Origin of the sequence: Chitinophaga sp., from assembly GCF_035538455.1 — a bacterium.
GTDB lineage: Bacteria > Bacteroidota > Bacteroidia > Chitinophagales > Chitinophagaceae > Chitinophaga.
Genome location: NZ_DATLKJ010000272.1, coordinates 1 through 57,671 on the forward strand (window position 1 = coordinate 1; position 57,671 = coordinate 57,671).

At 48.0% G+C, this 57,671-nt stretch carries 49 protein-coding genes (1 of these 49 running past the window's edge); 32 read left to right on the forward strand and 17 right to left on the reverse strand.

Going from position 1 to position 57,671, the window contains the following annotated elements; translation table 11 throughout:
- Positions 1 to 57: 57 nt before the first annotated feature.
- From VM802_RS31080 to VM802_RS31090, 3 genes are all read right to left on the reverse strand, one after another.
- Positions 58 to 597: an inorganic diphosphatase gene (locus VM802_RS31080; RefSeq protein ID WP_325538239.1), complete on the reverse strand. Its 540-nt coding sequence runs from the start codon at positions 595 to 597 to the stop codon at positions 58 to 60.
- A 119-nt stretch (positions 598 to 716) separates the two neighbouring features.
- Positions 717 to 1,205 (reverse strand): DUF4878 domain-containing protein, encoded by a 489-nt coding sequence (locus tag VM802_RS31085; RefSeq protein ID WP_325538241.1) that lies wholly within the window; start codon positions 1,203 to 1,205, stop codon positions 717 to 719.
- A gap of 226 nt (positions 1,206 to 1,431) precedes the next feature.
- The gene (locus VM802_RS31090; protein WP_325538243.1) at positions 1,432 to 2,385 is read right to left on the reverse strand and encodes a PhoH family protein; all 954 of its coding nucleotides are present in this window, start codon (positions 2,383 to 2,385) and stop codon (positions 1,432 to 1,434) included.
- A gap of 560 nt (positions 2,386 to 2,945) precedes the next feature.
- Between VM802_RS31090 and VM802_RS31095 the strand changes: the two genes are divergently transcribed.
- Together VM802_RS31095 and VM802_RS31100 are read left to right on the forward strand one after the other, a co-directional pair.
- Positions 2,946 to 5,594, forward strand: a complete 2,649-nt coding sequence (locus VM802_RS31095; protein WP_325538245.1) for a PAS domain-containing sensor histidine kinase — start codon at positions 2,946 to 2,948, stop codon at positions 5,592 to 5,594.
- A 9-nt stretch (positions 5,595 to 5,603) separates the two neighbouring features.
- Positions 5,604 to 5,993, forward strand: a complete 390-nt coding sequence (locus VM802_RS31100) for a response regulator (protein WP_325538247.1) — start codon at positions 5,604 to 5,606, stop codon at positions 5,991 to 5,993.
- On the opposite strand, the gene rpe is transcribed toward VM802_RS31100, so the two are convergent.
- The 5 genes from rpe to thrA form a co-directional block, all read right to left on the reverse strand.
- A complete protein-coding gene (gene rpe / locus VM802_RS31105; RefSeq protein WP_325538249.1) occupies positions 5,974 to 6,639 on the reverse strand; it encodes a ribulose-phosphate 3-epimerase in 666 nt (221 codons plus the stop codon). The genes VM802_RS31100 and rpe overlap by 20 nt on opposite strands.
- A 76-nt stretch (positions 6,640 to 6,715) precedes the next feature.
- Entirely contained in the window at positions 6,716 to 7,726 is a 1,011-nt protein-coding gene (locus tag VM802_RS31110; RefSeq protein WP_325538251.1) for a tetratricopeptide repeat protein, read from the reverse strand.
- A gap of 23 nt (positions 7,727 to 7,749) precedes the next feature.
- Complete coding sequence (gene thrC, locus VM802_RS31115) at positions 7,750 to 9,045, reverse strand: threonine synthase (protein ID WP_325538253.1); 1,296 nt, start codon at positions 9,043 to 9,045, stop codon at positions 7,750 to 7,752.
- A gap of 20 nt (positions 9,046 to 9,065) precedes the next feature.
- Positions 9,066 to 9,992, reverse strand: coding sequence for a homoserine kinase (locus tag VM802_RS31120; protein WP_325538255.1), 927 nt, complete (start codon positions 9,990 to 9,992; stop codon positions 9,066 to 9,068).
- A 74-nt stretch (positions 9,993 to 10,066) separates the two neighbouring features.
- The gene (thrA, locus tag VM802_RS31125; protein ID WP_325538257.1) at positions 10,067 to 12,508 is read right to left on the reverse strand and encodes a bifunctional aspartate kinase/homoserine dehydrogenase I; all 2,442 of its coding nucleotides are present in this window, start codon (positions 12,506 to 12,508) and stop codon (positions 10,067 to 10,069) included.
- An 894-nt stretch (positions 12,509 to 13,402) separates the two neighbouring features.
- Here thrA and VM802_RS31130 point away from each other — a divergent pair.
- From VM802_RS31130 to VM802_RS31235, 22 genes are all read left to right on the forward strand, one after another.
- Positions 13,403 to 14,560, forward strand: a complete 1,158-nt coding sequence (locus VM802_RS31130) for a homogentisate 1,2-dioxygenase (protein ID WP_325538259.1) — start codon at positions 13,403 to 13,405, stop codon at positions 14,558 to 14,560.
- A 52-nt stretch (positions 14,561 to 14,612) separates the two neighbouring features.
- Positions 14,613 to 15,743 (forward strand): 4-hydroxyphenylpyruvate dioxygenase, encoded by a 1,131-nt coding sequence (hppD, locus tag VM802_RS31135; RefSeq protein WP_325538261.1) that lies wholly within the window; start codon positions 14,613 to 14,615, stop codon positions 15,741 to 15,743.
- Positions 15,744 to 16,133: 390 nt separating this feature from the next.
- Positions 16,134 to 16,955, forward strand: coding sequence for a hypothetical protein (locus VM802_RS31140; protein ID WP_325538263.1), 822 nt, complete (start codon positions 16,134 to 16,136; stop codon positions 16,953 to 16,955).
- Positions 16,956 to 17,225: 270 nt separating this feature from the next.
- Complete coding sequence (locus VM802_RS31145) at positions 17,226 to 17,975, forward strand: L,D-transpeptidase family protein (protein ID WP_325538265.1); 750 nt, start codon at positions 17,226 to 17,228, stop codon at positions 17,973 to 17,975.
- 180 nt (positions 17,976 to 18,155) lie between these two features.
- Complete coding sequence (locus VM802_RS31150; RefSeq protein ID WP_325538267.1) at positions 18,156 to 18,731, forward strand: gluconate 2-dehydrogenase subunit 3 family protein; 576 nt, start codon at positions 18,156 to 18,158, stop codon at positions 18,729 to 18,731.
- A gap of 47 nt (positions 18,732 to 18,778) precedes the next feature.
- Complete coding sequence (locus tag VM802_RS31155; protein ID WP_325538270.1) at positions 18,779 to 20,476, forward strand: GMC oxidoreductase; 1,698 nt, start codon at positions 18,779 to 18,781, stop codon at positions 20,474 to 20,476.
- Positions 20,477 to 20,564: 88 nt separating this feature from the next.
- Complete coding sequence (locus VM802_RS31160) at positions 20,565 to 22,259, forward strand: GMC oxidoreductase (protein WP_325538272.1); 1,695 nt, start codon at positions 20,565 to 20,567, stop codon at positions 22,257 to 22,259.
- A gap of 169 nt (positions 22,260 to 22,428) precedes the next feature.
- Positions 22,429 to 24,240 (forward strand): glycoside hydrolase family 35 protein, encoded by a 1,812-nt coding sequence (locus tag VM802_RS31165; protein WP_325538275.1) that lies wholly within the window; start codon positions 22,429 to 22,431, stop codon positions 24,238 to 24,240.
- Positions 24,241 to 24,432: 192 nt separating this feature from the next.
- Positions 24,433 to 24,876: a CBS domain-containing protein gene (locus VM802_RS31170; protein ID WP_325538277.1), complete on the forward strand. Its 444-nt coding sequence runs from the start codon at positions 24,433 to 24,435 to the stop codon at positions 24,874 to 24,876.
- Between the two features lie 243 nt (positions 24,877 to 25,119).
- Positions 25,120 to 25,593, forward strand: a complete 474-nt coding sequence (locus VM802_RS31175) for an NADH-quinone oxidoreductase subunit A (RefSeq protein ID WP_325538279.1) — start codon at positions 25,120 to 25,122, stop codon at positions 25,591 to 25,593.
- Positions 25,594 to 25,663: 70 nt separating this feature from the next.
- Positions 25,664 to 26,302: an NADH-quinone oxidoreductase subunit B gene (locus VM802_RS31180; RefSeq protein ID WP_325538281.1), complete on the forward strand. Its 639-nt coding sequence runs from the start codon at positions 25,664 to 25,666 to the stop codon at positions 26,300 to 26,302.
- An 86-nt stretch (positions 26,303 to 26,388) separates the two neighbouring features.
- Entirely contained in the window at positions 26,389 to 28,134 is a 1,746-nt protein-coding gene (gene nuoC / locus VM802_RS31185; protein ID WP_325538283.1) for an NADH-quinone oxidoreductase subunit C/D, read from the forward strand.
- 30 nt (positions 28,135 to 28,164) lie between these two features.
- Entirely contained in the window at positions 28,165 to 28,629 is a 465-nt protein-coding gene (nuoE, locus tag VM802_RS31190) for an NADH-quinone oxidoreductase subunit NuoE (RefSeq protein WP_325538285.1), read from the forward strand.
- Positions 28,630 to 28,676: 47 nt separating this feature from the next.
- A complete protein-coding gene (gene nuoF / locus VM802_RS31195; protein ID WP_325538287.1) occupies positions 28,677 to 29,954 on the forward strand; it encodes an NADH-quinone oxidoreductase subunit NuoF in 1,278 nt (425 codons plus the stop codon).
- Complete coding sequence (gene nuoG / locus VM802_RS31200) at positions 29,935 to 32,628, forward strand: NADH-quinone oxidoreductase subunit NuoG (protein WP_325538289.1); 2,694 nt, start codon at positions 29,935 to 29,937, stop codon at positions 32,626 to 32,628. The genes nuoF and nuoG overlap by 20 nt, the downstream gene beginning before the upstream one ends.
- Positions 32,629 to 32,633: 5 nt before the next feature.
- A complete protein-coding gene (gene nuoH, locus VM802_RS31205; RefSeq protein ID WP_325538291.1) occupies positions 32,634 to 33,587 on the forward strand; it encodes an NADH-quinone oxidoreductase subunit NuoH in 954 nt (317 codons plus the stop codon).
- A gap of 18 nt (positions 33,588 to 33,605) precedes the next feature.
- Entirely contained in the window at positions 33,606 to 34,121 is a 516-nt protein-coding gene (gene nuoI / locus VM802_RS31210) for an NADH-quinone oxidoreductase subunit NuoI (protein WP_325538293.1), read from the forward strand.
- A 10-nt stretch (positions 34,122 to 34,131) separates the two neighbouring features.
- Positions 34,132 to 34,659 carry an NADH-quinone oxidoreductase subunit J gene (gene nuoJ, locus VM802_RS31215; RefSeq protein ID WP_325538295.1) on the forward strand — a complete coding sequence of 176 codons (528 nt, stop codon included), beginning with the start codon at positions 34,132 to 34,134 and terminating at the stop codon, positions 34,657 to 34,659.
- Positions 34,656 to 34,964, forward strand: coding sequence for an NADH-quinone oxidoreductase subunit NuoK (nuoK, locus tag VM802_RS31220; protein WP_325538297.1), 309 nt, complete (start codon positions 34,656 to 34,658; stop codon positions 34,962 to 34,964). The genes nuoJ and nuoK overlap by 4 nt, the downstream gene beginning before the upstream one ends.
- Before the next feature lie 34 nt (positions 34,965 to 34,998).
- A complete protein-coding gene (gene nuoL, locus VM802_RS31225) occupies positions 34,999 to 36,888 on the forward strand; it encodes an NADH-quinone oxidoreductase subunit L (RefSeq protein WP_325538299.1) in 1,890 nt (629 codons plus the stop codon).
- A 28-nt stretch (positions 36,889 to 36,916) separates the two neighbouring features.
- Positions 36,917 to 38,371, forward strand: a complete 1,455-nt coding sequence (gene nuoM, locus VM802_RS31230; RefSeq protein WP_325538301.1) for an NADH-quinone oxidoreductase subunit M — start codon at positions 36,917 to 36,919, stop codon at positions 38,369 to 38,371.
- Positions 38,358 to 39,797: an NADH-quinone oxidoreductase subunit N gene (locus VM802_RS31235; protein ID WP_325538303.1), complete on the forward strand. Its 1,440-nt coding sequence runs from the start codon at positions 38,358 to 38,360 to the stop codon at positions 39,795 to 39,797. The genes nuoM and VM802_RS31235 overlap by 14 nt, the downstream gene beginning before the upstream one ends.
- Here the strand turns inward: VM802_RS31235 and VM802_RS31240 are convergent.
- The 3 genes from VM802_RS31240 to VM802_RS31250 form a co-directional block, all read right to left on the reverse strand.
- Positions 39,794 to 42,232, reverse strand: a complete 2,439-nt coding sequence (locus VM802_RS31240; protein ID WP_325538305.1) for a TonB-dependent receptor domain-containing protein — start codon at positions 42,230 to 42,232, stop codon at positions 39,794 to 39,796. The two genes, VM802_RS31235 and VM802_RS31240, sit on opposite strands and share 4 nt — an antisense overlap.
- A 71-nt stretch (positions 42,233 to 42,303) precedes the next feature.
- Positions 42,304 to 42,579, reverse strand: coding sequence for a hypothetical protein (locus tag VM802_RS31245; RefSeq protein ID WP_325538307.1), 276 nt, complete (start codon positions 42,577 to 42,579; stop codon positions 42,304 to 42,306).
- A 211-nt stretch (positions 42,580 to 42,790) separates the two neighbouring features.
- A complete protein-coding gene (locus VM802_RS31250) occupies positions 42,791 to 44,059 on the reverse strand; it encodes an aspartate kinase (RefSeq protein WP_325538308.1) in 1,269 nt (422 codons plus the stop codon).
- Between the two features lie 150 nt (positions 44,060 to 44,209).
- On the opposite strand from VM802_RS31250, the gene fbp reads away from it, so the two are divergent.
- From fbp to VM802_RS31275, 5 genes are all read left to right on the forward strand, one after another.
- Entirely contained in the window at positions 44,210 to 45,220 is a 1,011-nt protein-coding gene (fbp, locus tag VM802_RS31255; RefSeq protein WP_325538310.1) for a class 1 fructose-bisphosphatase, read from the forward strand.
- A gap of 193 nt (positions 45,221 to 45,413) precedes the next feature.
- Positions 45,414 to 45,902, forward strand: a complete 489-nt coding sequence (locus tag VM802_RS31260; protein WP_325538313.1) for a CAP domain-containing protein — start codon at positions 45,414 to 45,416, stop codon at positions 45,900 to 45,902.
- A gap of 175 nt (positions 45,903 to 46,077) precedes the next feature.
- Complete coding sequence (locus VM802_RS31265; RefSeq protein ID WP_325538315.1) at positions 46,078 to 46,935, forward strand: ABC transporter ATP-binding protein; 858 nt, start codon at positions 46,078 to 46,080, stop codon at positions 46,933 to 46,935.
- Between the two features lie 8 nt (positions 46,936 to 46,943).
- On the forward strand, positions 46,944 to 47,471 hold the full coding sequence (locus VM802_RS31270) for a YfiT family bacillithiol transferase (protein WP_325538317.1): 528 nt from the start codon (positions 46,944 to 46,946) through the stop codon (positions 47,469 to 47,471).
- 16 nt (positions 47,472 to 47,487) lie between these two features.
- Positions 47,488 to 48,039 carry an NUDIX hydrolase gene (locus tag VM802_RS31275; protein WP_325538319.1) on the forward strand — a complete coding sequence of 184 codons (552 nt, stop codon included), beginning with the start codon at positions 47,488 to 47,490 and terminating at the stop codon, positions 48,037 to 48,039.
- A 1-nt stretch (position 48,040) separates the two neighbouring features.
- On the opposite strand, the gene VM802_RS31280 is transcribed toward VM802_RS31275, so the two are convergent.
- From VM802_RS31280 to VM802_RS31290, 3 genes are all read right to left on the reverse strand, one after another.
- Positions 48,041 to 49,330 (reverse strand): bifunctional folylpolyglutamate synthase/dihydrofolate synthase, encoded by a 1,290-nt coding sequence (locus VM802_RS31280; protein WP_325538321.1) that lies wholly within the window; start codon positions 49,328 to 49,330, stop codon positions 48,041 to 48,043.
- Positions 49,331 to 49,336: 6 nt separating this feature from the next.
- Positions 49,337 to 50,791 carry a DUF5723 family protein gene (locus tag VM802_RS31285; RefSeq protein ID WP_325538346.1) on the reverse strand — a complete coding sequence of 485 codons (1,455 nt, stop codon included), beginning with the start codon at positions 50,789 to 50,791 and terminating at the stop codon, positions 49,337 to 49,339.
- Positions 50,792 to 51,026: 235 nt separating this feature from the next.
- Positions 51,027 to 51,917: a hypothetical protein gene (locus tag VM802_RS31290; RefSeq protein ID WP_325538323.1), complete on the reverse strand. Its 891-nt coding sequence runs from the start codon at positions 51,915 to 51,917 to the stop codon at positions 51,027 to 51,029.
- 143 nt (positions 51,918 to 52,060) lie between these two features.
- Here VM802_RS31290 and VM802_RS31295 point away from each other — a divergent pair, with 143 nt between their 5' ends.
- Both VM802_RS31295 and VM802_RS31300 read left to right on the forward strand, forming a co-directional pair.
- Positions 52,061 to 53,296 (forward strand): MFS transporter, encoded by a 1,236-nt coding sequence (locus VM802_RS31295; RefSeq protein ID WP_325538325.1) that lies wholly within the window; start codon positions 52,061 to 52,063, stop codon positions 53,294 to 53,296.
- A 78-nt stretch (positions 53,297 to 53,374) separates the two neighbouring features.
- Positions 53,375 to 54,301, forward strand: coding sequence for an AraC family transcriptional regulator (locus VM802_RS31300; RefSeq protein ID WP_325538326.1), 927 nt, complete (start codon positions 53,375 to 53,377; stop codon positions 54,299 to 54,301).
- Here the strand turns inward: VM802_RS31300 and VM802_RS31305 are convergent.
- Genes VM802_RS31305 through VM802_RS31315 form a run of 3 tightly spaced genes read right to left on the reverse strand, consistent with a single transcriptional unit; the run spans position 54,298 to position 57,258 of the window.
- Positions 54,298 to 55,596, reverse strand: a complete 1,299-nt coding sequence (locus tag VM802_RS31305) for a radical SAM family protein (RefSeq protein WP_325538328.1) — start codon at positions 55,594 to 55,596, stop codon at positions 54,298 to 54,300. The genes VM802_RS31300 and VM802_RS31305 overlap by 4 nt on opposite strands.
- Before the next feature lie 18 nt (positions 55,597 to 55,614).
- Positions 55,615 to 56,196 carry a hypothetical protein gene (locus VM802_RS31310; RefSeq protein ID WP_325538330.1) on the reverse strand — a complete coding sequence of 194 codons (582 nt, stop codon included), beginning with the start codon at positions 56,194 to 56,196 and terminating at the stop codon, positions 55,615 to 55,617.
- A gap of 12 nt (positions 56,197 to 56,208) precedes the next feature.
- Complete coding sequence (locus tag VM802_RS31315; protein ID WP_325538332.1) at positions 56,209 to 57,258, reverse strand: agmatinase family protein; 1,050 nt, start codon at positions 57,256 to 57,258, stop codon at positions 56,209 to 56,211.
- Positions 57,259 to 57,498: 240 nt separating this feature from the next.
- On the opposite strand from VM802_RS31315, the gene VM802_RS31320 reads away from it, so the two are divergent.
- Positions 57,499 to 57,671, forward strand: partial view of a cytochrome c maturation protein CcmE domain-containing protein gene (locus tag VM802_RS31320; RefSeq protein WP_325538334.1) — the start only. 226 nt of this gene lie beyond the right edge of the window; the window shows 173 of its 399 coding nt (coding positions 1-173); the start codon lies at positions 57,499 to 57,501; its stop codon lies beyond the right edge, outside the window.

Below are 57,671 nucleotides of genomic sequence, written 5' to 3' on the forward strand. Positions count from 1 at the left end.
TTTAGTTATTTTGGTATTTAAATATCTAAATACCAAAATAACTAAATACCGAAATAATCAGTTTTGTTTGAAGATCTTCTTATAATCGTCAAAGCTTTGTGCGATGATTTTTTCAGCAACCGCTTTATTCTGGAACTCTTCTACTTTCACGGATTTCCTTTCCAGCCTTTTGTATTCTTCAAAGAAGTGTCTCATTTCATCGATGAAGTGAGGAGGCAGCTCAGAAATATCATTGATATGGTTTACGCTCATGTCATTGGCAGCAACTGCAATGATCTTATCATCCGCTTCACCGCCGTCAACCATCTGCATAACGCCAATCACCTTCGCTTCGATAATACACATGGGCACGCATTCAATCTGCGAGATCACAAGGATATCCAGGGGGTCATGGTCGTCACAATATGATTGAGGAATAAAGCCGTAGTTGGCGGGATAGTACACAGAAGAGTATAACACCCTGTCCAGCTTCAATAATCCACTTTCTTTATCCAGTTCATATTTGGCACGGCATCCCTTTGGAATCTCAATTATGGCATTTACTACGTTAGGCACCTCAGAGCCGGGACTCACATTGTGCCAGGGATTGGTCATCATAATAATCTACGTTTCTTTACTTTAAAATTTGTTAATGCGACGCAAAATTAAGGGACTCGCCGGTAAATAGCTAAAAATTATCCCTTTATTGTGTAGAAAGTACAGAAAAGGCACAAGATTTATTTAACGGCGGGTACAGCAACATGGTTGCCAGAGGTGGTATCAGGAGATAAAATAGTGGTAGAGTCCATTCCTGCGCCGGTGGCAGCAGGAGGGATATAGTTAGGAATTATACTCTCAAATGTTAGGGAGATCTTCCATTGACCGCTTTCCTTTACCAGCTGCAGCACTTCTTTCTGATGGGCGGAAGAGTTGAGGATGGTAACAGAGGCCTTGTCGCCGTTTTCCTCCATATTCACTACTTCTATCTTTGCTTTGCGGATCTTCTCACGCTCAGCATCGCTGCGGCGGCCATCAAATATAGAGTAAATCTGGATCACCTGTTGGGATTCTTTAGTGGCGTATTCCCGTGCCTGGTCGAAGTTCGAATCCTGTATAGCATGCATAAAAGCTAATGCCACTTCCTGAGGGGTCGCTTTCTTTTTGCAGCCACTTAGTAACAGTGTAGTCATGATTGCCAGTACCAGGGTTCGACGAAAATTGATCATGCGGTCGATAATTATAATATATCACAACAAAAATAGGGGTAAACATTCAAATCTGCAAAGTACTATTCCGCAATGATGATGTACTGGCTTCCGATTGAAATTACCCTTTGTGAAAAAAACAGGTGAACTTACAGTAATCGTCGTTAACAAAGTGTTAAAGAATAAACAATCAGGTATTGGCTTTTAGCATTGTTACCGCTAAAAGCCAATACCCGACCACTGAATACTATTCTTTATTGGCGTCGTATGCCCTGATAATGGCTTTCACAAGACGGTGCCTTACCACATCTTCTTCATCCAGCTCTACTGCTCCGATGCCATCGATGTTCCGCAGGATGCGGCAGGCTTTATCTAACCCTGATTTCTGGTTTTTAGGCAGGTCAATCTGGGTCAGGTCGCCGGTGATGATGGCCTTGGCAGAAGCGCCGATACGTGTAAGGAACATTTTGATCTGCAGATCAGTTGCATTCTGCGCCTCATCCAGGATGATAAAGGAGTTGTCGAGCGTACGGCCGCGCATGTAGGCCAGCGGCGCTATTTCAATGACACGGTTGGCCATGTAATAGCTCAGCTTATCCGCAGGTATCATATCATCCAGCGCATCATACAATGGGCGGAGATACGGATCGATCTTCTCTTTCAGGTCTCCTGGCAGAAAACCCAGGCTTTCGCCGGCTTCTACCGCAGGACGGGTGAGGATGATCTTCTTGACTGCTTTGTTTTTAAGCGCCCGCACTGCCAGTGCAACAGCGGTATAGGTTTTACCGGTACCGGCGGGGCCGATGGCAAAAACAATATCGTTTTTGTCGGCCAGTGCTACCATCTTTTTCTGGTTGGCTGTTCGTGCTCTTACTGTACGTGCATTCGGACCAAATACCAGTACTTCGTTTGGATTACGGTCACTGAAGTGGTCCACTGCCGTACCTTCCTCATCGCCCAGGATTTGTTCAAAGTAATTCTCCGTGAGATTACCGTTACGCTCCAGGTATTTTACGATTTGGCTGATCTTTTCCTCCGCTGTAGCCACTTCTTCCGGTGACCCACTCAATTTTAACTGGGTGCCCCTGGACAGGATCTTAAGCAGCGGGAATTTTTTCTTCAGCAAATCCAGTTTTCCGTTGTTAACGCCGAAAAACTCAATGGGATTAATACTATCTAAATTGATAATGGATTCAGTCAATGATTCTATAATTTAATTGTCCAGGAAATGATCGATATTTCTCATACCGAATATATTCAATATTAGTACAAACTGGAGATCAGTATTGTTAAGCAATCACTAAATTCTCTACCTGTTCTGCATAAATGCCTCCACTTTGGTGGCAACGTTTTTGTAATCTTCCGATACCGGAATAGTGTAAATTATTTGTGATTCTTCCTTTACAGGTTGCCACTCCCGGAACCCATGATAATCAAAACTTTCATTGTATTATTTACTATTTAGTGGTTTAACTATTTTATAATTTTACAATCTGTATATCCGGTATCAATAGTGGAGCGAACCGTCGTTGCGAAGATATTGATCGTTTCACAAATACTGAAAACTCATAATCCACATACGGTGGATAAAATATCCTGAAATGCCCGGCTGACAGACATTTTAGCCTGCTATTCACTTTCCCGGGAGTATTTTCTTCCCCCGTATTTTGCTACATTTGTCAATGTAATAGTGCTTTTTTATTATATAATGCCTATTTTACCATCGCTATAACAACTGATTTTTTTAGATCCCGCTGTTAAATGAACCAAGTTATGCTGGAAGAGCATTACCGGCGATTGCAACATCTTGAGACTGCGATTAATGCCTGTGCATTGTCATTGAATATAGACTCCGGAGGATGCATCACCACCGCGAACGCAAGGCTGATAGCTGCTTTGCAGCTGCCAGCAGCAGCTATCACAGGGAAGCCCATTACTGATCTCCTGTCTCCAACAGTCAGGGAACATTGGCAACGTATATGGGGCGCCGTTAATAACGGCAACGCTGTTCAGGAACAACTTTGTTTCATGATCCGCGAAGATGAGCCATTATGGCTCGAAGCAGGCATCAGCCCGATCATGGATAATACCGGCGCAATGGAAGGTTGCACGTTAATAGGCCTCGATATCACCGCCCGCAAAATACCAGAACTAAGAGTTAAAGAAGATGAACAGTATTTCAGACAGATACTCGAAAACCTGCCCATTGGCTTACAACAGTTTGCTCCTGATGGTATCTGTATAGAGATGAACAGTCGTCAGCGCGGTATCTGGGGAACAGAACATCCTTTTCTTACTTCTCCTGACTATAACTGGCTTCGTGATCCTATGTACCGCCTTAATGGCCTTGCCAGAATGTTTGAAGACGTAAGAAGTAATGGCAAAACGCTTAAACGTGAAATCCTGCTCAACTACTCCGAACATCAGTCGGGTAATATTACACGTCTGTTCCCGGTTTACTTTGAAGCTACTATTTTCCGTGTCATAGATCGCCACAGTCAGCTGGATAACTACTTCCTGATACTGGATGATATCACACAAAAGAAGCTCGCAGAGCTCAGTTTGCAGAAAAGCGAACGACTGCTCGACAATATCGTAGAGAACCTCCCCATTGGTTATATACAGTTCGATAACTTCGGCTACATACGTCGCGTTAACCAGGCGCAACGCTACTTCTTCAATTCGCCGTATCCTGTGGGGCGTCGTCAGTTCAACGTGATGAATGATGAATTGTCTACTATGTTTGAGCTGGACAAACTCTTCCTGCAGGCGCTCCAGGAAAACAAACCATTGCGCGTCGAAAAGAAAATCGATTTCAGTTGTGATGAGCGCTGGACAACCGTTGGAAGAGAAGTGTACCTGGACCTGACCGTCTTCCCCGTGGAAGAACCGATAGACAAGGAAATGATCGTAGTGGCATTGGTAAATGATATTACCGATAAAAAAATACAGGAGCTCGAGAACAAACAGAACCAGGAGTTCCTGCTGCAAACAGGACAGATTGGTAAGATAGGAGGATGGGAGCTGGATCTGGAAACGAATAAAGTGAGATGGTCTGCGGAAGCCTACAAGATCCACGACTGTCCGGCGGATACGGCCATTAACCTCGAGAAGGCAATGTCGTTCTATACGGAGGATGCCCGTAAAAACCTTGAAGAGCTGGTGCTGCAGTGTGTTGCTACCGGCAAGCCTTTTGATGCGCAGCTGTCTGTTATCACCGGTAATCAGCAGATGAAAAGAGTGCGCTCCATCGGCCAGCCGGGTTTCGAAAATGGAAAGCTGGTGCGTATGTATGGCGTAGTGCAGGATATTACGGAGCAATCTGCTATCCGGGAAGCGCTTACACGCAATACAGAGCTGATGCGGCTTTTCTTTGATACCGTAGACATGGGATATGCAGCGATGGAGAAGGATGGCAGCCTCAACTTCCTGAACCGTAAGGCAGAGAAGATGATCGGTCATCCGGTTACGCTGGGCAGCAATATCTTTGATGTGTTCCCCCGGCTCACCGGCACTGTGTTTCATGCGCGCCTGCAGGACTGTGTAGAACAGCAGGCATCACAGTCGTTTGGTATCTACTTTCCCGTACAGGACAGATGGTACGATTTTCTGCTCACGCCCATGCAGGATGGCGGTATTTCCGTTTTCATACGTGACGTGACAGAAAGCCGCAAGATGCAAAAAGAATTGCGCAGAGCGAATGATCAGTTATCTAATCTCAACAAGAATCTGCTCAATCAGAACAAACAACTGGAAGACTTCGCCCATATCACTTCCCACAACCTGCGGGCGCCCATTGCCAACCTGCGTGCACTGATGCAGATGCATAATGAAGCTACATCGCAACAGGAGCGCGAGTTATACCTGGGAATGCTGCATGAAGTGATAAAGAAGATCGACGAAACACTGAACGATCTGGTGGAAGTAGTGCAGATAAGGAAAGATGTGAATGTAGAGAAAGAAAAGCTGTTGTTTGCTGACCGCCTGAAGAGAGTGATGGATATATTGCTGGTGGATATTGAAACCAGCGGCATCAATATTACATCCGACTTTGACCGTGCGCCGCAGATAGAATATTCACGTGTTTACCTGGACAGCATCTTACAGAATTTCATCACCAACGCTATCCGGTACAGATCGCCGGAACGCAGTCCGGCTGTGCATTTGCAGACATGGAGAGAGAATGAGAGTATTATCCTCACCGTGGAAGACAACGGAATCGGGATTGATATGGAACGTTTCGGTAACAAGCTGTTTGGCTTCCGTAAAACATTTCATCGTAATAAAGATGCCAAGGGAATCGGCCTGTTTATTACCAAAAGCCAGGTGGAAGCATTAGGTGGCAGCATAAAAGCAGAGAGTATGCCAGGACAGGGAACCAAATTTATTATTACATTTAGGTCTGAATAATCCCCTAATATGAACCTTATCAATTTGATTTTTATCGTAGACGACGACCCTATTCACCAACAGATTGCCAAAATCATGATTGAACGTCAGGGGATAAGCGCTAGTATCCGGGTGTTTGCAGATGGTCAGGAGTTGCTGGATTACATTCGCGAACATGCAGCAGATAAAGACAATCTGCCGGATCTCATCTTACTCGATCTCAACATGCCGATAATGGATGGCTGGGAGTTTCTTGATGAGTATGATACCTTCTACCAGCAACTTCCCAAACAAATCCGGATTTACGTGCTGACTTCTTCTATTGATGAAAAAGACAGGGAGCGCGTTCACAACTACAGCTGCGTGGAAGGGTATCTGACGAAGCCCTTGTCCAGAGAGGTTATTGCACAGCTGACTTAATTTCCCTTATTGCCTGCTCCGGATCTGACGACGAGAACACTGCACTTCCAGCCACCAGCACATTTGCGCCGGCTTTTACCAGCTGACCGGCATTTTCAGGACCTACACCACCATCTACTTCAATGAGTGCATGCGCATTGCTGTTAGTGATCAATTGTCTTAACTGCTGCAGTTTGTGGTAGGTCTGCTCTATAAAGGTTTGTCCGCCAAAACCGGGATTCACACTCATCACCAGTACAACGTCTATATCACGGATCACGTTTTCGAGCAGCGAGACAGGCGTATGCGGATTGAGCGCTACACCGGCTTTCATGCCCAGTCCCTTTATCTGCTGGATGTTACGGTGAAGATGTATACAGGCTTCGTAATGTACTGTGAGTATATCTGCACCGGCCTTTTTGAATTCTGCCGCGTATTTTTCAGGTTCCTCAATCATCAGATGCACATCACATGGTTTGCGCGCCTTCTTTTTGATGTGTGCGATCACCGGCAGTCCGAAACTGATGTTGGGTACAAACCGGCCATCCATGACATCCAGATGAAACCAGTCGGCTTCGCTGCGGTTCACCATTTCCACTTCATTTCCCAGGTCCAGGAAATCTGCTGCCAGTAAAGATGGCGCTACTAAAACAGATGATTTTTCCAAATGTGCTGTATTTTGAATGATATAAATTTAAACAATTGCTGTCCCGTATTTTCAGGGAATAAAAATTCCTGCACAATTATTTTACCAGTTTCTGCAATGCTGCCTGTGCCTCTTTAAAATCTTTCTTGAAAGAAATGGCTTTGGTATAGTCTTCCTTAGCAGCGGTGTTGTTTCCCAGCTGTTCCTGGCAGCGCCCCCGGTGGTAATAGGCCCATGCATCTGTAGGGGCTGATTTCACAGCAAGATTGTAATAGCTCAGTGCTTCTTTCCATTGCTGCTGCTTACTGTATATTTCGCCCAGCGCCAGGTATGCCTGTTCAAAGCCCGGATCGGCAACAATGCACTGACGGTAGGCGGAAAGCGCGGAGGCACGGTCACCGGTACTTTCATAGTATTGCGCAATGGCATACATGGGTTCAGCATTCAGCGAATCCTGCTGCCAGGCGAGTCTGTAGTATTTTACCGCTTTGGCTGATTTGCGTGCACCCAGCAGGTCGCCTAGCTCCATGATGGCGCTGTACTCGGCATTTTTGCCGCCTGCATTGATACCAGCGGTAAGGTGTTGAATGGCGGCCGTGGTGTCCTGGTGGTCTTCAGCGATCCGGGCTTTCAGGAAGAATGCCCTGCCGGCCGCTTCTTTCGTTTGTGCAAGCACGTTAGCAAGGCTATCAGCCTGCGCGTAGGATTTATTTTCAATCAGTGCGGTAGCCAGTCTGTATTGCAGATAAGGATTGCCTGGAGCGGTGCCCAGTGCTTTTGTGAAGAAGGTGGAAGCCAGGCGGAAATCGTTGGTAATGAGCGCAGCTTCACCTGCGCCGGCCCAGTAATCAGTACCCTGGGGAAAAAGCCCTGCGGCCTTTTCAAAATCCGCTCTGGCAAGTGCCGGATTGGTGTTGAAAAGGAGTAACGCGCGTTTGTAATATAAAAGGTGCTGGTCAGGGAACTGCCGGATAGAGTCTGTGAGCGGTTTCACTATATCACTGTACAGGGCGCTGTCTGCAGTTGCTGCGGCCGGCGATGACTGCTGCCTGCTGTTGTTGCAGGCAGCACCCGCCAAGATCAGAAGGATAGATAGATATTTCTTCATACTGCCGCCAAAACTAACAATCCTTAACGCATTAACCAATTTTTAAACGCGTTATAGTCGGCTGGCAGCAAGGTGGCTGTTTTTTCCTTGTCGTATAAAGACATCACCCGTGCAGGTGCATGGATTTCTTCCCGGATGGAGGAAGGAGCAGTGTCCTCAAACTTAACCGGGTGGGCTGTTTCCAGGAATACGCCTGTAAGCTCGGGGGCGGAGGCGAGGTACTGTTTCAGGCCGAGATAGCCTACTGCTCCGTGCGGATCCAGCATATAGTGGCATTCTTTCCATACCTGTTCCATCGCCTGCACCGTCGCCTGGTCGGTGAAACTGAGCGCGGTGAATTTTTCCTGCAATGCTTCGCGGTTGTTATTGAATAACTCCAACACCCGTACGAAATTACTGGGATCTGCCACATCCATGGCATTGGATAAGGTAGGAAAGGCTTTACCTGGTTCATAACGGCCGCTTTCCATAAAGCGGGGAACGGTGTCATTGATATTGGTGGATGCTACAAAGTGAGCTACCGGCAGCCCGATGGCAGCGGCCATCATGCCGGCGCAGATGTTGCCGAAATTACCACTGGGTACAGAGAATACGAGTTTGGGATGTGCTGCTTTCATTTGTTTGTAGGCAATGAAATAGTAGAACATCTGTGGCAGCCACCGTGCCACATTAATTGAGTTGGCAGAGGTAAGTCCGCGCTGCGATTGTATATCCCTGTCAAGGAAAGCGGTCTTCACCAGCTGCTGGCAGTCGTCGAAAGTGCCCTGTATCTCCAGTGCCTGTATATTACCGCCCAGGGTGGTCAGTTGTTTTTCCTGTAAGGTGCTCACCTTTTTGGAGGGATATAGGATTACCACGTCCACCCCCGGCACATTATAAAAGCCGCTGGCCACTGCACCGCCGGTATCGCCGGAAGTGGCTACCAGCACAGTTACAGGCTTGCTGCTGTTTCTTCGGAAATATCCCAGGCAGCCAGCCATGAAGCGAGCGCCTACATCCTTGAATGCCAGGGTGGGGCCGTGAAATAATTCAAGTGCATAGATCTGCCCGGCAACTTTCTGCACAGGGAAAGGGAAGTGCAGCGTGTCTGCCGCAATCTGCTTCAGCGCCGCTTCCGGTATTTCTTCTCCTACAAAATGACGGATCACTTCATAACCTATTTCCTGGTCTGTATAGTCGTGCAGGTTATTAATAAAATCTTTATCCAGCGCCGGAATACTTTCCGGAAAATACAAGCTCCGGTCGGGGGCGATCCCCTGTACTACGGCGGTTTCAAAAGATACTTTGTACTGCTGGTCCTTTAAGCTGAAATATTGCATGAGTCTCTGGTTATAAAGTATTAGTCAATAACTTTTACGCCGGCGGTGTTGATGCGGGATACATATATTTTGTAATCCACGCCCAACGGCGCATATACATGGTCCATCATGGCGGCTACCGCGCGTGCATTTTCTTCGCCCTTGCTGAGCATAAATACAGAAGGACCGGAGCCGGAGATACCGCCGCCAAGTGCGCCTGCTTCTTTGCACTTCAGTTTCAGTTCATAGAAGGCCGGGATGAGGATCGCCCTTACCGGCTCCACGATCACGTCTTCCAGGGACCGGCTGATCAGCTCATAGTCTTCCTGATAGAGTGCTGCTACCAGCGCGCCTACATTGCCCCACTGTTTGATGGCGTCGGTCATCAGCACTTTTTGCTTCAGTATTTCGCGGGCATCAGAGGTCTTCACTTCGATCTGCGGATGAATCACCGTTACCCAGAGTTCCTGCGGCGTATGCAGGGAGGTGATGTCGAGCGGGCGGTAGCTTCTTACCAGTGTAAAACCACCAAGGATGGCGGGAGCTACGTTATCGGCATGTGCGGAGCCACAGGCGAGTCTTTCACCTTCCATCGCAAAACGTACCAGTTGCTTAGGGGTGAAAGGTTCTCCCAGCAGGCGGTTCACACCTACCACAGCGCCTGCACTGCTGGCGGCGCTGGAGCCGATGCCGCTGCCCGGATGTATATTTTTATAGATCTCTATTTCAATGCCGAGGTCTGGTTGCCCGTATTTCTGCAACAAGGCCTGTACCGCCACGCCGGCCACATTGCGGGAGGCTTCCAGTGGCAGGCTGGCGCCATGTATAGCTGTGATACGTATGCCCGGTTCATCACTTCTGCGAAGTACCATCTCATCGCCCGGTGCATCCATAGCCAGTCCTATCACATCAAACCCGCAGGCTACATTGGCAACAGTGCCTGGTGCAAAAACTTTTATACAATCCATAGAATTAATTTAATGAATAATTTTTATTGCTGCCTGTCTGCAGTGTTAAGTCTGTGCTATGTTTGAAGCTTATACTACCTGGCCGTACGGATGATGTCTGCAAATATGCCGGATGCTGTTACATCAGCTCCCGCACCGGCGCCTTTTACGATCAGCGGCTGATCCAGGTACCGGCTGGTGGTGTACAATACGATATTGTCCTTTCCTTCCAGTTTGAAGAAGGGATGATCCGGGGCCACACTCTGCAGACCTACGGAAGCTTTGCCATCTATATAACTTGCCACAAACTTCAGGCGCTTGCCTTCAGCCGCTGCTTTACGGTACAGGTCTTCGAAATGGGAAGCATGCGTGTCCAGCTCTTCATAGAAATCAGCTACAGAAGGCGCTTCCAGGCAGGCTTCCGGCAGGAAAGAGTGGTTGGTGATATCATCCATTTCAATGGCCGCGCCGCTTTCTCTTGCCAGGATCAGGATCTTGCGCATTACATCTTTCCCGCTCAGGTCAATACGAGGATCCGGTTCGGTGTAACCTTCATCCTGTGCGGCTTTCACTACGCTCCGGAAACTGTTGCCATTCACGAAATGATTGAAGATAAAATTGAGACTGCCCGATAATACGGCTTCTATCTTCTGTACACGGTCGCCGCTTCTTACCAGGTCGTTCAATGTGTTGATCACCGGCAACCCAGCGCCCACATTGGTTTCAAACAGGAAAGAGGCATTGTATTTACGGGCCAGGTCTTTCAGTTGCTTGTAATAGGTGTAGTCAGATGAGCAGGCAATTTTATTACAGGTGACTATGGATATGCCGTGTTGCAGGAACTCGTGATATACAGCCGCCACATCGCTGCTGGCGCTGTTGTCTACGAATACGCTGTTCCGCAGGTTCATGGATTTAACCCTGTCAGTAAAGGCCTGAATATCCATGTCATCACCTTGTGATAATTGATTGCGCCAATCGTTAAGACCAATCCCATATTCGCTCAGCAATACTTTTTTGCTGTTGGCGAGGCCGGCTACGCGGATCTGAAGCCCCAGTTCTTCCTGCAGGTAATGTTGCTGCTGTTGCAGCTGTTCCAGCAGCTTGCTGCCTACGTTGCCCACGCCGGCAATAAAGAGATTCACCTGTTTCAGGGGCGCTTCGAAGAATGCTTCGTGGATCAGGTTCAGCGCTTTCTTTACATCTGCTTTGTTGATAACAGTGGAGATGTTTTTTTCTGTTGATCCTTGTGCGATAGCCCTGATATTAACGCCATTCCGACCAAGCATACCAAACAATTTACCACTGGTACCATGATGGTTTTTCATCTTGTCGCCCACCACAGCCACGATACAAAGATCTCTTTCCACCTGCAGCGGTTCTATCCGTTTGTCCTGTATCTCCTGTGCAAACTCGCTGTCCACGGCTGTTTTGGCCTTCAGCATATCTGTATCATGGATACCTACTGTGATGGAATGTTCTGAGGAGCTTTGCGTAATAAGGATGACGTTTATCCGTTCGCGCAGGAGTGATTCAAACAATCTTTTAGAGAAGCCGGGAATACCCACCATGCCGCTGCCTTCGAGGGTGAGCAGTGCAATGTGCTGTATGCCGGAGATACCGGTTACCGGGAAAGCCCTTTCCACGCTGTCTTTGATCAGGGTGCCGTAATCTTCCGGTGCAAAAGTATTTTTGATCCATATAGGGATACGTTTCTCCATGACCGGCTGTATAGTGGGAGGGTAGATGACTTTGGCGCCGAAGTGCGACAGCTCCATGGCTTCTTCATAGGAGATGTGCGCAATGGGAATAGCCTGCGACACGAGTCTGGGATCAGCTGTCATCATGCCACTTACATCTGTCCATATATCCAGCACTTCTGCATGTACAGCTGCGGCCACAATAGCTGCGGTGTAATCGGAACCGCCACGGCCCAGGGTAGTGGTGTCGCCGTCAGGAGAGCTGGCTACGAAGCCCGGAAGCACTACGTAATCGGCAGGAGCCTGTGAAAAGAAGGCGGTGATGTTGTGATTGGTAGTAATGAAGTTCACGGCTGCATGACCATAATTGTTGTCAGTGACGATCAGTTCGCGGCTGTCTTTGCAGGTGGCGGAAAAGCCCAGCTGTTTGAGCTTTTCAGCTACCAGCACACAGGAGATCAGCTCTCCGTAGCTCATGATTTTGTCGAGCGAGCGAAGGCTCAGTTCTCCGACCTGAAAGATGCCGTCGCAAAGATTTTCGAGGGAGTTAAGTTGTTTCTTCAGTTGGCTGATCATGCCGCTCTGTGCGGTGATAGGGAACAGTTCACGGATAGTGTCGAGGTGCCTGGTTTCTATTTCCTGAATAACATTTTTATACTCTTCCTGTCCCTGACAGGCGAGTTGCCCGCAGCGTATGAGCTTGTCGGTGGTGCCGCCCAGGGCTGAAACTACGATGGCATATTTACCTGCCGGCTTATGGTTTTTCAGGATCAGACAAACCTGTTCTATGGCTTTGGCGCTTCCAACCGAAGTGCCGCCAAACTTTAATACTTGCATGAGGAAAAAATTTATGCGTAGAAATATTCCGGGTCCTTCCGGTTGTGTACCACACCTGGTGGTCGTTGGATGATATGTGTAACTTAACCCCGCAGTGGGGTTGTAATTGTGGACGTAATAATAGTGCCGGTGCATGTCCGCTGGGTGGCGGATGCAGAAGTGAGACGATATGTGTTTATTGGTAGCACTATTGTTAAATATGACGATTGTGTAACAAAAGTCTATAATTCTGACCGTAAATAAAAATCAGCCTGTCAGATTTTGAAATGTTCTAAAATTGATATTGTTTATTCGTTTTCATTTAATAAAACAATAATTATTTGAATGACTTTATTTTAAATGCGCTTTTTGCTGATTTTGTACGTGTGGTAGGGGCTGGGTTATAATGAGTTTTTAAGACAGTATTATGACAATTTGGTTAAAATATCGCAGCCATCGTCTGTATAAAAACTAATTATCATAACAATCATAGTTTAAGTTGGTGAAATGAAAAATATACTTAACTTTAGTCGTCTAAATTCAATGCCGCTTGTCTACAAGTAACAGTCAACTGAATTATTATTTTCTCATGGCAACCCTCGCCATGGATTCGACTTTGGCATAACCCTCTTTACAGCCAGACCCGGCTGTCGTTCCTGTTTATATAGTGTAACTTTGCAGTAGTGTTAGCATTAGCCATTACTCCTCAACTGTATCTATATACGCATACATTTTTACAGGCTTTATTTTATCAGCAGAATAAGAGATTAAAAAGCAGAAATATCAGCTGTTTAATCATACACCAATTCAATTAAATCATACACCAAATACAATCATCAGCTAAGCCTGCTTTTCATCCATTATCATTTTAAAAAACGAAACAGCTAAAGGCAAAAACCTAAAAGCGCTTTTATCATGCCACATTATTTTAAACTAGGACAGATCCCGCATAAGCGTCATACCCAGTTCCGCAAGCCGGATGGGGCGCTGTATTCGGAACAGCTGTTCTCTACAGAAGGGTTTTCTTCCAATTCCAGTTTGTTATACCATTGTCATCCGCCCACCGAGATCATCAAAGTGGATGAGCCTTATTCAGTAGCGCCCAAAGTAGCGGAAGAAAAGATGCTGAAGCACCGCAGCTTCCAGGGTTTCGGGATTAAACCGGAAGACGATTTTCTGCAGAGCCGCAAAGCCGTGCTGGTAAATAATGACCTGCACATTGTATTGGCGGCGCCGCGTAAAAGCATGCAGGACTATTTCTACAAGAACGCAGATGCGGACGAAATGATTTTTGTTCATGAAGGTAATGGCCTGCTCAAAACGCAGTATGGTCAGTTGTCTTTCGGATACGGAGATTATATCGTGATTCCCCGTGGCACCATATACCAGATCAGCTTTGAGGGAGAGAACAACCGCCTGTTCATTGTAGAGTCCTTTAGCCCTATCCGTTATCCGAAACGGTATCTCAGCAAATACGGGCAACTGCTTGAGCATGCGCCTTATTGCGAGAGAGACATCCGCCAGCCGGAGAACCTGGAAACCATTGATAAAGAAGGGGATTTCCTGATCCGCGTTAAAAAGAAAAGCGTTATCTACCCTATCCATTATAAACATCACCCGTTTGATGTGATAGGATGGGATGGTTGCGAATACCCATTCATCTTTTCTATTCACGACTTTGAGCCGATCACCGGGCGTGTGCATCAGCCACCTCCGGTGCATCAGACGTTTGAAGGAAACAACTTTGTGGTATGCTCTTTCTGTCCGCGTCTGTTTGATTATCACCCGCAGTCAATTCCAGCGCCGTATAACCACAGTAATATTGATAGTGATGAGGTGTTGTATTATGTGGATGGTGATTTTATGAGCCGCAAGCATGTAACGCGTGGCATGATCACCCTGCACCCGGCAGGTATTCCGCATGGGCCGCATCCTGGCGCTGTGGAGAAGAGCATCGGGGCAAAAGAAACAAAAGAACTGGCTGTGATGGTAGACACCTTCCACCCCCTGCAGATTACTGAAGCCGCACTGGGCATCGAAGATGGTAGCTATGTCATGAGCTGGGCAGAGTAAAAATCATTATTAAGCGACCTTGTAAATCATAAACCAAAACAATCTGTAAGTTATGGAAACCGCAGTAGTAAATACATCCAGTCAGGCAGGCCAGCAGGACTTCTTACCGCTCAACGGTACAGATCACATCGAATTTTATGTAGGCAATGCTAAACAGGCTGCTCACTATTATAAAACTGCATTCGGCTTTAAATCCGTTGCTTATGCCGGTCCTGAAACCGGTGTAAGAGACCGCGTATCATATGTGCTGGAACAGAATAAGCTGCGCTTTGTGCTCACTACATCCCTGTTACCAGACAGCGAGATCACCCGCCACGTAAACAAACACGGCGATGGTGTGAAGGTGCTGGCCCTGTGGGTAGACGACGCCCGTGCAGCATTTGAAGAAACAGTTAAACGTGGTGCTGAGCCTTACCTGGAGCCGGTAGTCACCAAAGACGAAAACGGAGAGGTGGTGTGCAGCGGTATTCGCACTTATGGCGACACCGTGCACGTATTTGTAGAACGTAAGAACTATAACGGCCCGTTTATGCCTGGTTTCCGCGAATGGAAGACTGACTATAACCCCACCGATGCAGGTTTGCTTTATGTGGACCACTGTGTGGGTAACGTTGGCTGGAATGAAATGAACACCTGGGTGGAGTTCTACCAGCGTACCATGGGCTTTAAAAACCTGATTTCTTTTGATGATAGCGATATCTCCACAGAGTATTCAGCGCTGATGAGTAAGGTGATGAGTAACGGTAACGGCCGTGTAAAATTCCCGATCAATGAACCGGCAGAAGGAAAGAAGAAGTCGCAGATTGAGGAATATCTCGATTTCTATGGCGGTCCCGGCGTGCAGCATGTGGCTATTGCTACCAGCGACATCGTAAAAACGGTAGGTGAACTGAAGCGCAGGGGGGTAGAGTTCCTGACCGTGCCCACCTCTTATTATGATACACTGTTGGAGAGGGTAGGTAAGATCGATGAAGACCTGCAGCCGCTGAAAGACCTGGGCATTCTGGTAGACCGCGATGATGAAGGGTATCTGTTACAGATCTTTACCAAACCTATTCAGGACAGGCCTACTGTGTTCTTTGAGATCATACAGCGCAAGGGTGCACAGTCATTTGGTAAAGGCAACTTCAAGGCCCTGTTCGAATCTATAGAAAGAGAACAGGCGCTGCGCGGCAACCTGTAAAAATAGGGGGTTCTTCCTGCTGAAGTGGGGAGAACCTGATATGTTAAGTTATTGTAAATCATGTTAATGTATTGTAAACGGGCAGTGTCCACCGCCATGTTTTGTTATTATTTCTGCTGAAAACCCTTTTAACGCAACCATGCTGAGGTTACAACAAAATCAGCCTGCATCCGTCCTGGCTTGTCCGGGACGGTTTTTTTTGTTCTTCTGCGTATATATTTTTTACTGGTAATATGTAATAAGAGCTTCATGTAAATCCGTATCGGACTCCGAACCGTATATTAGGTCTGTTTGATTGCCATTTTAGTGAACAAAGTTTCCTGTCAGAGCTTTTATTAAGCATAATTATATATTATATTTATTTTTATTTATAAATACAAATCAAAACCTATGCACAACAAATCCATCATCGCCCAGGGGGCTACGTATGCCATGTTGTTAACTTCCATGGCTTTTCTTTCCGCATTTCGTTCTACAGGCAACGAAGGTCCGCAGGGTACTTATCTGCGCAAGATCTCTTCTGCTTCCGGACAGACGACCATGGAATACAATGCAGACAGAACTATCAAAAAGATCGTACAGCTACGCAAAACGGAGAATGCTGGCTACAACGACGTATTGTTGCCCGTTTATGAAAACGGCCGCCTTGTAAAGACTTTATCCGCTGACGAAGAGAAGCCTGCCGGCGACCTGAACACTGTCTATGCCTACGCCGCAAATGGTAAAGCAGTACAAAAGATCAGCTACTACCGGAACAATGAAGTGTATACCCAGGATTCACTGGTATATAATGAAGCCGGAAAGATCAGTGCCCGCTATCAGATCAACAAAAATCCGCAGAAAGGCGCCTGGGAAGTAAGCGGTTACCAACTGTACACCTGGAATGCAGAAGGCGATGTAGCCCAAATGGATAACTACGGTAAACAACCCGGTTACAGCAGGTTTGTGGCATTGTCCAGCGTCAGCTACACTTACGACAAAAAGCAGAACCCGCAACAGTTGCTGCCTGAACTGGCCTATATACTGGATATGGCTGCCCCCAACCTGTCTGCCCACAATGTACTTACCGAAACCATCAGTAACCCGCATGCTTCCAGAACCATTACCAACACTTATACTTATGCATACGGCGGACAGTTTCCCGTTCGTGCAACCTTTAACTCAGGTCTCGATAATGAAACGGTAAAACTCGAATGGGTACGGTTGCAGTAAGTGTATAAAAGCCTTAACTTTACAGGCAATATAAACACCAACTGTTCCGTTTTTTCTATGAACATGCAGACGCTGTTTGGAATACTTTTTTTACTGGCCGGGATTTTCCAGGCATTCACTGCAATCCTTATCTATCAGGGCCATAAACACTATGTGCTGAGGTTTGCAAGTCGGAAAGTAAGTATGACATTATATTTTATTTTTGCCCTTTTATTGTTTTACCTTGCTTATATAAACCTGGTATAAAATTTAAAATTCCGTGATCCAGATATGAAGCGATTTGTAGTTATTGCGTTGATGATTTTAATGGCAGGTAAATTATCTGCCCAGCAATCCTTCCTCGATAACCAGAAAATGTTTCCCAAAGTAGGGGAAGCATACCGGGAAAAAGAAGAGCTCCTGAAAAAGGAATTCGAGAAAAAAGGGCTGACCTATCCGGCGAAGTACATTTTTGTCCGCTCCTTCAAACTTGACAGTGAAATGGAGATATGGGTGAAAAGCAGCGCTGCGGACACTTTCAGGCTTTTCAAATCTTACAGGGTTTGTACCCTGTCGGGTAAGATGGGGCCCAAAAGGAAAGAAGGTGACCGCCAGGTTCCGGAAGGATTCTATTATATCAACGACTTTAACCCAAACAGCAACTATCATCTATCACTAGGTATTAATTATCCTAACTTTTCCGATCGTATCCTGAGCGACCAGAAAAAGCCGGGAGGAGAAATTTATATCCACGGTAACTGTATCACTGTTGGCTGTATCCCGCTCACCGATGAATTCATTGATGAAGTATACATCCTGGCAGTGAACGCCAAGAATGCCGGCCAGGATTTTATCCCGGTACATGTGTTCCCGGTTAAGTTCGGTAACCCGCGCTCCGTGGATTACCTCGGTAACTTTTCGCTCACGGATAACTCTTCCAGGCAATTCTGGGTAGAGCTGAGGACCGCCTATGACTATTTCGAAAAACATCACCGCCTGCCCGTAGTCCTCGTAGACGATAAAGGTAAATACGTGATGTAAACAGGCAACGCCCCCTATTTATATAATATCGCCTCTCTTTTTTGAGAGATTTTAAATAAAAGCCGGATTTCAGACGTTTGAAATCCGGCTTTATTATTTTATGCCGCCACTGACATATGTTATTTGGTTTTTAGGATTTTTTTTTGAAACTTGTCCAACGGTCAAATCAACTTACTCATTATGCACAGAAGAGACGCAATCAGGAATGTGGCGATTTTGTTGGGGACTGCCATTTCCGCTTCCACGTTATCAGCTCTGGAGAGCTGCACAGGTTCTGCTCCGAAAAATTACGATCTGCACAAGCCGGAAACAAAGGCATTGCTGGCCGAGATAGCAGAAACCATTATACCCACAACCGGTACACCCGGTGCAAAGGCCGCTAAAGTAGAAGACTTTATCATCGTTATGATGAACGACTGCTACAAGAAGCAGGACCAGGACAACTTCCTGGATGGCCTTAAGAAAATAGACGCTGCAAGCCAGCAACAGTTCAAAAAGAACTTCGTCGAAATCACTCCCGAGCAACGTACGCAAGTGCTCACCAAAATAGACCAGGAACGCGTGGATTACAACAAACGTAAAGACAAGAAAGAAGGAGATCCTACCCATTACTTCCAGTACCTGAAAGAACTGACCCTGCTCGGCTATTTCACTTCCAAGGAAGGCGCTACACAAGCATTACGCTATGTGCCGGTACCGGGTAAATTCGAAGGCTGCATCCCTTACAAAAAGGGAGACAAGGCATGGGCTGTATAATCCAGCCTCAGGCAGATGCTTTTCTTCTTACTTAAATCTGATAATTCATGAACCTGAATATAAAAGCGCAGGAACAAAACACCTATGATGCCATTGTAATCGGCTCAGGTGTAAGTGGCGGGTGGGCCGCAAAAGAGCTCACCGAAAAGGGACTGAAAGTATTGATGCTGGACCGCGGTAAACAACTTGAGCACGTCAAGGACTACGATACCGCCACTAAAGATCCGTGGGAGTTCAAACACAGAGGCCGCATCACGGTAGACCAGCGGGAAACCCATCCCAAACTGAGCCGTGATTACCCTTACAGCGAGCACAATGAAAAATTCTGGATCAACGATTCTGAAAGTCCATATAATGAAGTGAAACGCTTCGACTGGTATCGTCCGGATATCGTAGGCGGAAAGTCCATCATGTGGGGCCGTCAGTCGTACCGCCTCAGTGACATTGACTTTGAAGCCAACCTGAAAGACGGTATCGCTGTAGACTGGCCTATCCGTTATAAAGATATTGCACCCTGGTACGACTATGTAGAGAAATTTGCAGGTATCAGCGGACAAAAAGAAGGCCTGCCGCAATTGCCGGATGGGATCTTCATGCCGGCCATGGACATGAACTGCGTGGAGAAAGACGTGAAGAAGAATGTAGAAGCGAAGTTCCAGGGCCGTATCATCACTATGGGGCGCGTGGCAAACATCACTCAGCCACTGCCTGGCCGTACAGCTTGTCAGTTCCGTAATATGTGCAGCCGCGGATGTCCGTTTGGCGCTTATTTCAGTACGCAATCGTCAACGTTGCCAGCAGCGATGGCTACAGGTAACCTGACGCTCCGCCCTGATTCTATCGTGAATGCTGTTATCTACGACGACAAACTTGGCAAAGCCACCGGCGTCAGAGTAATTGATAAGCACAGTAAAGAAGTCGTAGAATATTACGCGAAGATCATCTTCATCAACGGCTCTACACTTGGTTCCACTTTTGTCATGATGAACTCCACGTCTTCCCGTTTCCCTAACGGGTTGGGCAACGACAGCGGCGTCCTTGGCAAATACCTGATGGACCATCATTTCCGTACAGGCGCTTCCGGTACTGCAGAAGGGTATGATGACAAATATGTTTTCGGCCGCCGCGCCAACGGTATTTATATCCCTCGCTACCGCAACATCGGTAACGATAAGCGTGACTATCTCCGTGGATTCGGCTACCAGGGTGGCGCAGGCCGTTCAGGCTGGAGCCGCGGTATCGCTGAAATGGGCGTAGGTAAAGACTTCAAAGAGGCGCTCACTGAGCCAGGCAAATGGAGCATGGGCATCGGAGGCTTCGGTGAATGTCTGCCTTACGAAAGCAACCAGGTAACGCTGGATCGTTCCACAAAAGACGCATGGGGCCAGCCTGTACTGAAGTTCGACGCAGAGTTTAAAGAGAATGAAAAGAAAATGCGTGTGGACATGATGAATGACGCCGCTGAAATGCTGGAAGCCGCCGGGCTGAAAGACGTAAAAACATACGACAACGGCTCTTGGCCGGGTATGGCTATCCATGAAATGGGTACCGCACGTATGGGCCGCGATCCGAAAACCTCTGTGCTCAATGGCTTCAACCAGATGCACGCAGTAAAGAACGTGTTCGTTACCGATGGTTCCTGCATGACTTCCGCTTCCTGCGTGAATCCGTCGCTCACTTATATGGCGCTTACCGCCCGCGCGGTTGACTATGCAGTGAAAGAGCTGAAGAAAGGAAACATATAATTAGTTAATAATAGTGTTTACGGATTTTGTGATTCAGATTGATTAATACTGAATTGCAGAATCCGTAAATCGTAAATAGCGATACCAAATGAATCTGAATATAAAAGCTGATCAGCAGAATACATACGATGCCATTGTTGTAGGATCAGGCATCAGCGGCGGATGGGCGGCAAAGGAGCTGTGCGAAAAAGGACTCAAGACACTGGTGCTGGAAAGAGGCCGTAATGTGGAACACGTGAAAGACTATACGACGGCCACCCTGGCCCCCTGGGAGTTCAAACACCACCTGCATACTTCCAATGAAATGAGGGAGAACCACCCCATCCAGAGCCGTTGTTATGCTTTTGATGAAGCCACACAGCAATTCTGGGTGAATGATAAAGAGAACCCTTACAATGAAGTAAAGCCTTTTAACTGGCTGCGTGGATACCAGGTAGGAGGACGCTCACTGATGTGGGGCCGTCAGGTATACCGCTGGAGTGACCTCGATTTTGAAGCCAATCTTAAAGACGGACACGGTGTAGACTGGCCTATCCGTTATAAAGACATTGCTCCCTGGTATGAATATGTGGAAAGATACATTGGTGTGAGCGGACAGGCAGAAGGGCTGCCACAGCTGCCTGATGGCATATTCCTGCCTCCTATGGAAATGAACTGCCTGGAGAAACATATCGCCGGCAGGATAAAGGAACGCTTCAATGATCGTATCATGACCATTGGCCGTGCAGCGCATCTCACGAAAGGATTGAATGGCCGCGGGCCTTGTCAGTACCGCAACATGTGTGCGAGAGGATGTCCGTTTACCGGCTACTTCAGCAGTAACGGTGTAACCTTGCCTGCTGCTGCCGCCACCGGCAATCTCACACTACGCCCGGATTCCATTGTTCTGGAAGTATTGTATGATAAAGATAAAAGCAAAGCGACCGGGGTAAGAATAATGGATGCACACACTTTGCAGACAGTAGAATATTACGCCAACATTGTCTTCCTGAACGCCTCTACACTGGGCACCAGCTGGATTATGCTCAACTCCGTGTCTGACCGCTTCCCTAATGGATTTGGTAATGACAGCGGACAGCTTGGCCACAACCTGATGGACCACCACTTCGGTGTGGGCGCCTTTGGGGAATATGATGGTTTCCAGGATCAGTACTACAGTAGCGGCCGCAGGCCCAATGGTGTATATGTTCCGAGGTTCCGTAACGTAAACGACAGTACGAAACGCAATGATTATGTGCGTGGCTTCGGTTACCAGGCCGGCGCCGATCGAGGCCGTGGCACCGGCTTTGATGGTATTGGTGTGCAGCTGAAGGAAGCACAGTCTGAACCGGGCAAATGGACGATGTGGATGGGCGCCTGGGGTGAGCATTTGCCTTATCACGAGAATAAAGTTTCACTCAACAAAGAGAAGAAGGATAAATACGGACTGGCAACACTGGACATCGATTGTGAGTTTAAGGCGAATGAAATGGCCATGCGTAAGGATATGCAGGAGAGCGCGAAGGAAATGCTGGAAGCCGCCGGGCTAAAATCTTCCGGTTTTGACGATGTTCCGCCTCCAGGCCACTGTATTCACGAAATGGGTACCGCACGTATGGGCCGTGATCCCAAAACCTCGGTACTCAATAATTTCAACCAGGTGCATGCTGCAAAGAATGTATTCATCACTGATGGATCCTGCATGGCATCATCTTCCTGTGTAAACCCGTCTATCACTTATATGGCTATCACTGCGAGGGCATGCGATCATGCCGTGAGTGAGTTGAAGAAAGGAAATATCTGAGTATTTTTTATTTTGGTATTTAATTATTTTTTTATTTAGACACTAAAAGGAAAGCCTTTGTAATGTGAAAGCATTACGGAGGCTTCTTCTTTTTAATAGGAAAATAAACAAATACCCAAATAAAAAAATAAAACGTATTTTGTACACTTGCAGTTAATAACGTAGAACAATGAAGAAACTGATACTTGGCGGAATGCTGGCATTGTCCTGTTGGATGGGACAATCAGCTGATGCGCAGAGCAAGCACACTTTTGCATTAAGTAAGGAAGCCTTCCTGCTGGATGGCAAGCCATTCCAGATGATCAGCGGAGAGATGCACCCCGCGCGGATTCCACACGAATACTGGCGGCATCGCATTCAGATGGCGAAAGCCATGGGTTGCAATACGATTGCTGCTTACGTGTTCTGGAATTATCACGAACAGGTAAAAGGGCAATTTGATTTTACCACGGGCAATCACAACATCGCGGCGTTTATCAAAATTGCGCAGGAAGAAGGCATGTGGGTCTTGTTGCGTCCTGGTCCTTATGTATGTGCTGAATGGGAGTTTGGGGGGCTGCCGCCGTATCTGTTGCAGACACCGGATATAAAGGTGCGTTGTATGGATCCCCGTTATATGGAAGCGGTAACACGCTATGTGAATGAATTGTCGAAAGCGGTGAAACCGTTGCTGGTAACTAATGGCGGACCAGTAGTGATGGCACAGGTGGAAAACGAATACGGAAGTTATGGCAACGATAAAAATTACCTGTATGCATTGAAAGAGCTGTGGGTGAAAAATGGAATTGATGTACCTTTTTATACAGCTGACGGTGCAACAGCCTATATGCTGGAGGCGGGCTCAGTGCCGGGAGCTGCAATAGGCCTGGATTCCGGTGGGTCAGAAGAGGATTTTGCGGCCGCCGCAAAACAGAATCCGGATGTGCCTTCGTTCAGCAGTGAATCTTATCCCGGATGGTTAACACATTGGGGCGAGCAATGGCAAAGGCCTGGTGTGGACGGTATTTTGAAGGAGGTGAAATTCCTGATGGATACCAAACGTTCATTCAATCTGTATGTAATCCACGGCGGTACCAACTTTGGTTTTACAGCTGGGGCTAACAGTGGTGGTAAGGGTTACGAACCGGATGTAACGAGCTACGACTACGATGCACCGATCAATGAACAAGGCAATGCCACACCGAAGTATGAGGCCTTACGCAAGCTGCTGGCAAGCTACCTGCCCAAAGGGAAGAAACTGCCTGCTATGCCCAAACCTATACCAGCGGTGAGTTTCCCGGAAGTGACACTGACACCTTTCACATCTGTATGGGATCATCTGCCGGAAGCTGTGCACGCCGTGCAGCCGCAACCGTTTGAAGCATATGGCCAGGACTATGGTTTCATGCTGTATAAAACCAGGCTTATTGGACATAAGAGTGGGAAATTGGCAATAAAGGAATTGCACGATTATGCTACGGTATTTCTGAACGGTAAGTATATTGGTAAGATAGATCGCAGACTGGGAGAGAAGTCCATTGATCTTCCCAAAAGCGATGTGAAGGATCCCGTACTGGAGATACTGGTGGAAGGAATGGGCCGCATCAATTTTGCTGAGGCGATGATAGACCGTAAAGGGATTACTGATCGTGTAACCCTCAACGGTATGACGCTGATGAACTGGGATGTGTATGGATTACCAATGAAGGAGAATTATATCGGGCAGCTGTCTGCCTCTGGTAATCATGCAGACAAAGCAGGGCAATTCTTTAAGGCTTCTTTCCAGTTGGATAAGACCGGCGACACTTATATTGATATGTCTTCTTTTAAGAAAGGTATCGTATGGGTGAACGGACATAACCTTGGCCGTTACTGGGAGATAGGTCCGCAGAAACGTCTGTACTGTCCCGCACCCTGGCTGAAGCAGGGAAGTAATGAAATCATTGTGTTTGATCTTCACCAGGAAACGGCAGCAGCTGTAAAAGGTGAGCAGACATTGTAAATTTTTTCCCGCAAAGATGCAAAGGGAGCAGTGAGCATAGCTCTTTGCTCCCTTTGCATCTTTGCGGGAAATGCTTTGTGTATATTCTACGCAAACGAAATCTTTTCTCACTGCCTTGATTTTCCCGGTGGAAAATCTTAACTTAGAAATACTGGTTTTTCATATTTTCTAACTTTCTAAAACAGGCTTGCCATGGGAAAAGTACGTAATATCCTGCAGGCCAAGGGTCATGCAGTTTACTCTATCCGACCGGACAATACCGTGTTCGAAGCCCTGCAGATGCTCGTTGACCGCAATGTAGGTGCACTTACCGTAGTAGACGAAAATGACAAATTCCTTGGAATCTTTTCAGAAAGGGATTATGCCCGCAGAGTGATTCTTAAAGGACGCGCTTCTAAAGAAACGCTGATCCGTGAAATTATGACCGAACGGCCTATTACTGTAAAAGAAGAAGATTCAATAGAAGATTGTATGGTGATGATGACAGATAAACGTATCCGACACCTTCCTGTAATAGATGACCAAAGCAGGCTGGTGGGGCTAATCTCTATCGGTGACGTTGTAAAGTTCATTATTGACGATCAACGCTATATTATCAGCAACCTCGAGTGTTACATCAATGGTACGCACACCTGACCATATCTAATAAAGAATCATTATTTGGATTTTATCCGGATAGTTAGTAATTTCAGATTACATATAGCCTATGCCGTTAGTCGTTATGAAAAGTTAATGATGTAATTCTTCCGGTTTTATTTTTTACTACGGCTTTGTTCTACGATTCAGTATTCCAGACAGTTACCTCAGCATTCAGACAAACAGACTCAGAAGATTGGTAATAACGGACTTTTAAGTACATCGCTCAGGAGGGCGAACACTTTGCAAAGCGCTGTTGCAGATACCATCCCTGTTTGGCCGTTCTTCGTTTATGGCGGCATTGTTTTGATACTTGTCAGTATCATCCTGGCACTCTCATATGTATTGGGGCAGCGGCATAAAGACCGTGCTACCGGTGAAGCATATGAGTCCGGTATTGTATCCACCGGTTCTGCCAGGCTCCGGTTTCCTTCCCAGTTTTATCTCATTGCTATGCTGTTCGTCATTTTTGACATAGAAACAGTAATGATTATCTCATGGGCTGTAGCTTATGATGAGGTGGGATGGCCCGGTTTTATAGGCGTTTCCGTTTTCATTTTCATCCTGCTGGCTGTACTTATTTACGAATGGCGCAATGGCGCGCTCGACTTCGGTCCGGATGGCGGGAAGATCCTGCGTACCTATAAGAAGATGCGCAAAACCCGGAAAGACTACGGTAATGAATACACGAATCTTCAGCATCAGCTGAACCCCTGATCTGTCCTCCTTTTTTATCAATAAAAAGTAGCAACTACATATCAAAGTAAAAAAATATCAAAATAAAAAAATGAAATGGTGGTTAACTAAAGCAAACGACGTTACTGGCAAAGTATCCGGTAACACCTCGATGGAAGAAGTAATACAACAGAGTGTAATGCTTACCAGTGTGGAGCGGTTGCTGGGATGGGGGCGGCAGAACTCAATGTGGCCCTTTCACTTCGGGTTGTCGTGTTGCTTTGTGGAAATGGCTACCGCTATGACTCCCAAGTATGATGTTGCCCGCTTTGGTGCCGAGGTAATCCGCGGAACTCCCCGCGAAGCAGATGTGATGATCATTGCCGGCACCGTATTCATCAAAATGGCTCCTGTTATCAAACGCCTGTACGAACAAATGATGGAACCCCGCTGGGTAATATCTATGGGCTCGTGCGCCAACTCCGGTGGCATGTATGATATTTACAGCGTAGTACAGGGCGTGGATAAATTCCTGCCGGTAGATGTGTATGTACCGGGATGCCCGCCAAGACCAGATGCTTTTATGCAGGGGTTACTATTGCTACGGGATAGTGTAGGGAAAGAGAAACGGCCGCTTAGTTGGGTGATCGGCGATCAGGGCGTTATCAGGCCGGAAAAAACTTCCCAGCGTGAACTACTGCATGATAAACGCCAGCAGATGACAACATTCAAAACCACAGACGAAATATAAATATTTACTAACCCATATGGCTATATGAAGCAGTAACAGATATAAGCGAATCAACCTTTACCGTCACTGTCTAAACTTAATACGCTATGCCTGAGCGCATTGCGGCGGAATTAAGCTCCCGGTTTGGTGAAGATACTTTCACCATTTTACCCTCACGGGATGAGACGCCCACCTTAAGGACGCCAGGGGATAAGATTGTGGCCGTGCTCCAGTACCTCAAAACTGAAATACAAATGCCATACCGCATGCTCTATGACCTCACGGCCATCGATGAGCGTGCGTATAAAAAGGAGCAGAACGGTCACAAACCCTATGATTTTACCCTGGTCTATACACTTTTCTCTTTCGGAAGGAATCAATTCCTCCGCCTTAAAGTAGGCCTCCACGGCGAATTCCCCACACAGGACACTATTACCCACATATGGCCCGCTGCCAACTGGTATGAGCGGGAAGTGTATGATATGTTTGGTATCCGCTTCAACGGTCATCCGCATCTGAAGAGGATACTCATGCCACTCACCTGGGAAGGTCACCCGCTCCGGAAGGAACATCCTGCCCGTGCCACGGAAATGGGGCCTTTTAAGCTCTTTGATGAGAAAGAGGACAGGGAACAGCAGGCACTCCGGTTTGAGCCCGAAGAATGGGGGTTAAAGCGTCATAGCGAAGACAGCGACTTCATGTTCCTCAACATCGGTCCGCAGCACCCCGGCACACATGGCGTGTTGCGTATTATCCTGCAACTGGACGGTGAGAACATTGTGGACGCTGTACCCGATATCGGCTTCCATCACCGCGGAGCCGAAAAAATGGGGGAGCGTCAATCCTGGCATACCTACATTCCCTACACCGACCGTATTGATTATCTCGGTGGCGTAAATAACAACCTTGCCTACCTGCTTGCGGTGGAGCGGCTTGGCGGCATTGAAGTGCCGCTGCGCGCGCAGGTGATCCGCGTTATGCTCTGCGAACTTTTCCGTATTGCCAGCCACCTGGTATGGTATGGCACCTTCGCCCAGGACCTCGGTCAGTTGTCCCCCGTCTTTTATATGTTCACCGACAGAGAACGCATATTTGAGATCATCGAAGCTATCTGCGGCGGACGTATGCATCCCAACTGGTTCCGTATTGGCGGCGTGGCACAGGACCTGCCCAATGGCTGGGACAAACTCGTCAGGGATTTTATCGGCTACTTCCCCCGTAAGCTGCGTGAATATGATAACATGGTGATGAAAAATGCCCTGTTCAAAGCGCGCACAAAGGGTATAGGTATATACACACTCGATGAAGCGGTGGAATGGGGCATTACCGGCCCCGGTCTCCGTGCCTGCGGCCTCGATTGGGACATGCGTAAGAAACAGCCCTATAGCGGTTATGAGAACTTCGCCTTTGAAGTGCCGGTGGCGGTCAATGGTGATTGCTACGACCGCGCCGTAGTACGTGTGGAGGAAATGCGGCAAAGTCTGCGCATTGTGCAGCAATGCCTGGAATATATGCCTGAGGGGGATTTCAAGTCGCATCATCCACTTGCTACACCACCCGTGAAGAAAAATACCATGCAGGATATTGAAACACTGATACATCACTTCCTCAATGTAAGCTGGGGACCGGTGATTCCGGCAGGGGAGGCCATGGTATGCACAGAAGCCACCAAAGGCTGGAACAGTTACTATCTCCTCAGTGATGGCAATACTTCCGCCTACCGCATACGTATCCGCACTCCGTCGTTCCCGCACATGCAGATGATACCGCTTATCAGTCGCGGTTATACTGTAGCAGACCTGTTGTCGATACTCGGCGGGATGGATTATGTGCTGGCAGATATTGATCGTTGATTTATGTAAACGTAAAACCGAACTACATATATGCTTTCTGCTATCGAAATAGAAAAGATCTCGCATGAGCTGCAGCATGTGCCGGTGAAGAAGGCCGCCTGTATTGAAGCGCTGAAGATCGTGCAGCAGCAGCGCAGGTGGGTATCTGATGAAAGCGTGGAAGATATTGCTCAGTTCCTGGATATGAGCGCAGCAGAGGTAGACAGTGTGGCCACCTTTTATAATCTCATTTTCCGCCGCCCGGTAGGCAGGCATGTGATCCTCTTGTGCGACAGTATCAGTTGCTACGTGATGGGCTATACGAAAATACTGGATCAGCTTCATTCCCTGCTGAAGATAAGATACGGGCAAACCACACCTGATGAGAGATTTACGCTGTTGCCCAACGCATGTCTGGGAACCTGCGATCATGCACCTGCTCTGATGATTGACGATGATCTGTATAAAGATATAAAACCGGAAGAGCTGGAACAGATCCTGCAGAAGTATGCATGATCATCCTTCAACAAGAAAATAATAACATACCCAAATAAAAAAATATTATGGAGCGTCCGCTTACACAACATATTCCTGTTTCCGGAGCCCTCCACCTCCGGGAGTACGAAGCCGTAGGCGGATATACCGCCCTGCGCAAAGTAATGCAGCAAATGACTCCCGGCGAGGTAACCGCCCTTGTGAAGGATGCTAACCTGAGAGGCAGAGGGGGCGCGGGTTTCAGCACGGGCATGAAATGGAGCTTTGTACCGATGGATGTACCGGGACCAAAATATCTCATTGCCAATGCTGATGAAATGGAGCCGGGCACATTTAAAGACAGGTGGCTGCTGGAAGGCAATCCGCATCAGCTGCTGGAGGGCATGATCATTTCAGCCTATGCTATTCAGGCCACACAAGCCTTTGTATTCCTGCGCTGGGCATATAAGGAAGCGGCGGATATCATGCGCCGTGCTATCGCCGATGCCTATACTGCTGGTTATCTCGGGAAAAATATACTCGGTAAGGACTTCAGCCTGGAGATGCAATTGCATACCGGTGTAGGCAGGTATATGTGTGGAGAAGAAACAGCCCTGCTGAACTCCCTCGAAGGCAGACGGGCCACACCACGTGCCAAGCCGCCATTTCCGCAGGTGAGCGGATTGTTTGGAAAGCCAACCATCGTTAACAACGTGGAAACGCTCAGCTGGATGCCGCATATTGTCAATAATGGGGAGGAATGGTTTAAATCGCTCAGTTATACCGCTGACGGGGGGACAAAAATATATGGTGTAAGTGGTAAGGTGAATAAACCCGGCGCCTGGGAATTGCCGATGGGGATTACCATGCGGGAGTTGCTGGAAGATCATGCCGGCGGAATGAAGAACGGATACCGTTTCCGTGGTGCGCTTCCCGGTGGAGCCTCTACTGACTTCTTAACGGAGGAGCACATGGACATAAAGATGGATTTCGCTGGCGTAGCCGCCGCAGGCAGCAGGCTGGGAACCGGCACCATGGTAGTGCTGGACGATCAGACCTGCCCGGTTGGCTTTGTACATAACCTGGAACATTTCTTTGCGCAGGAGTCCTGCGGCTTTTGTACGCCCTGTCGCGAAGGGCTGCCGTGGACGGAAAAGCTGCTGTTGTCGCTGGAGAATGGTACCGGCACTACCCAGGACCTGCAACTGCTTGATATGCATACAAAACTGATGGGTCCGGGCAATACATTCTGTGCCCTCGCACCGGGAGCAATGGAGCCTTTGCAAAGCGCACTGAAATACTTCAGAGAAGATTTTGAACAACACATCAAAGAAAAAAAATGCCCTTATGCCGATCATTCACATTGATAATACCGCATACGAAGTAAAGGACGGCAAAAACCTGCTGGAAGCCTGCCTGTCGCTGGGCCTGAACCTGCCTTATTTCTGCTGGCACCCGGCACTGGGATCAGTGGGCGCCTGCAGGCAGTGTGCCGTGAAGATGTTCAAAGATGAGGAAGACAAAAAGGGAAGGATCATGATGGCATGCATGGAGCCGGTCAGAGACAACATGCGTGTATCCATTACCGATAGCGAGGTAGTGGCTTTCCGTGAGCATATCATTGGCCTGCTGATGACCAACCATCCGCATGATTGCGCCGTATGCGACGAAGGGGGCTCCTGCCATTTACAGGATATGACCGTGATGACAGGTCACGCTTACCGCGATTACCGGTTCACCAAACGAACATATACAAATCAATACCTCGGTCCGTTCCTCAATCATGAGATGAACCGCTGCATACAATGTTATCGTTGTGTGCGTTTCTACAAAGACTTTGCGGGCGGCAAGGACCTGGATGTATATGCCGCCCACAACCACGTTTACTTCGGCCGCCATCAGGATGGCATACTCGAAAGTGAATTCAGCGGTAACCTGGCGGAAGTGTGTCCTACAGGCGTGTTTACAGATAAGACACTGAAGCAGCATTATACCCGTAAATGGGATCTTACCTCAGCCCCTTCTGTATGCCAGGGATGCGGATTAGGCTGTAACATTTTTGCCGGTGAAAGATATGGGTCATTAAGACAGATCACCAACAGATACAATGGAGCAGTGAACGGTTATTTCCTGTGCGACCGCGGCCGCTATGGTTATGAGTTTGTGAACAGCAGCGAGCGTATCCGCGAGCCGCAGGTAAGACATTTTCCTGGCGAAGGAGCTAACGGTGTACCTATTTTACAACATGTAAAAAACAGGATGAGGCCGGGAAAGGTAATAGGAATCGGCTCTCCAAGAGCTTCGCTGGAATCGAATTTTGTATTGAAGGAACTGGTGGGCGAAGATAATTTTTACCTGGGTATGGCGCCTGCAGAGCATGATCTCATCTCCCTGATGCTGCGCATCATGAAGGACAGCCCTGTACGCACTGCTTCCATGCAGGAGGCGGCAACAGCGGATGCCGTGCTGATACTGGGAGAAGATCTTGTTAATACAGCGCCTATGCTGGCGCTCTCCGTAAGACAGGCCGTCTTCCGCAAACCGGCGCAGGATGCGGCAGCACATATTCATGTAGCGGGTTGGCAGGATGCTGCCATACGCGAATCTGTGCAGGAGGAAAAAGGGCCACTATTTATTCTGAATGTGCTGGAAACTAAACTGGATGAGCTGGCAGTGGGAGCTTACCATACTGCTCCTGATAATATTGCGCGTATAGGTTATGCGGTTAGTCACCTGCTTTGTGATGAAGTACCGGAAGTAACAGGTATGTCTGATGCCGGGAAAGTAGTAGCTCAGAAAATAGCGGCTGCATTGAAAGGGGCTAAGAAACCGCTGATTATATCAGGCTATGGCAGCGCGAGTGAAGCCGTGATCAAGGCGGCGGCTAATGTAGCGTGGGCACTGCATCGCCAGGGGATAGATGCGATGTTGTCTTACACCATGCCGGAGTGTAACAGCCTGGGACTTGAGATGCTAGGTGGTCATCGCCTGGAATCTGCCGTAGACCGCGTGGTAAATGATAACGGCACCACGGCGATTATCCTCGAAAATGATCTTTACAGGCGGCTGGATGAACATACCGCCAGTCATTTCTTCGATCACTGTAAGGACGTTGTCTTGCTGGATCATCTTTATAATGCAACTGCTGAAAGAGCTAATGTTATACTGCCTTCGGGCACCTTTGCTGAGTCGGATGGCACAGTGGTGAATAACGAAGGCCGGGCACAGCGATACTTACAGGTGTTTGTGCCCTCAGGCAGCGTGCTGGAGAGCTGGCACTGGCTGTTACAGGTGGCAGCTATATGTGGCCATGATACACTGAAAGGGCTGAAGTACCTGGATGATGTTACACGTATGATTGCAGACAGGTATAAAATATTTGAAGGGATAGCGCAATTGTCGCCACCAGCCAACTTCCGTATAGTCGGACAAAAGATCCCGCGTGAGCCACATCGTTACAGCGGGCGAACAGCAATGCTTGCCGATGTAAACGTAAGTGAACCGAAGCCGCCGGAGGATGACGATACTGCACTGTCTTTCACCATGGAAGGATACAGGGGCGAACCGCCTTCTTCTATCATTCCTTTCGTATGGGCCCCAGGTTGGAACTCTGTACAATCAGTCAATAAATACCAGGATGAGCCGGGTGGCGCATTGCATGGCGGTAATCCCGGCAAACGACTGATAGAACCTAACATAAACGCACGTACGACATTCTTCAGGGAAGTGCCTGAACCTTTCCTGCCGCTTAGTGGTCACCTTCTGCTCGTGCCATTGTACCACATCTACGGATCGGAAGAGCTCAGCGTACACACCGCAGGCATTGCAGAACGCATGCCGGTACCGTACATCATGCTGCACAGTGAAGATGCGCAGCGGCTGCAGGTGGTGGAAGGACATCTGCTGCATTTTACCGACAAAGGACATCAATACACACTGCCGGTTGTTATCAACGACACACTGCAGAAAGGCGCCGCAGGAATACCTGTAGGATTGCCCAGGATGCAGGTGGCGGAAGCGCCGCAGCTCATCAAAATATAATTGCTATGATAAACGCTTGGTGGATAATAGGAGGAGTACTGTTTGCACTGCTGAATACCGCAGCCGGCCTTATCTGGCTGGAACGCAGAATGCTGGCTCTCTGGCAGGACCGCTACGGCCCAAATAGGGCAGGCCCGCTAGGTTTGTTCATTGTACTTGCAGATACGCTGAAACTGTTTTTCAAGGAAGACTGGATCCCGCCATTTGCAGATAAAGTAGTGTTTGTATTTGCACCTGCGGTGGTGGTAGCCAGTGTGCTCATGAGCTTTGTGGTGGTTCCTTTCGCGCCGGGTATTGTGGTAGCAGATCTCAATATCGGTATCCTGTTTTTCCTCGCTATGTCGTCCCTGGGTGTATACAGTATTGTACTGGGAGGGTGGGCATCCAATAACAAGTATGCGCTGCTTGGCGCTATGCGCGGTGCTTCCCAGATGATCAGCTACGAAGTATTTATGGGGCTGGCACTGATGGGCGTGGTGGTATTGAGCGGGTCTTTCAACCTGCGTGAAATTGTAGAGGCACAGCGAACAGTGTGGTTCATCATTCCGCAGCTGATAGGATTTGTCATCTTCTTTATCGCCGGGGTGGCAGAAACACATCGCCTGCCTTTTGATATACCTGAGGCAGAAAGTGAGCTGGTAGCGGGTTTCCACTCAGAATATTCAGGAATGAAATTCGGGATGTTCTTCATCGGAGAATACCTGGGTGTCACGCTGATCTCTGCGATGGTGGTAACGCTTTACTTCGGAGGCTGGCTGGGACCTGCATTCCTGCCACCTGTGATATGGTTTGTTATTAAAACTTTTTTCTTCATCATGATGTTCATTCTGCTGCGTGCCTCTATGCCGCGGCCCAGGTATGACCAACTGATGGAGTATGGCTGGAAAGTGTTGTTCCCGTTATCGCTGCTCAACCTCATGGCAACAGCGGCCATCAAGCTCTGGCTGAATCATCACTAACAACTAAAATGCATTCATATGTTTAGTCTGTTAAGAAGTATGTGGCTCACGTTCCTGCATATGTTTCATAAGCGGGAGACATACCAGTACCCGGAAGTACATGCCCCGTTGCCGGCGCGCTGGCGCGGCCGCATTGCCCTTACCCGTGATCCGGATGGAGAAGAACGCTGCGTGGGTTGTTATCTCTGTGCCGCGGCATGTCCGGTTGACTGTATTTCATTACAGGCAACGGAAGATGAGCACGGCAGGCGTTATCCGGAATTTTTCCGTATTAACTTTTCGCGCTGCATCTTCTGCGGATTCTGTGAAGAAGCTTGCCCTACCTACGCTATACAACTATTGCCCGATTTTGAAATGGCAGAATACAACCGGCAGAATCTGGTGTATGAGAAACATGACCTGCTGATCAATAGCCAGGGAAAATATCCTGGTTACAATTATTACAAAGTGGCAGGCCTGGCTATACGGGATAAAGACAAAGGAGACGCACAGCATGAAGAACCACCGGTAGACATTAAAAGCCTCTTGCCTTAAATCATGGATCATGGACGTCGCATTTTATATAGCCGCTACCATTGCGGTACTCGCCACATTAAGGGTGATCACCTGCTATAATATTATGCATGCGCTGTTGTACCTGGTGGTATCACTACTATCTGTTTCGGTGGTGCTGTATACGTATGGAGCGCCTTTCATGGCTATCCTGGAGATTATCATCTACGCAGGTGCAATCATGGTACTGATCATCTTTTTTGTGATGATGCTGAACCTGGGAAATGAAACATCAGAGCATGAGCGCGACTGGCTGAAGCCGCGTATCTGGGTTATTCCTGGTATACTATGCGCAGTATTACTGATTGAGCTTTTGTTCCTGGTGATGCAGAATAAACAACCGGCCGGCGGAATTATCGTGGTGCCGCCTAAAGAAGTAGGTATAGCATTGTTCGGCCCTTACATTATAGCAGTGGAGCTGACGGGTATACTGCTGATGGCAGGCATTGTGGGCGCCTATCACCTGGGGCGTCAGCAGAAGAAAAAATTACACAGATTTCTTGAAAACAGTAATATATGAACCTTCATCCTACCACCACCGGGCTTTTGCTGGCCGGCATACTGTTCGTGCTTGGGCTGATAAGTGTGTTGATCAGGCGCAATATCATTTTCATGTTGTTGTCTGTAGAGATTATGTTGAATGCCGCCGGTCTGGCTTTCGTGGTAGCCTCTTCCCATTGGGGAAAGGCTGATGGGCAGGTGATGTTTATGTTCATCCTGGCGATGGCCGCGGCTGAAGTATCTGTTGGCCTGGCGCTGATCCTGCAGTTGTATCACCAGTTCAAAACGCTGGACAGTGATCAGGCCAGTAAGATGCATGGATAGTAAAAAAATCGTCTCAGCATAAAAAACAAACATCATGTCTCCCGCACTCATACCGGCTATTCCTTTTCTAAGCGCCTGCATATTGATGCTGGGCTGGAATCGTATAGGACGTGCAGCCGTTTCAGTTATAGGCTGTGGCAGTATTGCCATCGCCGCCATTATTGCTGTCCTGGTGGCTGTAAATGTTGCCGGAACGGGCATGCAGCCAGTGGTACAGCATGTATGGAACTGGATGCATGCCGGCGATTTCCAAGTGGGCATCGACTTGCGTATGGATGCTTTGTCTGTTGTATTTGTGCTGGTGATTACAATAGTAGGTTTTCTGATTCATGTATATGCTACTGGCTATATGGCGGATGATGAGGACTACAGCCGCTTCTTTGCCTGTATGAACCTGTTTGTGGGAGCCATGCTGGTGCTGGTAATGGCAGATAATCTGGTATTACTGTATTTCGGATGGGAAGGTGTGGGGTTGTGCAGTTATCTGTTAATTGGTTTCTGGTATAAGGATCCTGCCAATGGATACGCGGCCCGCAAAGCGTTTATTGTTACGCGTGTGGGGGATACTGCCATGGCAGTTGCCTTGTTCCTGTTATTTCAGTATACAGGTACGCTCAATATCCCAGGGGTATTACAAACAGGTGCACAGCTGTGGCATAGCGGAGATCCGGTAGTTACGATGATTGCGTTGTTGCTGCTTGGTGGCGCTGTGGGGAAATCGGCGCAGCTACCCTTGCAAACCTGGTTGCCGGATGCAATGGCCGGGCCAACGCCAGTGAGCGCATTGATACATGCCGCCACAATGGTAACTGCCGGTGTATACCTGATTGCACGCATGCATACTTTGTTTGCCGCATCACCGGTGGCGATGTCCACCACTGCTGTAATCGGCGGTATAACCCTGGTACTGGCAGGTGTGAGCGCGCTGGTACAAACTGATATTAAGCGAGTGCTGGCTTATTCTACTATCAGCCAGATCGGTTATATGTTCCTGGCGCTGGGTTGCGGCGCATGGTCTGCTGCTATTTTCCATTTCGTTACGCATGCTTTCTTCAAAGCGCTTTTGTTTATGAGTGCCGGTGCTATCATCGTTGCTTTGCATCATGAACAGGATATGTTCAAAATGGGTGGACTCAAAAAATCATTGCCGGCTATATACTGGGTATTCCTGATAGGTGCTGCATCACTTGCTGCCATACCTTTTGTTACCGCAGGGTTTTACAGTAAAGACCAGATCATCTGGTTATCGTGGTCTGCTGCCGAAGGCAGTACCGGGTATTGGCTGGCAGCCTTACTGGGAGCATTACTCACGGGAATGTATACTTTCAGGATGTTTTGGCTTGTGTTCTATGGGGAAGAAAAAACGCATGTGCATCACAAGCCGGGAGCAAATATGATGGCGCCGTTGTACATACTGGCAGTATTATCTACAGTTGCCGGATTTATGGAACTGCCGCATACGCTTGGGCATGTAACTCTCGTGAGTAACTGGTTGCAGCCGGTCTTGCCGGCAGTGAGGCTGGTACAGGAATCTGCAGTGCTGGAATGGACTTCACAGGCATTGTCGGCGTTGCTGGCATTTTGTGGTATCGGGCTTTCGTGGATATGGGTGATGCGCCGGCCGCGCGGCATGGTGGATTTCCTGGAAATGCCGGCTATTCAGTGGCTGCGAGGCTGCTGGGCCAGGGGTTGGGACTTTGACGAGATCTATGATGTGCTGCTGGTACGCCCGTTTGTATATCTGTCGAAGGTGAACCGCAGAGATGTTATCGACAGTATTTACGCAGGTATGGCCAGCTTTGCGGAGTTGAGCCACAACATAATTGCGCGCACACAGAGCGGACTGCTGCGATGGTATATAATGGGCGTGGTATTGGGGGCAGTGGTCATACTGTCTGTGCTGATATGGCGGATATATGAATAGTATAACGTAAACGAATAAACGATATTCCATGATACTGCTGATACTTTTACTAATACTCCTGGGCGGTGCATTTCTGTCGTGGGTGACTGCTGCAAAGAACAGGGAGTTGTCGAGATGGATAGCACTTGTCTGTCTGCTTGCCAACCTGGTTATAACAATAGGGATATGGGCACAGCACCCTGCTGCCGGCGATCAATGGATTGCGACCTACAAGGCCAAATGGGTACCGCATTTCGGGATCAGCCTGTATCTCGCTATGGATGGTCTTAGCCTCCTGATGCTCGTACTTACTTTTTTCCTGGGTGCGCTGGCGGTGCTTATTTCCTGGAAGGAGATCAATATGCGGTCTGGTTTTTTCCACTTCAACCTGCTCTTTGTTTTATGTGGTATTACAGGCGTGTTCCTCACTATGGATCTGTTCCTGTTCTATTTCTTCTGGGAAATGATGCTGATCCCGATGTACTTCCTGATCGGTATTTGGGGGCATGAACGCCGGGAATATGCAGCCAACAAGTTTTTTATTTTCACTCAGGCGGGCGGGTTGCTGATGCTGCTCTCCATATTGGGTTTGTATTTTGTGCACGCTGCTGCAACAGGCGTATACACCTTCAGTTATTTTGACCTGCTGCAAACACCCATGCAGCAGGGTGTTGCGAGATGGCTCATGCTGGGCTTCCTGATAGCTTTCCTGGTGAAACTGCCCGCCGTGCCTTTCCATACATGGCTGCCGGATGCACATACAGAAGCGCCTACTGCTGGTAGTGTAGTGTTAGCAGGACTCCTGCTTAAAACGGGCGCATATGGAATACTTCGTTTTGTACTGCCTATATTCCCCGAAGCATCTTCTTTCTTTGCACCCTGGATCATGTTGCTGGGGGTAGCAGGTATCCTTTACGGCGGTATGCTGGCCTATGCACAAACTGATCTGAAACGGCTTATAGCTTATACCAGTGTGGCGCATATGGGCTTTGTACTGGTGGGTGCGTTCGCATTTAATGAAGTGGCGTATCAGGGGGTAGTGATGCAGATGATTGCTCATGGGGTGAGTACTGGCGCATTGTTCATCATTGCCGGTACTTTGTACGAACGTATACACACCCGCAATATTGATGATATGGGAGGGCTCTGGACGCGTGTGCCCGTGATGGGAAGTGCGGCGCTGATATTTGTGATGGCTTCTCTCGGGTTGCCGGGGTTGGGTAACTTTGTAGCTGAGTTCATGATACTGCTGGGAAGCTGGCAGGCTAATAGGTTACTGACGATACTGGCCACCATCGGGCTGGTGGTTGCTACGGCCTATTCCTTGCGCATTATGCAGAAAGTCTTCTTCGGGCAATGCGAACGCCAATATCCGTTGCCTGATCTCAATAAACGCGAGCTGGTAATCATCACTGCACTGGTTATCGTCATTATATGGCTCGGCGTATACCCGAAACCCGTATTAAATACCACGCAAAAAACTGCTTATTATGTCCTTCGCTGATTTCATAAGCCTTGGCCCATTGATTACCCTTGCTGCTGCGGCGGTGATAGCTATGCTGCTGGTAGCTGCGTGGCGCAATCACCTGATGACCTACAACTTCTCCATACTGGCGATCCTGATGGCGCTGGCAGCTATCGTTCCTGCCGTACAGTATATTCCACATGCGATACCGCCGTTGCTGGTAGTGGATGAGTTCTCCCTCTTCAATACCGGCCTGATACTGGTATCGGTGCTGATTATATTGCTGTTGTCCTTTAATTATTTTGAAGAGCGGGAAGAGCGTAAAGAAGAATATTACCTGTTGTTGCTGCTTGCTACTACCGGTGCATTGGTGCTGGTGATCAGCCGTCATTTTATGTCGTTGTTCCTGGGGCTGGAGATACTCAGTATCAGTTTGTATGGGCTTATTGCGTATCTGCGTGGGCGTGAGCGCTCTGATGAGGCGGGCATCAAGTATCTGATCCTGGCGGCTTTGTCGTCAGCGTTTTTATTGTTCGGGATGGCGCTGGTATATGCTTTTACCGGGCATATGGATTTCCCTGGAATAGGAGAGGCATTGCGGAAGGCTGGTTATCTGCCGGTGTCTGTGATGGCGGGATTTGCCATGATGTTGATTGGTGTGGGCTTCAAGCTGGGTATAGTACCTTTCCATATGTGGGCGCCGGATATTTACGAGGGCGCACCACTGCCGGTGGCGGCTTTCATTGCCACTGTCTCCAAAGGCGGTATGCTGGTGTTGTTGATACGCTTTTACCAGGATATTCACGGTAATGACTATACGATGTTGTGGTGGGTGCTGGCCATTATCGCTGTTGCCTCTATGTTTGCGGGCAATCTGCTGGCGTTGGTGCAGCAGAATGTGAAACGTATCCTTGCGTATTCTTCCATAGCGCATATGGGCTATATACTGGTAGCTTTTTTGTCCGGTGTACAAACCGGGCTGGAAGCTATTTCCTTTTACCTGGTGGCGTACTTTATTACCAGCATTGGCGCCTTTGGTGTATTGACAGTGATGTCGAGCAGCAGTCAGGATGCAGAAACGGTGGCCGATTACAGAGGTATGTTCTGGCGTTACCCCTGGGTGGCCACGGTCTTTACGGCCATGTTGCTGTCTCTGGCAGGTATCCCGCTTACCGCCGGCTTTATCGGGAAGTTTTATGTGGTCATGGCCGGGGTAAACGGTCATCTGTGGTTGCTGTTGTTTATGTTAGTGATCAATAGTGTTATTGGTTTGTATTATTATATCCGCATTATTGCTGTGATGTTCAAAGTGCCTGCGGAAGGAGATACTGTATTCATCAAACCGGCTCTCCCTGCGGAAGGCAATGTTACGCTTGCCTTGCTCACCATCACGCTTATCGTATTGGGCGTATATCCTACCGGCATGATGCAGCTGATACAGCAGATGATGAAGCTGCTTGTTTAACCGGCGCGTTTCAACTCATCGCTGGTACCTGTTTTGCGTTCCCTGGCGGCTTTGATGCTGCTGCTGCCAAACTTATAACTGATGTAAAGGTTGACGGTTCTGAACTGCCATGTATTGAAGATGGTCATGTTCATGTTCCCATTTATTACTGAGCCGTGATAGGATTCGTTACGCAGGATATTATTCACGTTCAGCTTCACGGTGGCCTTCTTGTCCAGGAAGGTTTTCTGTATACCCAGGTTCAGGTTGTACTGTTGATAGCCCTTGAATATACCGTAGATAAAAGGGGAGGCATAGTAAGCTGTTGCCTCCAGCTTAATATCTTTTGGTAAGGTGAAGGTGTTGGTGGTATTGATGTTATAGACAAAACTGTTGGTGTATTGTACAGTATTCTGATTGTTGATGAATGAATAATCTATATAAGAGGTGTTGATGTTGTTATCACTGTTCCACCACTTGGTGATTTCAAATGGCAGTGTTAACTGAAGGCTGTAAACATATGCCCTTGTAAAGTTGGTCATGGTGCTGATACTGGCCTTGGTGCTGTCGTCCTGCGTGATAAATTCCTCTATTATATCATTCGTCTTACTCATGCCCAAAGTAGCAATATACTTGTCGCGGAAAGTATAAGACAGCTCTATGTTGTTGGTGTACTGAGGCTTCAGGTAAGGATTCCCTTTGAAGTAGGTATACCGGTCGAAGTAGAACATAAACGGGTTCAGCTGACTGTATTCCGGTCTTTCTATCCTGCGGGAGTAGGAGAGACCGATTTTGTTCTTGTCATTGAATTTGTAATCAACATTCAGGTTGGGAAAGAAGTCGAGATAACTGCGTCTGACGGAACTTTTTACACTCTCGGAAGTGCCGTTTGACTCCGTGTTCTCGAGTCTTAACCCAACCTGTAATCCTAGTTTATGGATCTGTTGTTTGTAGCTGGCATAGGCTGCGTAAATATCTTCCTGGTAGCGGAACACATCACTTTGTAAAGGCACGCGTACATAGTTGCCGTTCCTCAGGGAGTCGTACTGGAACTGGTTCTCTGTAAGAACGGAGCTTACTTTTCCACCGGCTTCCAGTTTCCCATTCTTACCCATCGGCCAGGCAAGGTCCGCTTTAAAACTTTTGATAGTGATCCTGGTATTGCCCAGGTTTTGTATACCGTTGGGGTTACGGTATTTATTCATTGACACATCAAACAGGCTGTCGTTCAGCTGCAGGCGGCGGTCCATGTTGAAGCGCGCATAGTCGCCGTCCATACTGAATTCCCGCCCGCCTGCCGTATCCAGTACGGCTTTGTAGTTTACGTTGATGGCAACGTTATTGAAATGATTGTTGTTGGTTGTATACGCATGCATAATAGAATCTGCTGGTTGTGCCGGCTGTCCTAATCTGGTGGCGCTGTATATCTGGTTGCTGAAGGCATTGGCAAAGCCGTTCACCAGTACGCCAATGGTTTGTTTCTCCGTCAGAAAGTAATCGAAGCCTGCTTTGTAGGCATTCCGCTGAAAGCGGTTCCGTTGAAATACATCCTGGTCAAATACGGTGGTGATACCTTTGCTGGTGCTGGTACGGCCATATAAGCGGGTGACCATAAAAGGGCGGTCGCCTTTACTGAAGTCGCCGTACAAATTGAATTTGGGTGTGCGCCAGTTAAAGCTGGCATTGGCGTTATAGAAACCGTATTTGGCCTGTGATAAGGTAGCATTTACAGAACCGTTGATACCGGTAAGTTTTCCCTTTTTGGTTTTTATGTTGATGATACCGCCATTACCGGCTGCATCATATTTGGCAGAGGGACTGGTCAGGATTTCTATCTGTGCGATGTTTTCACCAGGGGTATTCTTAAGCATGTTGGTGAGGTCTTCTCCGCTGAGATAAGTGAGTTTGCCATCGATCATTACTGTTACGGCCTGTCCCTTTATTTTCACATTTTCGTTGTTATCTACCTGTACACCCGGGGCACGGCGCAGAATGTCCAGTGCGCTGTTGCCTGCGGCGGTGACGCTATTTTCCACGTTCAGTACTGTTTTGCCTGAAGTGTGCTCCACATATGGTTTGGTAGCAGTAACGTTTACCGCCTGCAGGTTGCGCGACAGTGACTCCAGTGTGATGGTTGGAAGAGATATGCTTTTATGTGCATCATCTATTTGAAAGGCCGGGGCATAATAGGTGGTATAACCCATTTGCGAAGCCTGAAGGAAGTAATTTCCAGTAGGTATATTGTCAAAACGGCAATCGCCTGCTTCTGTAGTCAGTTCTCCTTTTACAAGAGAAGAATCCTTAACACGGCGGAGCAGCACGCTGGCAAAAGCAAGGGGTTTACTTGCTTTATCAGTGAGTTTTAAGGTAATGTTTCCACCGGGGGCACTCTTTTGTGCATGGGAAGTCAGGGCATAGCAAATCAGCATGCCCAGGAGGACAAAATATTTTTTCATACTATCGGTTCCGTTGAAGATTTAGATTCTCGAAATGATGCTAGCGGTCAGAATCCGGCCTGTTCGTGGTATTAATTATTATTGAAAAAGCTGATCAGGATGGATACGGCATCTTTAAGCTGCTGGGTTGTCTGACGCTGGTGTTCCAGAGGTACTGATACAGTTGATGATGTGCGGGCTGGCTGATCCTGACTGCTGGTCTGGTAGTTGCCCAAGGTTATCAGAAAGTAGGGCAGCATATCCGGGGCGCTGGCAGGCATGCGGGTTGTGTCTGTTATCCGACCGCGGCCTGTCAGCAGCAAGATGGCGCAGACGGAAACAATTAACACAAGAGCAACTTTTTTCATAGTGTGTTTTTCTTAAAGACGGACACCTCAGAAAAAAGTTGCACCGGGGAGCAAAAAAATATTTTACTTGATAAAAGGATGTGTGGATTTTGGGATGTAGGGATTTTGGGATTTAAAATGCAGCGGAGATTGATAGCGATTATATTAGCAGATAAACAATTATCAATCTTCGCTGCATTTTAAATCCCAAAATCCCTACATCCCAAAATATTTATTTCTTCATAAGGCGTTGTATGGTAACAAGCGAGCGTTGTTCCAGCAATATGGCGTGTCCATCGCTAAGTTGTTCCAGCAGCCCGTCCTGGTTATAGCGTACTGTGAGCAGTTCCAGGCCTTCGTTGTAAGCAATTTTGAATCCCTGATGCAGGGTTTTGATCAGCAGCTCTATTTTCTCCGGGTTATTGTCTATACAGCAGGAAAAGCTGATGGCACCGTTCTGCATCAGGTTGATCTTTACTTTCAACCGGTGGAATATTTCGTATATATCGCTAATCTTATCTTCTGTGATAAAGGAATAATCTTTGGAGGTGATGGTGAGCAGTACCTGGTTCTTTTTCAATACGATGATGGGGGGCAGTTGTTTTACATCTGCTTCCTCTTTGATTACTGTGCCCGGGAGGTTCTTATCCAGGAAGCACTTTACGAGCAGGGGGATCTGTTTGTTCTGTAAAGGCTTGATTGTTTTCGGGTGGATTACCTGGGCGCCGTAATAGGCCATTTCGATCACTTCCCCATAGCTGATCTCGGGGATGTTCACCGTATTGGGGAACAGTTTCGGGTCGGCGTTCTTCAGTCCTTCCACATCTTTCCAGATGGTCTGGCTTTCAGCGTCCAGCATATTGGCAAACACGGCTGCGGAATAGTCGCTACCTTCACGGCCCAGGGTCACGCTTTCATTCTGATCGGTGCTGCCGATGAAGCCCTGTGCGATCACGATGCTGGTGCTGGTGAACAGCGGGGTTACCTTTTCGGTCACCTGGCGTTGTGTATAGGCCCAGTCAATGTTGGCATCACGGAAGTTGTCGTCGGTCCGGAATATGTCTCTGACATCGAGCCATATGTTGTGGATACCCACAGTATTGAAGTAGGCGCTTACGATAGCGGTGCTGAGCAGTTCACCGAGGCTCACCAGCTGGTCGTAGTAGTAATCATATGTGCGCATAGGTTTTTCTCCCAGCGTCCATTCTGCTTCTGTAAAGAACTGCTGCAGCTGTGCAAACAGCGGGTTGCTGCGGTCGCCCAGCAAAGCGTCTGCAACGGCAAGGTGTTGCTGTTCCAGGTTATAAAGTAATTGCGCGGCAATTTCCCTTTTACGCAGGTAATAGTTCTGTGCTACTTTCTCCAGCTCATTGGTGGTTTTACCCATGGCGGAAATAACGATCAGCAGTTTATCTTCAGGGAAAGATTGTATGATCTGACCCACCTGCCGGATGCGTTCAACACTTTCTAAACTTGCGCCTCCAAACTTGAAAACCTTCATATGATAGTTTGTCTTCTATTAAAAAATTATTTGGCAAAGTAAGACAAGTTTAGAATTGTTTAAAAATCTGTTTACAGAGAAATGACATTTCCGTTAAAATAAGTCCGATTCCTTTAATTTCGTCCAAAGAACCGAAACAATCATTACGTTATGAATAGCAAGATGAAAGTAATGACCCTGGATGAATTTACGATCCAGGAATTACGTAATTACCCCGGTGCAACAGGACAGTTATCCGGACTATTGCGCGATATTGGTCTGGCGGCCAAGAGAGTGAATGTAGAAGTTAACAAAGCCGGTATTGCCGATATTCTGGGCGAAGCAGGAAAAACCAATATACAGGGCGAGTCTGTGAAGAAGCTCGATGAATTTGCCAATGAGCAGTTCATTAATTCCCTGCAAACCAGCATTTATTGCTGTGGCGTGGCCTCTGAAGAAAATGAGAATTTCATCGCCTTTACAGACGAACACTCCAAGAAGTCGAAATACATTGTGTTGATGGACCCGCTGGATGGTTCCAGCAACATCGATGTGAATGTATCTATCGGGACGATCTTCTCTGTGTACCGCCGTCTGTCGCCGGAAGGCACTGAATGCAACCTGGAAGACTTCCTGCAGCCAGGCACGCAGCAAATTGCTGCCGGCTATATCATCTATGGTTCTTCTACCATGATGGTATATGCTACCCGCCGCAGTGTACAGGGCTTTACACTGGACCCTTCCATCGGAGAGTTCTGCCTGTCGCATCCCAACCTGAAATGCCCGCCGGACAGCGACATCTTCTCTGTGAATGTTGGTTACTATAACCTTTATGAGCAAAAGATCCGTAACTCCATTGACTATTTCATGGCCAGGAATGAAAACGACCGTATTTACCGTCATCGTTTTGTAGGCTGTATGGTGGCGGAGATCCACCGTACCCTGATCCAGGGAGGTATCTTCATGTATCCGGCTTTCGGAAAGTATACCTCCGGCCGTCTGCGGCTCTGTTATGAGTGTAATCCGATGTCGTTCATTATGGAGAAAGCTGGTGGCGTAGCGATGGCCAATGGTAAGCAAAGACTGCTGGAACTGAAGCCCGCGCAGCTTCACCAGCGTATACCTATCTTCATCGGCTCTAAAAGCATGATGGAGACCTGGCAGCATATCGTCAACAGCTAATTACAGACATAACTTTTTTTAACAGGGATACTTGTTGATTTTGTTATGCGGACATTCGTAAGTCGTTAACGAATACCGTAAAACAAATCAATCAGTATCCCGTTTTATTTTTGGTACAACAGTTGCTAAACCTGTCATGTTTTTAGTAGTCTGTTATATCAGACGATATTCATTATTAACCATTTTTTATTTTATGTCGATTTTGAAAAGCCGCAACATCATTGCATTACTGTTGATGGTATTTGCAGCATTCCAGGTGAGCGCCTGTTCGCGTACCTACAGCAAGGCAGACAGTACTTCCGACGGAGGGAGCCTTGATGAGCAAATCCTTTATTACACCAACAAATTCAGGCAGTCCAAAGGGTTGAAGCCTTTGCAACTGGATGCTTCGATCAGCCAGCAGGCGCGGCGCCACAGCCGTGATATGGCTACCGGCGCTACCGGATTTGGTCATGAAGGCTTTGAGGACAGGGTGGCCGCCATTTCCAAACAAATGGGCCGTGTGGGCGCAGCCGCTGAGAACGTAGCTTACGGTACATTAGACGCTGAAGCAGTTGTGAATGGCTGGATCAAAAGTCCCGGGCACCGCCGCAACATGTTGGGAGACTATAATCTCATTGGCATTGGCACCGCCGGTAAGGGGAGGATCACCTTCTTTACCCAGGTGTTTATCAAAAAGTAATTAACCTGATCGGGGCTGACCAAAAGGTCAGCTTTTTTTTGCAGAAAGAGCGGATGGACAGTTGTTTTTGTACCTGAAAAACCATTATGCCTGAACCCGGTAAACGCAGAGAAGGGCGCTTTAAACTGGGCTTTGACTGGCCTTTGCTCCCTCTTTGATATGAGAATCGAATGAAGTGAAGAAGAAGCGAATGACAGACGGACTTGATGCCTATTCGCCCGGCACCAGAATCGTACAAATAAAAAAAATCATAGTTATCTTTGGCGGTATGGAAAAGAGTAAGATCATCGAGGTGAAGAACCTCGTAAAGAAGTACGGTGACTTTACGGCAGTAAAAGGGATCAGTTTTGATGTATATGAACATGAGATCTTCGGCCTGTTGGGGCCAAACGGCGCGGGTAAATCCACTACGCTGGAGATCATAGAGACGCTGCGGGACAAAACAGGCGGCAGTGTTACTGTTGGCGGCTTCGACCTTGACAGAGAGCCTAACAGCATCAAGAAGATCATCGGTGTGCAGCTGCAAAGCTCCGGCTATTATCCTGGTCTTAATCTTGTGGAACTGATCGACATGTTTGGCGGATTGTACAATCAGCCGGTGCAGCCGTTGGAACTATTGAAGCTCTTTAACCTGGAAGACAAGGCGAAATCGAAGTTCAAGGAACTCTCCGGCGGACAGAAGCAACGCTTTTCCATTGCTACTACGCTGATCAATAAACCCAGGATTATCTTCCTGGATGAACCCACCACCGGCCTTGATCCACAGGCCAGGCGCAATCTCTGGGACCTGATCCGCCAGGTACGCGATCAGGGTACTACCGTGGTGATTACCACGCACTATATGGACGAGGCGGAATTCCTCTGCGACCGTTGCGCCATTGTAGACAGTGGTCAGATCATTGCGATTGATTCTCCCGATGCACTCATCGATAACCTTGTATCCAAAGGATTTGAGCGACAGAAAGAAGTGAAGAAAGCGAACCTGGAAGATGTATTTATTCACCTAACCGGCAAAGACTTGCGGGAAGATTAATCATACCGATGGAAGCACTCAAATACCCGATTGGCCGCTTTGAAGCATTGCCTGCGTATACGCCTGAAATGGTCAAGGGGTTCATTGAAGATATCCGCGAGCTGCCAACCCTGGTGGAGCTGGAGATTCAGCGTCTTGACGAATACCAGCTGCAGACACCCTACAGGCCTGGTGGCTGGACGCTTGCACAGGTAGTGCATCACCTGGCTGACAGTCATATCAATGCTATTACGCGTATGAAACTGGCACTTACGGAAGATTGCCCGGTGATCAAGCCGTATGAGGAGGCTGCCTGGGCTGAACTGCCGGATGTAGCACATACGCCCATCAACGTATCCATCACATTGCTACATGCCCTGCATACACGCTGGACTAACCTGATGGACCGTCTCAGCCCGGAACAATGGGAGCGTACCTTCAGGCATCCGGACTACGAAAACGTATTTAATCTTAAAACGCAGGCAGCCAACTATTCCTGGCACGGAAAGCATCACCTGGAACATATCCGGGGGCTGAAAGAGAGAATGCACTGGTAAATTGAATTATATGGACATGGACTGGAAATTACTCGAATCGGAATATCTGTTCCGCGACAGCTGGCTTACTGCCCGCAGAGACAAATGCCTTACGCCGGGAGGGAAAATTATAGAACCGTATTACGTACTGGAGTATAACGACTGGGTGAATGCCGTTGCTGTTACTGAGGATAATGAGGTGATTATGATCCGCCAGTTCAGGCAGGGGATAGGTAAGACCATACTGGAAATTCCCGGCGGTACCATGGACCCCACAGATGCTTCCCCGCTGACGGCTATTCAGCGTGAATTGCTGGAGGAAACGGGCTATGCGTTCAAGGAGGTTATTTCACTTGGCGCCGTAGCGCCCAATCCTGCATCCAGCAATAACCTTACGCATATGTTCCTGGCTACGGGAGGCCGTAAAGTACAGGATCAGCAGCTGGACCACAACGAAGAAATTGAAGTGGTAGTGATGCCCCTTTCAGAGCTGCAGCAACTGATCCTGGAAAATAGTATCCTGCAAAGCCTGCACGTAACCTGTATCTGCTATGCGCTGCTACATCTGGGCAGGATGCAGATGAAATAATTTACAACGCTTCCGCTACTATAAAGAAACTACCGCACACGAGGATCATATCATCGGATTGCGCATGCTGCCTGGCTGCCTGTAATGCCGCCTGTACAGACGGATAAGCATGGCCTTTCAGACCTGCGGCGGCGCCCATTTCAGCCAGCGTTACTTCATCGAGGGCACGCGGCAGTTGTGCACGGCAAAAATAATAATGTGCCGTATCCGGGAATAAAGTCAGCACTTTTTCCACTTCCTTGTCTTTTACGAAACCGGTAACGATATGTAGCTGCTGATAGTTTACATGGCTCAGCTGCTGCATTACTTCCCGGATGCCGGCCTCGTTGTGGCCTACATCCACAACGGTGAGCGGGTGCTCGCTGACCACTTCCCAGCGTCCCCGGAGACCTGTGAGCTTCCTTACATGCGATAAGGCCGTGGTAATATGCTCCCGGGTGATCTTCCAGCCCTGGTGCTGTAATATTCTCACAGAAGATAATACCCCCATGATGTTTTTTTCCTGGTACTGACCACTGAGATCCAGTTTGAAGCGGTGCATCTGTTGCTGGCGTGTATCCATCAGCGTTAGTTCCAGGCGGTTGCTGACGATAGCGCTGCCATCGGCCATCCATTCCTGGTCTGCAAAATGGATGGGGGCGTGCAGCGATGCCGCTTTATCTGTGAATACCTGCTGTATCTCCGTTTGTGTTTCGCTGATTACAACCGGGATGCCTGCTTTGATAATACCGGCTTTTTCCCCTGCTATTTCAGGAAGGGTTTCGCCCAGCATATTTTTATGGTCATAACTGATATTGGTGATCAGCGACAATTCAGGTGTAATAACGTTGGTGCTGTCGAGACGCCCGCCCAGCCCGACTTCTATCACGGCGATGTCTACTTCTTCCGCGGCAAAGTAGCTGAAAGCCATTGCTACCGTCATTTCAAAGAAAGATGGTTGGATGCTTTCAATCTGGTCGCGTAATTTGTCTGTGAAGTCAACTACAAAATCTTCTGTTACCATTTCTCCGTTTACGCGGATACGTTCTCTGAAATCGAGCAGGTGAGGAGAGGTGTATAGTCCTGTTTTATAGCCGGCCTGTTGGAGGATGGCCGCCAGCATATGGCTGGAGGAGCCTTTCCCGTTGGTGCCTGCTACGTGGATGGTTTTGAACTTATGGTGCGGATTGTCCAGCTGGTCCAGCAGGGCAATCGTATTATGCAGATCAGCCTTGAAGGCGGCAGCGCCTACCCTGGTAAACATGGGTAGCTGCGCGTACAGGTATTCAATGGTAGCTTTATAGTTGTTCATGGTGCGTTACTGATTATTCACCGGGCAGCCTATCCCCTTGCTGCTTTTCCGTTTAAACATCCCGGGATTCAGCCGCAAAGCTACGAAAGCATCTGCATGATTGACGCGTCGTTGAAAGAGGTCAGATAAAATACTATAAGAGCCGAGTACCAGCGGGCCATAGCGGACACCGACGCCGGCATCTGCCTGTCCGTTGTGGTTGATCACCAGGGGGAGGTATGCGCCGAACATTTCGGTTTCATAACGGGGTGTGATGAGCAACTGGGTAAGTGCATAGGTTTTGGTAATACTTTGTTTGCCGGCGGTGAGGGCAATCACGGCGCTGGCGCTGACGAAGAAGCGATTGTCGATGTTATAGTCGCCCATCAGGTTCAGTGCAGCAGGCAGCGTCATCACAAATTCTTCTGAAGAATCTACCGGCGTAAAGTAGTTGTTCAGGCGCCGTGCGTATTGCTGCAGGCTTTCGTTCTTTTTATAGGTAATGGCATTGGGGTCTACATTATCTTTTCTCAGATCGAGGTCCCGGTTATTCTTTCCTTTTGTATATCTGATCTTACCGATGTCGGTAACGGAGACGCCTATACGGAACTTGTAATCATCTGCATCAGATGTTTCGTATGGACCGAAGCCGCCGTTGTCGGGGCGGTATTCGTATATAAACCCGATATCTACGCCAACGCCGAGGTTATTGAAGAACTTTACATTGCGGACAGGTGGTTTTTGCCAGTCGTCCAGTTGTTCACTGTAGCCGTAGCGAAGCATACCGCTGGTAATGGTGGCATTGCGTTTAGTGTTCAATACAAATCCGGCATCAGTAACGGCTGCGTAGCCTGCGGCGATGCCGCCCAGTATTTTCACTGTGATACCGCCTTTGAGGCGGCCGTCGTAGCCATTTTTGAGTACGCGGGCATAGCTGAGGCCAAATTCATTCCACATATGGGCGGTAACGGCGGTGTGTTCAACGTTGAGACCTTTGCCTGTATAGCTGACATTAGGGTAGTTGTCGCCGAAGAAGTTGGCAATGGGAGTGGGTACATTACCTCCGTTGCCGCTGCTGCGTAGCCGCCAGATGAATGAAACGGATTGCTTTTCATCGATCGCATACAATATGGAGGGCATTACGATTTCGGCCATACCCCAGCCATTTTGTTGCCGTTGGGCGGCTGTGTCGAGGAAGTAATCGCGGTTGCGTTTGAATGTATCCGGGATGTTGAATAGCAGTGATTTCGGAAAGCGGGCGTAGGTATTGCCGGCTTTGACGTCGGCGCCGATAATATTTACATCCCATTTGTAGCGGTAGCCTGCAGCGGTGGCAGGATTGGAAATAACGCCGTGTATACCGGCATAATTGCTGGTATGGTAGCCGGGAAAGGTTTGGGCTGATGCAGCGTGCGACAGCAGCAGCAACGGCAATGACAGACGCATTGCGTTGTTAAAGATACGGTTAATGGTGACAATCATCGTTGGCAAATGAGACTGTGATTTTTTTGATTTGTCTGATTTCCCTGATGTGGGGAGATGGTGTTATGATCATTTGTAGAAAGATGATTTGATGATAGTTATTAGTTTAAAGAACTCTCTTCCATCTCTTCCATCTATAATAGCCATGATATTGCATAATCATCATAACATGATCTTTGCTCCTCAGATAACATCATTATTCGTTCATCAGGAAAATCTGATAAATCACAAAGAATCACAGTGAGGCTTTGAAAAAGAAACGAATGGTACCGAATTGTTCTTCGGGTGCATCCGGATTAGCATTGTATTTCAGCTGCCCGGCAGCTCTCTTTGCAATTTCTATCAACTGGGGATTACTGAGGGTGGAACCTCTCATACTGAAAGTCGCGGAAATCACATTCCCTTGCTGATTCACTTTTATATTGATGGCGACATAGCCAGATTCGGTACCATCAAAGGTTACCTGTGGCCTGCCGATAAGGTTTCTTCCATTCAAATGAAAATCGGAACGGCCGCCGCCGAGTCCGCCGCCCGTATATCCCTTGGCGTTAGGGTCTCCATTTATCTGGCCGCGGTCGCCGGGTTTGCCGGTGTTACCTTCGCCGGTGGAGTTATTGGAGCCATTGGCACCGTTACCGCTATTAGCACCGGTGTGCGTACCTCCTGAGAATACGGCTTTAGGCTTGGGTGCAGGCGCCGGAGGTGCGGGTGGGTTATCATTATGCTTTTTGGCTGGTTTTTCCGGTTTAGGTTCCAGCTTTTTAGGCAATTCTTTGGGTTTTTCTACTGGTTTTTCCGGCTTTTTCACTACGGGAGGCGCTTCTTTGTCGTCTTCGTCGGTGGCTATATCCTGTGGTGGTTCGGTAGCTTCTTTTGCAGCCGGCGCTTCGTTTTCGGCAGGTGCGGGTGTAGGGGTGTCAGCACTGGGTGGATTAGGATTCAATGGCTGAACATCTCCCATACCTTGATCTGATGTACCCAGGTTTACTTCCATTCCCAGATCCTGATCGGGCAATGGCGGCGGCGCAGAAAATCCAGCAAACAGGAACGCTACTAACAGTAACGCATGTACGCCAATGGTAACTCCGAAAGCCTTGATATTTTTAGTACGGTTTTGTTCCTCCATGATAGCCTTGTTGAGCGCTGGTTTTGATCAAAGTTAAACTTTTGATCGAAAAAATTTATATATCGTACAGATTGAATTTGCCATCTTTGCAAAAATCATGCTGTTATCCCCGCTTTGATACACTTTTTACTTGTGCTGAACTTATGAACCTGTTTAAACAAACGATCCGTCTTTATCAGAATGCCTACACTGGCCTTTCCCGGGCCACCTGGTGGTTATCGCTTGTGTTGCTTATCAACAGAAGCGGCACTATGGTAATTCCTTTTATGACCGTTTATCTAACACAGCATCTGCATTTTTCCATCGCTCAGGCCGGCCTTGTGATGGCTTGTTTTGGCACGGGCGCCATTGTGGGTGCACTGCTTGGCGGATGGCTGTCAGACAAAATCGGATTTTACCAGGTACAGTTCTGGAGCCTCTTCTCTAACGGTTTATTGTTCCTTTTATTGGGACAGATGCGCACTTTTCCGCAGATATGTGTGTGCGTATTTGTAATGAGTTCTGTGGGCGATGCCTTCAGACCTGCCAACAGCATTGCTATTGCGGCTTACAGCGCTCCTGAGAACCGCACGCGTTCCTATGCGCTTAACAGGCTGGCGGTAAATCTTGGTTGGTCTGTAGGGCCGGCGTTGGGAGGTATACTTGCCAGTTTCAGTTATCAGTTATTGTTTTGGGTAGATGGATTCACCTGTATGGCAGCAGCTATACTGATGCGTGTTTTTCTGCCGCCCGTGCCTGCTCCTGCGAAGCCTGCCAAGACAGTGGTGGCCAGGCAAAAGGGCGACAAGGTATGGCATGACCATTATTATTTGTGGTTCCTGTTTTTTGGTATGCTGAATGCCATTTGCCTTTTCCAGTTCTCGAGCATTGTACCCTTGTATATGAAAGAGGAAATACATCTCGAAGAGTGGGCTATCGGTCTCAATATGTCTGTGAATGGTATTCTCATTGCGATGGTGGAAATGGTGATGGTATTTAACCTGGATGGAAAGAGGCCTAACCTGGTATATGTGGCCAGAGGTACGGTCATGATCTGTGCCGCTTACATCTTGTTCTGCGTATTGCCACCGGTATGGTTTGTGGCGGCGTTGTTCATGCTTATTATCACTTTTGGGGAAATGTTCTGTCTACCTTTTATGAACAGTTTCTGGATTTCAAGAAGTAAGGAACATAACCGTGGACAGTATGCTGCATTGTACACTATTTCCTATTCTGTGGCCAATATTGTATCGCCGACAACGGGTGCTTTTGTGGTGGAGCACCTGGGTTTCAGGCCCTGGTGGCTGATCACGGCTGTTACGGTATTGCTTACCGGTTTCGGGTTCCTGTGGATACAGAAGAAAATGACGGTACAGGAGATGCGTATGGCGGCGCCTTGAACAATAAAAATTGTGTAATAGTTTACGGATATTGTCCTGAAAACGCATTTTTTGCGAAAAAAGGAGTAAAATTGGTAAATGAAAGTGATCCAATTTACAATTCCTGTTGCTGCTGCTGGTTCTGTGGTGATACAGGAAGATATACTCCCATACCTTTATAACTACCTGCACCGCCACCAGGAAGCGCAGATAACGCTGATCATCAAAGGTGAGGGTACGCTCATTGTGGGTAGCACTACGCAGCCCTGCAAGGCGGGGGATGTATATGTGATTGGCGCGAACCAGCCGCATATGTTTAAAAGTGACGCCAGCCACTACAAGAATGCGCACGAGAAAAATATCCACGCCATTCATATCTTCTTCGATCATGAACATGCGCTGCAAGGCGCGCTGGCGTTGCCAGAAATGGAAGCGGTGAGGAAGTTTCTGCAGCTTACGCGGTATAACCTGCAGCTGCCGCAAGTGGCGCAGGAAAAAGCTGCTGCGGATATTCTGCGCCTTAATCAACTGAACGGGGTAGAGCGGTTACTTGCCTTTCTGTCGCTGCTCAATTTCTTCTCCAAGCAGGCGAACGACTGGAAGTCGTTGTCTACGGGTTTTTCCAGGCATGCCTACAGCGAATCGGAGGGATTGCGCATGAATGATATTTACCAGTATACGCTGGAACATTACGCTGAAAATATAACCCTGACGAAGATTGCATCAGTAGCGCATCTGACCACTTATGCGTTTTGTAAGTATTTCAAGAAGCATACACGTAAAACTTATCTGGGTTTTCTGAATGAGATCAGGATCAATGAGGCGTGTAAGAAGATTATCAACGGGGAAGGGGAGAGTATTGCGGCGGTGGCTTATGCCACGGGTTATAACAACCCTGTGACTTTTAACCGTGTGTTCCGCAAGGTAACGGGGATGTCGCCATCAGCCTATGCGCGTAAATACCGTTTCGGGCAAGAGAACGCGCACAGGAGTGGCTATGTAGCTGAATGGGAAAATACGTTTTAGTGGTGAGCGAAGTCGTTCAGGTAATCGCCTTTAATACGTTCCATTGGCGGATTGAAGTAACCGAATTTCAGATCAGGGAACTCTTCGTGTATCAGTTCCTGTAATTGTTTTACGCCCATGCACTCACCGGTTTCGGTGAGGCCCAGTTTGCCGAGGTACCAGTCCGGATCGATATTGAAATTCCTCCACTGTATCATGTTCAGGCCTGTTTCACGGATCAGGCTACGCAATGCTTCATATTCTTCCACACTGTCGGTCATTCCCGGAAATACAAAGTAATTGATAGAGGTCCAGCCGCCAAATTCGCGTACTACTTTCAGGCTTTCAATGATGTCCTGGAATACGTAGTTATTGGGACGGTAATAAGGCGTATAGAACCTTTCCTGTGCAGAGTTGAGGCTCACGCGGATGCTGTTCAGTCCTGCTTCACAGAGTGCGCGTACTGCATCGGGTTTGCTGCCGTTTGTGTTGATGTTGATGCTTCCCTTGCTGGTATGTTTGCGGATCTCTTTAATGGATTCGCGGATGGTTTCCCACATCAGCAGGGGTTCGCCTTCGCATCCCTGGCCAAAGCTCACGATGGGATATGGTGCGGATTCGAGGTGGGGCACGGTGTATTCCACGATTTCTTCGGCGGTAGGCTTGAAGCGGAGGCGGTCCTGTGTGGATACGATTGTTTCTTCTTCCGGCTGGAAGGAGATGCATCCGATACAGTTAGCGTTACATGCCGGAGAGGAAGGAATGGGGCATTCCCATCTTCCCATGAAATAGTTACGGGCGGCAGGACATTCGTAAGTAAGTGCGCAGTTTTCTGCCAGGTGCTGTACCAGTCTGTTGTGCGGATATGCCGCCATGAGCTGTTTTACACCCTGCTTCACTTTCTTAGCATCGAAGCCGGCGCATTCCTGTCTGATATCTGATTCAATGCGGGTAGCAGGTACATAGAATTTACCATCGAGCCAGCCTACTGCGGTGTAGCAGAATAGCGGCAGGGTGGGTGCATCGGGCATTGTTTCATATGCAGCCAGGTAAAAGCCTGTATGTGCCGGTGGAATGAAAGCTGCTACTGCCCAGCCTTTTTCGCAGAGCTGCATCTCGCCGGTTTTAGCGTTGATGCCGATACCGCGTCGTCCGGGCAGTTCATACAAGTTACCTCCGTCCGGTAATTCGATCCATTCTTCCGGATCTACGGGCCACGCATCCCAGCCACTGCGGCCGGTTACATGCATGGTGGTATCTTCAAAGATGTTTCCTTTACCGTCGGAATATAAAATGTATGGCGTTTGTTTTAACATTATCTGTGGTTATGAATTCTAAATTATCCTGCTTTTGAAGAAAGCGTTCAGCTCTTCTCTTTTTTCCTGTCCGGGTTCATCGAGTATTTCCAGTTGCAGTATGCGATTATTTTTAAAATCAATCGTGAGCAGGTCGTTACGTAAAATTACGTTATTCAGCTCGTTCCAGCCAATGAGCCTGGGAGAAAAGGTAGCAGGCACAGTAATGCCGGTGGTGTCTATCTTTACGGATACGGGCTGAAAGATCTTATACTCGATCCAGCCGATATAAGCCAGGCCGATACCCACAATAAGCAAGAGGAGCCCTGTAATGGGCTGGAGGTGCGACAGAAAGTAGAGGCTGGCTGTGAGGCATACGAACACCTGTACCAATCTTGCTACGCTGTTGGCTTCATTGAATTTTTTAAAGCGCTTCATCATAAACGGGAACGACAGGCATGCGATTCCCAGTATGATGAAAAAGCCTGCCAGTACCCAGTTTGGCTGTGCTGACCCGCGGTATGCCCCAATGGCATTGAACAGGAACAGGATGCCTATCAGGCCGTGCATGACCGGTAGCAACCGGAGCCTTTTAGCAGCTCCGGGATTTATGATGCGCAAACTGTACATAAATTATGATTGTGTATTAGCGCTCACCAGCAGGTTACATAATTTGAACAGTACCCTGGCGCCTACGTTAGCATCCCAGTCGGTATGGGAGGCACTTACCTCGTTGAGGTCAAAGCCTATCAGCTGACGGCCGCTTGCCAGTATGCGTTTGAACAGGTAGTATACCTGTTCGGTTTCGAAACCGCCAGCTACCGGGGTACCGGTATGCGGGCATAATTTGGGGTCCAGCCCATCTATATCGAAACTGATGAAGACCTGTTGCGGCAGATTGGCTACAATGCTGTCGCAGATTGATTTCCAGGTTTCGCCTTCATATTGTCTTTCTTTAATATCCTTATCGAAGTAAGTAACCACGCGGCCGTTGCTGTTGGTGATGTAGTCTGCTTCTTCTTCGCAATAGTCGCGGATGCCCACCTGTACAAGTTTCTGCAGCTGTGGCACTTCGGCCAGCGCGTTGAACATGATGGATGCGTGGGAGTATTTGAAGCCTTCGTAGCTGTCGCGCAGGTCGCAATGGGCATCTATCTGAAGGATACCGAAATCGCCTTTGTGTTCGCCGATGGCTTTGAAGAAGCCCAACGGAGTACTGTGGTCGCCGCCAACGAGCGCCACCAGTTTGCCTTTTTCCAGCATTCCTTTGGTTTGGGTGTATACCCACTCATTCATGGCCCTGGTACCGTTGTTAACGTCTACCACTGTTTTTTTCAGGAATTCATTCTCAGAAATGTCGCCGCCTTCGGTCAGGAATTTCAGGTACAGTTCGGCCTCTTTGCGGAGGTAGTCGCTGCGGAGGAGCAGGTGTTTGTCTGGTTCCCGCATGAAGAAACCCTGTTTCCAGCCATCTTTTACATCCGCATCATACAGGTCAACCTGGAGGGAGGCCCTGAAAATATGTTCCGGGCCGCGGGCTGTACCATTATTATAAGATACGGTTACTTCCCAGGGAACTGGCAGCAATACCAGTCTTGCTTCCTCTTCTGTGAAAGGCAACCCGAAGATGTTGTTGGACAACAAACCGACCGAATTGGGGTCGAATTGAGATAAATCAGCCATGATATAATCTTACTTTTCTAAAATTTCGCCCGCAAAGATAGGATTATGTTTACTTACAGCCTTCCTTCCCGGAAAAAGAATTGCCTTTTATATAAAAAATGTCCGTTAAAACTCATTTTGAGTTAATTTTGCGGGGTTAATCGGAAGGAGATAAATGCAGGCGGGAAGACGGATAGGTAAAAGTGTTGCTGGTAAAGGCTTTCAGAGTCTGTGTCAAACAATAGGGAAGATAATTTTCATATGAAAAAAACAAATATAATTCTGCTGGTGGTAATTGCTGTTGCGATTGGAGTTGTCGTAACAATGGTAGGCGATTTCAGTACTTATGAGACGTTTGCAACAGCCCGTGAGAAAGAAGGTAAAGAATTTCATGTAATCGGGAAATTAGATACCCTTCAGGCCATGCACTATGA

Coding starts and splice junctions, on each gene's coding strand:
- nuoK (WP_325538297.1), top strand. CDS start 34,656: ATGAACCTTCATCCTACCACCACCGGGCTTTTGCTGGCCGGCATACTG.
- VM802_RS31110 (WP_325538251.1), bottom strand. CDS start 7,726: ATGAAGAAATATCTATCTATCCTTCTGATCTTGGCGGGTGCTGCCTGC.
- VM802_RS31295 (WP_325538325.1), top strand. CDS start 52,061: ATGAACCTGTTTAAACAAACGATCCGTCTTTATCAGAATGCCTACACT.
- VM802_RS31180 (WP_325538281.1), top strand. CDS start 25,664: ATGAAATGGTGGTTAACTAAAGCAAACGACGTTACTGGCAAAGTATCC.
- nuoG (WP_325538289.1), top strand. CDS start 29,935: ATGCCGATCATTCACATTGATAATACCGCATACGAAGTAAAGGACGGC.
- VM802_RS31290 (WP_325538323.1), bottom strand. CDS start 51,917: ATGGAGGAACAAAACCGTACTAAAAATATCAAGGCTTTCGGAGTTACC.
- nuoF (WP_325538287.1), top strand. CDS start 28,677: ATGGAGCGTCCGCTTACACAACATATTCCTGTTTCCGGAGCCCTCCAC.
- VM802_RS31300 (WP_325538326.1), top strand. CDS start 53,375: ATGAAAGTGATCCAATTTACAATTCCTGTTGCTGCTGCTGGTTCTGTG.
- VM802_RS31305 (WP_325538328.1), bottom strand. CDS start 55,596: ATGTTAAAACAAACGCCATACATTTTATATTCCGACGGTAAAGGAAAC.
- VM802_RS31100 (WP_325538247.1), top strand. CDS start 5,604: ATGAACCTTATCAATTTGATTTTTATCGTAGACGACGACCCTATTCAC.
- VM802_RS31280 (WP_325538321.1), bottom strand. CDS start 49,330: ATGAACAACTATAAAGCTACCATTGAATACCTGTACGCGCAGCTACCC.
- VM802_RS31165 (WP_325538275.1), top strand. CDS start 22,429: ATGAAGAAACTGATACTTGGCGGAATGCTGGCATTGTCCTGTTGGATG.
- VM802_RS31085 (WP_325538241.1), bottom strand. CDS start 1,205: ATGATCAATTTTCGTCGAACCCTGGTACTGGCAATCATGACTACACTG.
- nuoL (WP_325538299.1), top strand. CDS start 34,999: ATGTCTCCCGCACTCATACCGGCTATTCCTTTTCTAAGCGCCTGCATA.
- VM802_RS31120 (WP_325538255.1), bottom strand. CDS start 9,992: ATGGATTGTATAAAAGTTTTTGCACCAGGCACTGTTGCCAATGTAGCC.
- VM802_RS31160 (WP_325538272.1), top strand. CDS start 20,565: ATGAATCTGAATATAAAAGCTGATCAGCAGAATACATACGATGCCATT.
- VM802_RS31260 (WP_325538313.1), top strand. CDS start 45,414: ATGTCGATTTTGAAAAGCCGCAACATCATTGCATTACTGTTGATGGTA.
- VM802_RS31130 (WP_325538259.1), top strand. CDS start 13,403: ATGCCACATTATTTTAAACTAGGACAGATCCCGCATAAGCGTCATACC.
- VM802_RS31250 (WP_325538308.1), bottom strand. CDS start 44,059: ATGAAGGTTTTCAAGTTTGGAGGCGCAAGTTTAGAAAGTGTTGAACGC.
- VM802_RS31140 (WP_325538263.1), top strand. CDS start 16,134: ATGCACAACAAATCCATCATCGCCCAGGGGGCTACGTATGCCATGTTG.
- VM802_RS31150 (WP_325538267.1), top strand. CDS start 18,156: ATGCACAGAAGAGACGCAATCAGGAATGTGGCGATTTTGTTGGGGACT.
- VM802_RS31095 (WP_325538245.1), top strand. CDS start 2,946: ATGAACCAAGTTATGCTGGAAGAGCATTACCGGCGATTGCAACATCTT.
- VM802_RS31080 (WP_325538239.1), bottom strand. CDS start 597: ATGATGACCAATCCCTGGCACAATGTGAGTCCCGGCTCTGAGGTGCCT.
- VM802_RS31285 (WP_325538346.1), bottom strand. CDS start 50,791: ATGATTGTCACCATTAACCGTATCTTTAACAACGCAATGCGTCTGTCA.
- VM802_RS31170 (WP_325538277.1), top strand. CDS start 24,433: ATGGGAAAAGTACGTAATATCCTGCAGGCCAAGGGTCATGCAGTTTAC.
- VM802_RS31275 (WP_325538319.1), top strand. CDS start 47,488: ATGGACTGGAAATTACTCGAATCGGAATATCTGTTCCGCGACAGCTGG.
- VM802_RS31145 (WP_325538265.1), top strand. CDS start 17,226: ATGAAGCGATTTGTAGTTATTGCGTTGATGATTTTAATGGCAGGTAAA.
- thrA (WP_325538257.1), bottom strand. CDS start 12,508: ATGCAAGTATTAAAGTTTGGCGGCACTTCGGTTGGAAGCGCCAAAGCC.
- VM802_RS31270 (WP_325538317.1), top strand. CDS start 46,944: ATGGAAGCACTCAAATACCCGATTGGCCGCTTTGAAGCATTGCCTGCG.
- fbp (WP_325538310.1), top strand. CDS start 44,210: ATGAATAGCAAGATGAAAGTAATGACCCTGGATGAATTTACGATCCAG.
- nuoE (WP_325538285.1), top strand. CDS start 28,165: ATGCTTTCTGCTATCGAAATAGAAAAGATCTCGCATGAGCTGCAGCAT.
- nuoH (WP_325538291.1), top strand. CDS start 32,634: ATGATAAACGCTTGGTGGATAATAGGAGGAGTACTGTTTGCACTGCTG.
- hppD (WP_325538261.1), top strand. CDS start 14,613: ATGGAAACCGCAGTAGTAAATACATCCAGTCAGGCAGGCCAGCAGGAC.
- VM802_RS31240 (WP_325538305.1), bottom strand. CDS start 42,232: ATGAAAAAATATTTTGTCCTCCTGGGCATGCTGATTTGCTATGCCCTG.
- VM802_RS31235 (WP_325538303.1), top strand. CDS start 38,358: ATGTCCTTCGCTGATTTCATAAGCCTTGGCCCATTGATTACCCTTGCT.
- nuoJ (WP_325538295.1), top strand. CDS start 34,132: ATGGACGTCGCATTTTATATAGCCGCTACCATTGCGGTACTCGCCACA.
- nuoI (WP_325538293.1), top strand. CDS start 33,606: ATGTTTAGTCTGTTAAGAAGTATGTGGCTCACGTTCCTGCATATGTTT.
- thrC (WP_325538253.1), bottom strand. CDS start 9,045: ATGCAATATTTCAGCTTAAAGGACCAGCAGTACAAAGTATCTTTTGAA.
- VM802_RS31315 (WP_325538332.1), bottom strand. CDS start 57,258: ATGGCTGATTTATCTCAATTCGACCCCAATTCGGTCGGTTTGTTGTCC.
- nuoM (WP_325538301.1), top strand. CDS start 36,917: ATGATACTGCTGATACTTTTACTAATACTCCTGGGCGGTGCATTTCTG.
- VM802_RS31245 (WP_325538307.1), bottom strand. CDS start 42,579: ATGAAAAAAGTTGCTCTTGTGTTAATTGTTTCCGTCTGCGCCATCTTG.
- nuoC (WP_325538283.1), top strand. CDS start 26,389: ATGCCTGAGCGCATTGCGGCGGAATTAAGCTCCCGGTTTGGTGAAGAT.
- VM802_RS31155 (WP_325538270.1), top strand. CDS start 18,779: ATGAACCTGAATATAAAAGCGCAGGAACAAAACACCTATGATGCCATT.